The sequence below is a fragment of the Saccharothrix algeriensis genome (genome assembly GCF_016907655.1).
GTDB classification, from domain to species: domain Bacteria; phylum Actinomycetota; class Actinomycetes; order Mycobacteriales; family Pseudonocardiaceae; genus Actinosynnema; species Actinosynnema algeriense.
Window position 1 is genome coordinate 3804952 of the sequence record NZ_JAFBCL010000001.1, and the last position, 53676, is coordinate 3858627.

At 70.9% G+C, this 53676-nt stretch carries 67 protein-coding genes and 4 tRNA genes (2 of these 71 cut by a window edge); 59 read left to right on the forward strand and 12 right to left on the reverse strand.

Going from position 1 to position 53676, the window contains the following annotated elements; translation table 11 throughout:
• The 3 genes in view from JOE68_RS17445 to htpX are tightly spaced (at most 19 nt apart) and all read left to right on the forward strand, a layout consistent with a single transcriptional unit that may run on beyond the window.
• Window positions 1-163, forward strand: partial view of an NADH-quinone oxidoreductase subunit C gene (locus JOE68_RS17445; RefSeq protein ID WP_204843395.1) — the 3' portion only. It extends 404 nt beyond the left edge of the window; 163 of the gene's 567 nt are visible here — the last part of the coding sequence; its start codon lies off the left edge, out of view; the stop codon is at window positions 161-163.
• The gene (locus JOE68_RS17450; RefSeq protein WP_204843396.1) at window positions 156-632 is read left to right on the forward strand and encodes a 4Fe-4S binding protein; all 477 of its coding nucleotides are present in this window, start codon (window positions 156-158) and stop codon (window positions 630-632) included. The genes JOE68_RS17445 and JOE68_RS17450 overlap by 8 nt, the downstream gene beginning before the upstream one ends.
• Before the next feature lie 19 nt (window positions 633-651).
• Window positions 652-1512: a zinc metalloprotease HtpX gene (gene htpX, locus JOE68_RS17455; RefSeq protein ID WP_204843397.1), complete on the forward strand. Its 861-nt coding sequence runs from the start codon at window positions 652-654 to the stop codon at window positions 1510-1512.
• On the opposite strand, the gene rfbA is transcribed toward htpX, so the two are convergent.
• Window positions 1509-2381 carry a glucose-1-phosphate thymidylyltransferase RfbA gene (rfbA, locus tag JOE68_RS17460; RefSeq protein ID WP_204843398.1) on the reverse strand — a complete coding sequence of 291 codons (873 nt, stop codon included), beginning with the start codon at window positions 2379-2381 and terminating at the stop codon, window positions 1509-1511. The genes htpX and rfbA overlap by 4 nt on opposite strands.
• Entirely contained in the window at window positions 2378-2869 is a 492-nt protein-coding gene (locus JOE68_RS17465) for a YajQ family cyclic di-GMP-binding protein (protein ID WP_204843399.1), read from the reverse strand. Before JOE68_RS17465 ends, rfbA begins: the two co-directional genes overlap by 4 nt.
• 122 nt (window positions 2870-2991) lie before the next feature.
• On the opposite strand from JOE68_RS17465, the gene JOE68_RS17470 reads away from it, so the two are divergent.
• A tRNA-Tyr gene (locus tag JOE68_RS17470) sits at window positions 2992-3072 on the forward strand.
• A gap of 378 nt (window positions 3073-3450) precedes the next feature.
• On the opposite strand, the gene JOE68_RS17475 is transcribed toward JOE68_RS17470, so the two are convergent.
• On the reverse strand, window positions 3451-3693 hold the full coding sequence (locus tag JOE68_RS17475; RefSeq protein WP_204843400.1) for a hypothetical protein: 243 nt from the start codon (window positions 3691-3693) through the stop codon (window positions 3451-3453).
• 262 nt (window positions 3694-3955) lie between these two features.
• Here JOE68_RS17475 and JOE68_RS17480 point away from each other — a divergent pair, with 262 nt between their 5' ends.
• The 7 genes from JOE68_RS17480 to JOE68_RS17510 all read left to right on the forward strand — a co-directional run bounded on the left by JOE68_RS17480 (window position 3956) and on the right by JOE68_RS17510 (window position 9142).
• Entirely contained in the window at window positions 3956-4723 is a 768-nt protein-coding gene (locus JOE68_RS17480) for a PhzF family phenazine biosynthesis protein (protein WP_204843401.1), read from the forward strand.
• Between the two features lie 179 nt (window positions 4724-4902).
• A complete protein-coding gene (locus tag JOE68_RS17485; RefSeq protein WP_204843402.1) occupies window positions 4903-7503 on the forward strand; it encodes a putative bifunctional diguanylate cyclase/phosphodiesterase in 2601 nt (866 codons plus the stop codon).
• Between the two features lie 76 nt (window positions 7504-7579).
• A tRNA-Thr gene (locus tag JOE68_RS17490) sits at window positions 7580-7652 on the forward strand.
• A gap of 47 nt (window positions 7653-7699) precedes the next feature.
• Window positions 7700-7772, forward strand: a tRNA-Met gene (locus JOE68_RS17495).
• 268 nt (window positions 7773-8040) lie between these two features.
• Entirely contained in the window at window positions 8041-8205 is a 165-nt protein-coding gene (gene rpmG, locus JOE68_RS17500) for a 50S ribosomal protein L33 (RefSeq protein ID WP_121224826.1), read from the forward strand.
• A 71-nt stretch (window positions 8206-8276) separates the two neighbouring features.
• Window positions 8277-8726, forward strand: coding sequence for a MaoC family dehydratase N-terminal domain-containing protein (locus JOE68_RS17505; protein WP_204843403.1), 450 nt, complete (start codon window positions 8277-8279; stop codon window positions 8724-8726).
• Window positions 8723-9142, forward strand: coding sequence for a MaoC family dehydratase (locus JOE68_RS17510; protein ID WP_204843404.1), 420 nt, complete (start codon window positions 8723-8725; stop codon window positions 9140-9142). The genes JOE68_RS17505 and JOE68_RS17510 overlap by 4 nt, the downstream gene beginning before the upstream one ends.
• A gap of 6 nt (window positions 9143-9148) precedes the next feature.
• Here JOE68_RS17510 and JOE68_RS17515 read toward each other — a convergent pair whose 3' ends face one another.
• The 3 genes from JOE68_RS17515 to JOE68_RS17525 form a co-directional block, all read right to left on the reverse strand.
• Window positions 9149-9553: an MmpS family transport accessory protein gene (locus JOE68_RS17515; protein WP_204843405.1), complete on the reverse strand. Its 405-nt coding sequence runs from the start codon at window positions 9551-9553 to the stop codon at window positions 9149-9151.
• A 148-nt stretch (window positions 9554-9701) separates the two neighbouring features.
• Window positions 9702-10313 (reverse strand): MmpS family transport accessory protein, encoded by a 612-nt coding sequence (locus tag JOE68_RS17520; RefSeq protein WP_307819722.1) that lies wholly within the window; start codon window positions 10311-10313, stop codon window positions 9702-9704.
• Between the two features lie 209 nt (window positions 10314-10522).
• Window positions 10523-11767: a pyridoxal phosphate-dependent aminotransferase gene (locus tag JOE68_RS17525; protein ID WP_204843407.1), complete on the reverse strand. Its 1245-nt coding sequence runs from the start codon at window positions 11765-11767 to the stop codon at window positions 10523-10525.
• A 188-nt stretch (window positions 11768-11955) separates the two neighbouring features.
• Between JOE68_RS17525 and JOE68_RS17530 the strand changes: the two genes are divergently transcribed.
• From JOE68_RS17530 to rplA, 5 genes are all read left to right on the forward strand, one after another.
• A tRNA-Trp gene (locus JOE68_RS17530) sits at window positions 11956-12028 on the forward strand.
• Between the two features lie 31 nt (window positions 12029-12059).
• Window positions 12060-12476: a preprotein translocase subunit SecE gene (secE, locus tag JOE68_RS17535; protein WP_204843408.1), complete on the forward strand. Its 417-nt coding sequence runs from the start codon at window positions 12060-12062 to the stop codon at window positions 12474-12476.
• Between the two features lie 70 nt (window positions 12477-12546).
• Window positions 12547-13365 (forward strand): transcription termination/antitermination protein NusG, encoded by an 819-nt coding sequence (gene nusG, locus JOE68_RS17540; protein WP_204843409.1) that lies wholly within the window; start codon window positions 12547-12549, stop codon window positions 13363-13365.
• A gap of 82 nt (window positions 13366-13447) precedes the next feature.
• A complete protein-coding gene (gene rplK / locus JOE68_RS17545; RefSeq protein WP_204843410.1) occupies window positions 13448-13882 on the forward strand; it encodes a 50S ribosomal protein L11 in 435 nt (144 codons plus the stop codon).
• Window positions 13883-13947: 65 nt separating this feature from the next.
• Window positions 13948-14664: a 50S ribosomal protein L1 gene (gene rplA, locus JOE68_RS17550; RefSeq protein ID WP_204843411.1), complete on the forward strand. Its 717-nt coding sequence runs from the start codon at window positions 13948-13950 to the stop codon at window positions 14662-14664.
• Between the two features lie 74 nt (window positions 14665-14738).
• On the opposite strand, the gene JOE68_RS17555 is transcribed toward rplA, so the two are convergent.
• The gene (locus tag JOE68_RS17555; protein ID WP_204843412.1) at window positions 14739-15512 is read right to left on the reverse strand and encodes a hypothetical protein; all 774 of its coding nucleotides are present in this window, start codon (window positions 15510-15512) and stop codon (window positions 14739-14741) included.
• A 259-nt stretch (window positions 15513-15771) separates the two neighbouring features.
• Here JOE68_RS17555 and rplJ point away from each other — a divergent pair, with 259 nt between their 5' ends.
• From rplJ to JOE68_RS17575, 4 genes are all read left to right on the forward strand, one after another.
• Window positions 15772-16344 (forward strand): 50S ribosomal protein L10, encoded by a 573-nt coding sequence (rplJ, locus tag JOE68_RS17560; protein WP_204843413.1) that lies wholly within the window; start codon window positions 15772-15774, stop codon window positions 16342-16344.
• Between the two features lie 62 nt (window positions 16345-16406).
• Window positions 16407-16796 carry a 50S ribosomal protein L7/L12 gene (rplL, locus tag JOE68_RS17565; protein WP_204843414.1) on the forward strand — a complete coding sequence of 130 codons (390 nt, stop codon included), beginning with the start codon at window positions 16407-16409 and terminating at the stop codon, window positions 16794-16796.
• A gap of 796 nt (window positions 16797-17592) precedes the next feature.
• Window positions 17593-21075, forward strand: coding sequence for a DNA-directed RNA polymerase subunit beta (rpoB, locus tag JOE68_RS17570; protein ID WP_204843415.1), 3483 nt, complete (start codon window positions 17593-17595; stop codon window positions 21073-21075).
• 111 nt (window positions 21076-21186) lie between these two features.
• Window positions 21187-25083, forward strand: coding sequence for a DNA-directed RNA polymerase subunit beta' (locus tag JOE68_RS17575; protein WP_204843416.1), 3897 nt, complete (start codon window positions 21187-21189; stop codon window positions 25081-25083).
• A gap of 215 nt (window positions 25084-25298) precedes the next feature.
• Here JOE68_RS17575 and JOE68_RS17580 read toward each other — a convergent pair whose 3' ends face one another.
• The 3 genes from JOE68_RS17580 to JOE68_RS17590 all read right to left on the reverse strand — a co-directional run bounded on the left by JOE68_RS17580 (window position 25299) and on the right by JOE68_RS17590 (window position 27284).
• On the reverse strand, window positions 25299-25922 hold the full coding sequence (locus JOE68_RS17580) for a hypothetical protein (RefSeq protein WP_204843417.1): 624 nt from the start codon (window positions 25920-25922) through the stop codon (window positions 25299-25301).
• 163 nt (window positions 25923-26085) lie between these two features.
• Window positions 26086-26373, reverse strand: coding sequence for a TFIIB-type zinc ribbon-containing protein (locus JOE68_RS17585; protein ID WP_204843418.1), 288 nt, complete (start codon window positions 26371-26373; stop codon window positions 26086-26088).
• Between the two features lie 38 nt (window positions 26374-26411).
• Window positions 26412-27284 carry a phosphotransferase family protein gene (locus JOE68_RS17590; protein ID WP_204843419.1) on the reverse strand — a complete coding sequence of 291 codons (873 nt, stop codon included), beginning with the start codon at window positions 27282-27284 and terminating at the stop codon, window positions 26412-26414.
• Window positions 27285-27834: 550 nt separating this feature from the next.
• Here JOE68_RS17590 and rpsL point away from each other — a divergent pair.
• The 38 genes from rpsL (at window position 27835) to truA (ending at window position 51297) form a co-directional block, all read left to right on the forward strand.
• Window positions 27835-28209, forward strand: a complete 375-nt coding sequence (gene rpsL / locus JOE68_RS17595; RefSeq protein WP_030473471.1) for a 30S ribosomal protein S12 — start codon at window positions 27835-27837, stop codon at window positions 28207-28209.
• A complete protein-coding gene (gene rpsG, locus JOE68_RS17600; protein WP_121009879.1) occupies window positions 28209-28679 on the forward strand; it encodes a 30S ribosomal protein S7 in 471 nt (156 codons plus the stop codon). The genes rpsL and rpsG overlap by 1 nt, the downstream gene beginning before the upstream one ends.
• An 87-nt stretch (window positions 28680-28766) precedes the next feature.
• A complete protein-coding gene (gene fusA, locus JOE68_RS17605) occupies window positions 28767-30869 on the forward strand; it encodes an elongation factor G (protein WP_204843420.1) in 2103 nt (700 codons plus the stop codon).
• A 137-nt stretch (window positions 30870-31006) separates the two neighbouring features.
• Window positions 31007-32200 (forward strand): elongation factor Tu, encoded by a 1194-nt coding sequence (tuf, locus tag JOE68_RS17610; RefSeq protein ID WP_204843421.1) that lies wholly within the window; start codon window positions 31007-31009, stop codon window positions 32198-32200.
• Window positions 32201-32525: 325 nt separating this feature from the next.
• Window positions 32526-32831, forward strand: coding sequence for a 30S ribosomal protein S10 (rpsJ, locus tag JOE68_RS17615; RefSeq protein ID WP_003938093.1), 306 nt, complete (start codon window positions 32526-32528; stop codon window positions 32829-32831).
• A gap of 28 nt (window positions 32832-32859) precedes the next feature.
• On the forward strand, window positions 32860-33510 hold the full coding sequence (rplC, locus tag JOE68_RS17620) for a 50S ribosomal protein L3 (RefSeq protein ID WP_204843422.1): 651 nt from the start codon (window positions 32860-32862) through the stop codon (window positions 33508-33510).
• Between the two features lie 2 nt (window positions 33511-33512).
• A complete protein-coding gene (gene rplD, locus JOE68_RS17625; protein ID WP_204843423.1) occupies window positions 33513-34199 on the forward strand; it encodes a 50S ribosomal protein L4 in 687 nt (228 codons plus the stop codon).
• The gene (gene rplW, locus JOE68_RS17630; RefSeq protein ID WP_015105262.1) at window positions 34196-34495 is read left to right on the forward strand and encodes a 50S ribosomal protein L23; all 300 of its coding nucleotides are present in this window, start codon (window positions 34196-34198) and stop codon (window positions 34493-34495) included. The genes rplD and rplW overlap by 4 nt, the downstream gene beginning before the upstream one ends.
• Window positions 34496-34517: 22 nt before the next feature.
• Complete coding sequence (rplB, locus tag JOE68_RS17635) at window positions 34518-35351, forward strand: 50S ribosomal protein L2 (protein ID WP_204843424.1); 834 nt, start codon at window positions 34518-34520, stop codon at window positions 35349-35351.
• An 18-nt stretch (window positions 35352-35369) separates the two neighbouring features.
• The gene (gene rpsS / locus JOE68_RS17640) at window positions 35370-35651 is read left to right on the forward strand and encodes a 30S ribosomal protein S19 (protein ID WP_015105260.1); all 282 of its coding nucleotides are present in this window, start codon (window positions 35370-35372) and stop codon (window positions 35649-35651) included.
• Window positions 35652-35686: 35 nt separating this feature from the next.
• On the forward strand, window positions 35687-36085 hold the full coding sequence (gene rplV, locus JOE68_RS17645) for a 50S ribosomal protein L22 (protein ID WP_204843425.1): 399 nt from the start codon (window positions 35687-35689) through the stop codon (window positions 36083-36085).
• Complete coding sequence (gene rpsC / locus JOE68_RS17650; RefSeq protein WP_204843426.1) at window positions 36085-36930, forward strand: 30S ribosomal protein S3; 846 nt, start codon at window positions 36085-36087, stop codon at window positions 36928-36930. The genes rplV and rpsC overlap by 1 nt, the downstream gene beginning before the upstream one ends.
• Window positions 36931-36933: 3 nt before the next feature.
• Window positions 36934-37353 (forward strand): 50S ribosomal protein L16, encoded by a 420-nt coding sequence (rplP, locus tag JOE68_RS17655; protein ID WP_073885915.1) that lies wholly within the window; start codon window positions 36934-36936, stop codon window positions 37351-37353.
• A 3-nt stretch (window positions 37354-37356) separates the two neighbouring features.
• On the forward strand, window positions 37357-37614 hold the full coding sequence (gene rpmC / locus JOE68_RS17660) for a 50S ribosomal protein L29 (RefSeq protein WP_204843427.1): 258 nt from the start codon (window positions 37357-37359) through the stop codon (window positions 37612-37614).
• Window positions 37611-37901, forward strand: coding sequence for a 30S ribosomal protein S17 (rpsQ, locus tag JOE68_RS17665; protein WP_204843428.1), 291 nt, complete (start codon window positions 37611-37613; stop codon window positions 37899-37901). Before rpmC ends, rpsQ begins: the two co-directional genes overlap by 4 nt.
• Window positions 37902-37963: 62 nt before the next feature.
• Window positions 37964-38332 (forward strand): 50S ribosomal protein L14, encoded by a 369-nt coding sequence (gene rplN / locus JOE68_RS17670; RefSeq protein WP_015805282.1) that lies wholly within the window; start codon window positions 37964-37966, stop codon window positions 38330-38332.
• Window positions 38332-38646 carry a 50S ribosomal protein L24 gene (gene rplX, locus JOE68_RS17675; RefSeq protein ID WP_204843429.1) on the forward strand — a complete coding sequence of 105 codons (315 nt, stop codon included), beginning with the start codon at window positions 38332-38334 and terminating at the stop codon, window positions 38644-38646. The genes rplN and rplX overlap by 1 nt, the downstream gene beginning before the upstream one ends.
• The gene (gene rplE, locus JOE68_RS17680; protein WP_204843430.1) at window positions 38646-39209 is read left to right on the forward strand and encodes a 50S ribosomal protein L5; all 564 of its coding nucleotides are present in this window, start codon (window positions 38646-38648) and stop codon (window positions 39207-39209) included. Before rplX ends, rplE begins: the two co-directional genes overlap by 1 nt.
• 2 nt (window positions 39210-39211) lie before the next feature.
• Window positions 39212-39397: a type Z 30S ribosomal protein S14 gene (locus tag JOE68_RS17685; protein ID WP_141980309.1), complete on the forward strand. Its 186-nt coding sequence runs from the start codon at window positions 39212-39214 to the stop codon at window positions 39395-39397.
• A 128-nt stretch (window positions 39398-39525) separates the two neighbouring features.
• Entirely contained in the window at window positions 39526-39924 is a 399-nt protein-coding gene (gene rpsH / locus JOE68_RS17690) for a 30S ribosomal protein S8 (RefSeq protein ID WP_204843431.1), read from the forward strand.
• A 16-nt stretch (window positions 39925-39940) separates the two neighbouring features.
• Window positions 39941-40480 (forward strand): 50S ribosomal protein L6, encoded by a 540-nt coding sequence (gene rplF, locus JOE68_RS17695; RefSeq protein ID WP_204843432.1) that lies wholly within the window; start codon window positions 39941-39943, stop codon window positions 40478-40480.
• Between the two features lies 1 nt (window position 40481).
• Window positions 40482-40880, forward strand: a complete 399-nt coding sequence (rplR, locus tag JOE68_RS17700; protein ID WP_239562275.1) for a 50S ribosomal protein L18 — start codon at window positions 40482-40484, stop codon at window positions 40878-40880.
• 34 nt (window positions 40881-40914) lie between these two features.
• On the forward strand, window positions 40915-41520 hold the full coding sequence (gene rpsE, locus JOE68_RS17705) for a 30S ribosomal protein S5 (protein ID WP_121224926.1): 606 nt from the start codon (window positions 40915-40917) through the stop codon (window positions 41518-41520).
• A gap of 2 nt (window positions 41521-41522) precedes the next feature.
• Window positions 41523-41708: a 50S ribosomal protein L30 gene (gene rpmD / locus JOE68_RS17710; protein WP_204843433.1), complete on the forward strand. Its 186-nt coding sequence runs from the start codon at window positions 41523-41525 to the stop codon at window positions 41706-41708.
• Window positions 41705-42148: a 50S ribosomal protein L15 gene (rplO, locus tag JOE68_RS17715; protein WP_307819723.1), complete on the forward strand. Its 444-nt coding sequence runs from the start codon at window positions 41705-41707 to the stop codon at window positions 42146-42148. Before rpmD ends, rplO begins: the two co-directional genes overlap by 4 nt.
• Window positions 42149-42910: 762 nt before the next feature.
• Window positions 42911-44221 carry a preprotein translocase subunit SecY gene (secY, locus tag JOE68_RS17720; protein WP_204843434.1) on the forward strand — a complete coding sequence of 437 codons (1311 nt, stop codon included), beginning with the start codon at window positions 42911-42913 and terminating at the stop codon, window positions 44219-44221.
• Window positions 44221-44781, forward strand: a complete 561-nt coding sequence (locus JOE68_RS17725) for an adenylate kinase (protein ID WP_204843435.1) — start codon at window positions 44221-44223, stop codon at window positions 44779-44781. Before secY ends, JOE68_RS17725 begins: the two co-directional genes overlap by 1 nt.
• 53 nt (window positions 44782-44834) lie before the next feature.
• Entirely contained in the window at window positions 44835-45608 is a 774-nt protein-coding gene (gene map / locus JOE68_RS17730; protein WP_204846153.1) for a type I methionyl aminopeptidase, read from the forward strand.
• 134 nt (window positions 45609-45742) lie between these two features.
• Window positions 45743-46012, forward strand: a complete 270-nt coding sequence (locus tag JOE68_RS17735) for a hypothetical protein (RefSeq protein WP_204843436.1) — start codon at window positions 45743-45745, stop codon at window positions 46010-46012.
• Window positions 46009-46353 carry a DUF1707 SHOCT-like domain-containing protein gene (locus tag JOE68_RS17740; RefSeq protein WP_204843437.1) on the forward strand — a complete coding sequence of 115 codons (345 nt, stop codon included), beginning with the start codon at window positions 46009-46011 and terminating at the stop codon, window positions 46351-46353. Before JOE68_RS17735 ends, JOE68_RS17740 begins: the two co-directional genes overlap by 4 nt.
• Window positions 46354-46567: 214 nt before the next feature.
• Window positions 46568-46789 carry a translation initiation factor IF-1 gene (gene infA, locus JOE68_RS17745; RefSeq protein ID WP_005166804.1) on the forward strand — a complete coding sequence of 74 codons (222 nt, stop codon included), beginning with the start codon at window positions 46568-46570 and terminating at the stop codon, window positions 46787-46789.
• Window positions 46790-46847: 58 nt separating this feature from the next.
• On the forward strand, window positions 46848-46961 hold the full coding sequence (gene rpmJ / locus JOE68_RS17750; RefSeq protein ID WP_010148647.1) for a 50S ribosomal protein L36: 114 nt from the start codon (window positions 46848-46850) through the stop codon (window positions 46959-46961).
• 219 nt (window positions 46962-47180) lie between these two features.
• Window positions 47181-47561 (forward strand): 30S ribosomal protein S13, encoded by a 381-nt coding sequence (gene rpsM / locus JOE68_RS17755; protein WP_204843438.1) that lies wholly within the window; start codon window positions 47181-47183, stop codon window positions 47559-47561.
• Window positions 47562-47597: 36 nt separating this feature from the next.
• A complete protein-coding gene (rpsK, locus tag JOE68_RS17760; RefSeq protein ID WP_033436732.1) occupies window positions 47598-48005 on the forward strand; it encodes a 30S ribosomal protein S11 in 408 nt (135 codons plus the stop codon).
• A 23-nt stretch (window positions 48006-48028) separates the two neighbouring features.
• Window positions 48029-48634, forward strand: coding sequence for a 30S ribosomal protein S4 (rpsD, locus tag JOE68_RS17765; protein ID WP_204843439.1), 606 nt, complete (start codon window positions 48029-48031; stop codon window positions 48632-48634).
• A gap of 143 nt (window positions 48635-48777) precedes the next feature.
• Window positions 48778-49830, forward strand: coding sequence for a DNA-directed RNA polymerase subunit alpha (locus JOE68_RS17770; RefSeq protein ID WP_204843440.1), 1053 nt, complete (start codon window positions 48778-48780; stop codon window positions 49828-49830).
• 58 nt (window positions 49831-49888) lie between these two features.
• Window positions 49889-50449, forward strand: a complete 561-nt coding sequence (gene rplQ, locus JOE68_RS17775) for a 50S ribosomal protein L17 (RefSeq protein ID WP_204843441.1) — start codon at window positions 49889-49891, stop codon at window positions 50447-50449.
• A gap of 56 nt (window positions 50450-50505) precedes the next feature.
• The gene (gene truA / locus JOE68_RS17780; RefSeq protein ID WP_204843442.1) at window positions 50506-51297 is read left to right on the forward strand and encodes a tRNA pseudouridine(38-40) synthase TruA; all 792 of its coding nucleotides are present in this window, start codon (window positions 50506-50508) and stop codon (window positions 51295-51297) included.
• Here truA and JOE68_RS32260 read toward each other — a convergent pair.
• Both JOE68_RS32260 and JOE68_RS17790 read right to left on the reverse strand, forming a co-directional pair.
• On the reverse strand, window positions 51263-52681 hold the full coding sequence (locus tag JOE68_RS32260; RefSeq protein WP_204843443.1) for a lysylphosphatidylglycerol synthase transmembrane domain-containing protein: 1419 nt from the start codon (window positions 52679-52681) through the stop codon (window positions 51263-51265). The genes truA and JOE68_RS32260 overlap by 35 nt on opposite strands.
• 23 nt (window positions 52682-52704) lie before the next feature.
• Complete coding sequence (locus JOE68_RS17790; RefSeq protein ID WP_204843444.1) at window positions 52705-53493, reverse strand: PIG-L deacetylase family protein; 789 nt, start codon at window positions 53491-53493, stop codon at window positions 52705-52707.
• Window positions 53494-53542: 49 nt separating this feature from the next.
• Between JOE68_RS17790 and JOE68_RS17795 the strand changes: the two genes are divergently transcribed.
• Window positions 53543-53676 carry the 5' end (the start) of a glycosyltransferase family 4 protein gene (locus JOE68_RS17795; protein WP_204843445.1) on the forward strand. Its footprint extends 967 nt past the window's final position, so 134 of the gene's 1101 nt are visible here — the first part of the coding sequence; the start codon lies at window positions 53543-53545; the stop codon falls past the right edge of the window.

Sequence of the window (53676 nt, forward strand, 5' to 3'; positions counted from 1 at the left end):
GCGCAAGGACTTCGTGCTGGTCTCGCGGGTGGTCCGGGCCTGGCCGGGGCGGCTGGAACCCGGCGAGGACGGCTCCTCCGCCCCCAGCCGCCGCCGCGCCGCGCCGCCCGGCGTGCCCGACCCGTCCTGGGGACCGCGACCCGAAGGGGACCACCGTGCCTGACCTGCCACCGCGCACCCGCGGCGTGATCGCCCTGCTGGAGGCCAACTGCACGGTCTGCATGATCTGCGCCCGCGAGTGCCCCGACTGGTGCATCCACATCGACTCGCACACCGAGGTCGAGCAGCAGCCCGGCTCGGCCCGGCCCCGCGCGCGCAACGTGCTCGACCGGTTCGCCATCGACTACGGGCAGTGCCTGTACTGCGGCATCTGCGTGGAGGCGTGCCCGTTCGACGCGCTGCACTGGGCGCCGGACTTCTCCTACCCCGGCACGGGCACGCCGGACGGGGACGGGGCGGTCGCCGAACTCGTGCACGAGCGCGACGTCCTGGGCGCGTGGGCGGCGCACGTGCCGCCGCCGCCGCGGCTCGACCCGGCCGCCGAGCCCGCGCCGGAGAGCACCGCCGCCGGCCCCGGACGGGGCGGTCCCGGAACCCCCGGCCGCCCCGGGGCGTTGAGGGGGAGGAAGTAGAACCCGGAGGCGAAGCAACGTGCACAAGCACTACAACGGGGTGAAGACCGCGTTGCTGCTCGGCGCCATGGGCGCGCTGATCGTCGCGATCAGCTCGCTGTTCGGGCGGACCGCCCTGGTGATCGGCCTGCTGCTGGCGCTGGGCGTGAACGCCTACGCGTACTTCAACTCCGACAGGCTCGCGCTGCGCGCGATGCGGGCCCGGCCCGTGTCCGAGGTCGAGCAGCCCGCGATGTACCGCATCGTGCGGGAGCTGGCGAGGTCCGCCCGGCAGCCCATGCCCAGGCTCTACCTCAGCCCGACGGCGGCCCCCAACGCCTTCGCGACGGGCCGCAACCCGCGCACCGCGGCCGTCTGCTGCACGACCGGCATCCTGGAGCTGCTCGACGAGCGCGAGCTGCGGGCCGTGCTGGGGCACGAGCTGTCGCACGTCCACAACCGCGACGTCCTGATCTCGTGCGTGGCGGGCGCGCTGGCGAGCGCGGTCAGCGCGCTGGCGAACCTGGCGGTGTTCGCGAGCGCCTTCGGCGGTGACGACGAGGACCGCCCCAACCCGTTCGCGGTGGTGCTCATCGCGCTGCTGGGCCCGGTGGCCGCCGCGATCGTGCGGCTGGCCGTCAGCCGGTCGCGCGAGTACCAGGCCGACGCGTCCGGCGCGGAGCTGACCGGCGACCCGCTGGCGCTGGCCTCGGCGCTGCGCAAGCTGGAGCACGGCACCCGCGCCGCGCCGCTGGCGCCGGAGCCCGCCGTGGTGGCGCAGTCCCACCTGATGATCGCGTCGCCGTTCCGGCCGGGGGAGAACCTGGCCAGGCTGTTCGCCACCCACCCGCCGATCGCCGACCGCGTGCGGCGGCTGGAGGAGCTGGCCCGCCGGGCCTAGCCCAGCTCGCGGGCCACGGCCATCAGGTACTGGCCGTAGCCGGACTTGGCCAGCTTCTCGCCCAGCGCGTGGCACTCGGCCGCGGTGATGAAGCCCATCCGCAGCGCGATCTCCTCCGGGCACGCGATGCGCACGCCCTGCCGGTGCTCCAGCACTTGCACGAACTGCCCGGCCTCCAGCAGCGAGTCGTGCGTGCCGGTGTCCAGCCAGGCGAAGCCGCGGCCGAGGTCGACCAGGTGCGCCCGGCCCTGGCGCAGGTAGGCCAGGTTGACGTCGGTGATCTCCAGCTCGCCCCGCGCGGAGGGCGCCAGGCCCCGCGCGATCTCGACGACCTGGTTGTCGTAGAAGTACAGGCCGGTGATCGCCTTGTTCGACCTCGGCCGCGCCGGCTTCTCCTCGATGGACACCAGCCGGCCCTCCGCGTCGACCTCGCCCACGCCGTAGCGCTCGGGGTCGCGCACCGGGTAGCCGAACAGCACGCAGCCGTCCAGCGCGGCCGCGTGGTGCTGGAGGAGCCGGGAGAAGCCCTGGCCGTAGAAGATGTTGTCGCCCAGGACGAGCGACACGTCGTCGTCGCCGATGAAGTCCGCGCCGATGACGAACGCCTCGGCCAGCCCGTTGGGCCGGGGCTGCTCGGCGTACTCCACGCGCAGGCCGAACTGCGAGCCGTCGCCGAGCAGGCGGCGGAACAGCGGCAGGTCGGCCGGCGTCGAGATGAGCAGCACGTCCCGGATGCCCGCGAGCATCAGCACGGACAGCGGGTAGTACACCATCGGCTTGTCGTAGACCGGCAGCAGCTGCTTCGACACGGCCTGCGTGATCGGGTGCAGCCGCGTGCCGCTCCCGCCCGCCAGGATGATGCCCTTCACCGGTAGTTGGTGAACTGGAGCGCGATGCCGAAGTCGGTGTTCTTCAGCAGGGTGATCACGTCCTGCAGGTGGTCCTTCTTCTTGCCGGAGACGCGCAGCTGATCGCCCTGGATCTGCGCCTGCACGCCCTTGGGGCCCTCGTCGCGGACCTTCTTGGCGATCTCCTTGGCCTTCTCCGAGGAGATGCCCTGCACCAGGTTCCCGGTGACCTTGAACACCTTGCCCGAGACGGCGGGGTCGCCGACCTCGAAAGCCTTCATGGAGATGCCGCGCTTGACCAGCTTCTCCCGGAACACGTCGATGGCGGCGCGACAGCGCTCCTCGGTCTCGGACTGGAAGGTGATCGCCTCCTCGCCCGCCCAGGACACGGAGGTGCCCGTGCCCCGGAAGTCGAACCGCGTGCCCAGCTCCTTGGCCGCCTGGTTGAGCGCGTTGTCGACCTCCTGCCGGTCGACCTTGCTCACCACGTCGAACGAGGGGTCTGCCACGTGCCCGGTACCTCCGCGTAGGTCTGCTGGAACCGCCCGGGAGCCTACCGGGGGAACCCGGTTGCGGGGGCCCGTGCGGACCTATGTATTCTCTCCTCCGCACCCGGCAGTGCCGGGAGCGGGGCGGGTTGCCCGAGCGGCCAATGGGAGCGGACTGTAAATCCGTCGCGAAAGCTACAGAGGTTCGAATCCTCTACCCGCCACAGCAGGACGAAGACCCCGTGACCAGCAGGACCGGTCACGGGGTCTTCGGTTTTCCGGGCCGGGTCGCGCCGCTGGACCGTGATGCGCGTCACCCTCGGGCGAGTCGATCGGCGTCGGGGATCACGCGGCGTCGTGCCGCAGCGCGGCGGGATCGTCCCCGCGTGCGCGGGGAAGGCGTTCGGTGCGCTGGGGTCTTGCCCGTCGAGTCGGCCGTTCCGCCCCGGTTCGTTGCCTCGCGGGGAGCACTGCCCAGCCGCTCGACGGCCGCGCGGCGGGCGCCGGGTGCGACGAAGGGGGGCCGACGCGCAAGCGCTTCCTCTCGCTTGCGTGCCGGCCCCGGACGACAGCATAGCTCATCTCGAACGTATGTTCGAGGGTTACGCGATGGCGGCTCTCCCGGCTTCGGTCAGCACCGCGGCCGTCCGCTCGTCGAGCCGCACCACGCGGCGCGCCCGCAGCAGGCCGGCCTCGACGAGGGCGTGGGTCACCATCTGGTCGCAGCACGGCAGGCCGTCGACGTACAGGTCCGGTTCGCGGCCCCCGGACAGTTCGCCGCGCCCCGCGGCCACCGCTCGCAGCATGGCCTTCGCCCGCCCGGAGAGTTCCTTCGCAATGGTCATGGCGACCCCCTCGCCGTCCTTTCCGTTGTGCCCCTCGTCCTTTAAGGAGGTGCCGACCTGACGGTTGAGTACCCTCCGAACGAGTGGTAAACGAGGTGTCCTCGCAGTTCACCCGCTCCGGTGTCAGCCGCTCCTCGTGGGCGTCACGCTGATCGGTGACACCCCGGCCGCGCGGGGAGCGGCGTCGGCGACCGGCCGCGAGGGGTTCCCACCGCCTGAACGCGGGCAGCGACCGGACCGCGCCGGACCGTAACCTGCCGTGGTGCGCATCCACGTGGTCGACTCCTTCACCGATCGGGCGTTCGCGGGCAACCCCGCGGGCGTCGTGCTGCTCGACGAACCGGCCGACGAGCACTGGATGCAGGCGGTCGCGGCGGAGATGAAGCACGCCGAGACGGCGTTCGTGCGGCTCGCCGGGGAGGGCCCGCTGCCGCTGCGCTGGTTCACCCCGGTCACCGAGGTCGACCTGTGCGGGCACGCGACGCTGGCCGCGGCGCACGTGCTGGGCGGCGACCGCCGCTTCGCCACCCGCAGCGGCGTCCTCACCTGCACGGCCGCCGACGGCTGGGTGGAGATGGACTTCCCGGCCGACCCGCCGCGGCCGGTCGAGATCACGACGCCGCTGCGCGCCGGCCTGCCCGGCGTCACGGTCCGGGCCGTGGCGCGGGGCGTGTCCGACGTCCTGGTGGAGGCCGCGACCGCCGCCGAGGTCCGCGCGCTGCGCCCCGACCACGCCGCGCTGAGCGAGGTGCCCGGTCGCGGCGTGATCGTCACCGCCCCCGGCGACCGCCCCGGCCTGGACGTCGTAAGCCGCTGCTTCTACCCGTCCTACGGCGTCCCGGAGGACCCGGTGACCGGTTCCGCGCACTGCACCCTCGCCTCCTGGTGGGCCCCGCGCCTCGGCCGCGCCGAGCTGCTCGCCGAGCAGGCTTCGCCGCGCGGCGGGCACGTCCGGGTGGTCCTGGCGGGCGATCGGGTGCGGCTCGCGGGCCAGGCGGTGACGGTGCTGGAAGGGGAGCTGATCGTGTGAGCCGGTTCGTCACTTCTCGTGGTAATCGGCGCAGCGACCTGCCATTTCGTCGCCCAACCGGGGTACATTGACACCCCTGGAGGGGTCTCGGTCGGTGTTCGGGGCCCCTCAGTCACGCCAGGCGTTCGTTCCGGCCGCGCGAGCGGGCCGACCGCGACGACGGCCGACGAGGAGGCTGGATGTCCGACCACGCGTCGGCCACGGCGTCGAGCGCGCCGACCCGGTCCACGAACCGCGCGTTCAGCGTGTTCGCGGTCCTGCTCCTCGCCGCGGGCGCGCTGTCCGCGTTCGCCGTCGGCTCCTGGCTGCCGGACGAGGACGACGGCAACCTGCTGTGGACCGGGCCGCTGCTGGTCGTCGGGTTCCTGCTCGCCGAGCAGCTCGCCATCAACGTCGACGTGCGCAGCGGGGTGGCCTGGACGATCTCGTTCACCGAGATCCCGCTCGTGCTCGGCCTGCTGATCGCCCCGTTCGAGGTGGTGCTCGCCGCGCACGTGGTCGCGGGCGTCGGCACGCTGCTCGGCAGGCGGGTGCTGGACCGGGCCGTCTACAACGCGGGCCTGATGTTCATGGAGATCTCGGTCGCCTTCGCGGTCGCCCACGCCGTCGACCGGTTCGTCGGCGACAGCGGGCCGTTCTGGGCGGGCGCGTTCCTCGGCACCATCTCGGTGCCGCTGCTGGCCAGCGTGCTCGGCCTGACCGCGCTGCGGCTGATGGGCAAGGGCATGCGGGTCGCCCCGAGCCTGCGGCTGGTGCTCCAGACGCTGGTCGTGGCGCTGCTGAACACCTCCGCCGGCCTCGCGGGCTACGAGATCGCGACCAAGGCGCCGTGGGGCGGGCTGCTGATCGCGCTGGTGTTCGCCGGCATCACCGCCATCTACCTGGCGTACTCCGGCCTGCTGCGCGAGCAGCGCGACCTGGAGGCGCTCGGCGAGGTCTCGCTGCGCGTGGCCCGCTCCGGCCGGCACGCCACCGGCCCGCGCGGCCCGTCCCCGGAGGACGGCGACGGGCAGGCCGAGGACGACGAGTGGCAGCTCATCGCCGAGCGCATCCGCGAGCAGCTCAACGCCAACCGCGTGGTGCTGCGGCTGCGCACCGACCCGCAGTCCCCGATGCGCACGCTCGTCGCCGGCGAGCCGCTGCCGCACGGGATGCGCCGCGACGACCCGCGCCAGCTGCGCGAGGACGCGCTGCTGCAGCTGCCCGGCACGCAGGTGCGCTACTTCCGCGTCGTCGACGCCGGTGAAGAGGTCTCCGACGCCCTGGCCCGCCGCGGCGCGCAGGAGGCGCTGGTGGTGCCGCTGCGCGGCGCGACCCAGCTGCTCGGCGCGGTCGAGGTGCACGACCGGCTCAGCCGGTGGCGCGGCTTCGGCAAGGCCGACCTGCAGCTGCTGCGCACCCTGGCCAGCCACCTGTCGACCGCCGTGGACAACCGCCGGCTGCTGGCCCGGCTGCGCCACGACGCCTACCACGACCCGCTGACCGGCCTGCTCAACCGGCCGGGCTTCCGGGAGGTCGCGAGCGAGCCCATGCGGCAGGCCGGCACGGCGGTCGTCGTGCGGATCGACCTCGACGTGCTGTCCACCGTGTCCGACGCGCTCGGCCAGGCTTGGGGCAACCGGATGGTCGTCGCCGCGGGCCGCCGGCTGCGCGACGAGCTGGGCCCCGAGGTGCCGCTGGCCCGGCTGGAGGGCGGCGCGTTCGCCGCGCTGCTGCTGGACCGGCAGGCCGAGCGCATCCAGGAGATCGCCGAGCGCCTGCGCGCCGCGCTGTCCGTGCCCTACCCGGTGGACCGGCTGACCGTCGAGGCGGGCGCGGTGGCGGGCTGGGCGTCCACCGCGGACTGCGAGATCGAGGAGCCCGACCCGGACGCGCTGCTCCAGCGGGCCGACGTGGCGGTGCGGGCGACCAGCGAGGGCGAGCCGCTGCGGGCCTACGCGCCCAGCATGGGCCAGATCTTCCTGCGCCGGTTCCAGCTGGTCACCCAGTTCCGCTCGGCGCTGGAGACCGGCCAGGTGTCGGTGCACTACCAGCCGAAGGTCGCGCTGCCCAGCCGGCAGGTGGTCGGCGCCGAGGCCCTGGTGCGGTGGAAGCACCCTGAGTTCGGCCGCGTCGACCCGGACGAGTTCGTGCCCGCCGTCGAGGCCACCGGCCTGGTCGACGTGCTGACCGACTTCGTGATGGACAAGGCGCTGGAGCGCGTGCGGCGCTGGATCGACCGCGGGCTGCGGATGTCCATCGCGGTGAACCTGTCGGTGCGGACGCTGGCCGACGAGGAGTTCCCCGACCGGGTGGCGGCGGCCCTGGCGCGGCACCGGGTGCCGCCGGAGCTGCTGACGTTCGAGCTGACCGAGTCCGGCGTGATGGCCGACCCGGAGCGGGCGCTGCCCGTGCTGCGGCGGCTGCACACCATGGGCGTCGTGCTCGCCGTGGACGACTTCGGCACCGGCTACTCGTCGCTGGCCTACCTGCGGCAGCTGCCGGTGGACGAGGTGAAGATCGACAAGAGCTTCGTGCTCGGCATGGGCACCGACCTCGGCGACATGGCCGTGGTCCGCTCCATCGTCGAGCTGGGCCACTCGCTGAGCCTCACCGTGGTGGCCGAGGGCGTCGAGGACGACGCCGCGCGGGACCAGCTGGTGTCCATGGGCTGCGACGTCGCGCAGGGCTACCTGATCTCCCGGCCGCTGTCCGAGGAGCGCTTCGAGGCGTGGCTGCGGGCGCGAACGGTGCAGGTCAGGGGCGCCCGGGATGAGACGGTGCTCACCTTGGTCCACTGAGGGACCCCCCCGATTTCACAACCGGGGCACCGGTTGTGTAGAGTTCTCCTCGCTCCGCAAGAACGCAAGAGAGCAAGCCCCTTTAGCTCAGTCGGCAGAGCGTCTCCATGGTAAGGAGAAGGTCTACGGTTCGATTCCGTAAAGGGGCTCTACGACTTGGCCGCGGTGCACGAGCATCGCGGCCGTAGTCGTGTAAAGCGGTGTAGCTCAGTTGGTAGAGCAAGCGGCTCATAATCGCTGTGTCGCCGGTTCAAGTCCGGCCACCGCTACGCGAAGGGGAGAGCTGTGCCCGCGGGGAGCGCGGGCCTGGTTCGCTCCGCATCACACCGGGGGCGCAGCCCCCGGGCCCCGCCCAAGGGGGGCCTTGCCCCCCTTGGAACCCCCCTCCGGGGGCACGTCTTCCTGCCGGGAAGGTTTTGCCGGTGGGGGGTGTTGGGGTGGTTGGACCTCCGGGCGCGGCCCGCGTCGGGGGTGGCCCGCCAGGCGGTAAGCCCGCACTGGGGCACCGGGTTCCATGCGCTCTAGAAAGGCAAGGCCGTGGCTGCAACCGACGTACGCCCGAAGATCACCCTCGCGTGCGAGGAGTGCAAGCACCGGAACTACATCACCAGGAAGAACCGGCGCAACGACCCGGACCGCCTGGAGATCAAGAAGTTCTGCCCGAACTGCAAGACGCACCGGCCGCACAAGGAGACCCGCTGAGGTCCCGCCGAGCCGTTCGCACGAGGCCCGTCCCCGGTCCGGGGGCGGGCCTCGTCGCGTAACCTGCTCCGGTGCCCCTCGACCAGTCCTTCGCCGGCCGCGCGTACCCGCCCTCACCGCCCTACGAGGTCGGCCGCGAGAAGATCCGCGAGTTCGCCGACGCGATCGGCGAGGCGAACCCCGTGCACCGCGACCCCGAAGCGGCCCGCGCCGCCGGCTACCGGGACGTCATCGCCCCGCCGACGTTCGCGATCATCGTGTCGCTCAGGGCGAACGACGTCCTGGTGCAGGACCCGGAGCTGGGCCTGGACTACAGCCGCGTGGTGCACGGCGACCAGTCCTTCGTCCACCACCGCCCCATCACGGCGGGCGACCGGCTGGTGGTCGAGCTGCACGTGGACGGCATCACCTCGCGGATGGGCAACGACATGCTCGCCCTGCGGGCCGAGGTCGGCACCGACGAGGGCGAGCGCGTGACCACCGGGCGCTGCACGCTCGTGGTCCGGGGGGAGGACGCGTGATCCGCGCCGCAGACGTGTCCGTGGGCGACGAGCTGCCGCCGCTGACGGTCCGCATCACCCGCGCCGACCTGGTCCGCTACGCCGGCGCCTCCGGCGACTTCAACCCCATCCACTGGAGCGAGCGCTTCGCCACCGGCGTCGGCCTGCCGGGCGTCATCGCGCACGGGATGCTCACCATGGGCCTGGCGGGCCGGATCGTCACGCGGTGGGCGGGCGACCCGGGCGCGGTCGTGGAGTACGGCGTGCGCTTCGGCCGCCCCGTGCTGGTGCCCGACGACGACGAGGGCGCGCTCGTGGAGGTCACCGGGAAGGTGACCAAGGTCCTGGACGACGGGACGTTCAAGGTCAGCGTGACGGCCTCCTTCGAGGGCAAGTCCGTGCTGGGCGGCGCGTCGGCGCGCGTGCGCCTGCCGTAGCGGGCGTCAGAACCCGTTGCACAGCGCGCTGGCCGACGGGCCGGCCGCGGTGGCGGACTTGCGCTCGACGCCGTCCACCCGGATCCGGCAGGCCACCGACCCGCCGCCCGCCCCGATGGTCACCATCAGGACGCCGCCGCTGACCTCGCCGTCGACCAGCAGCTCGTGGCGCCACGGGAACGAGGTCAGCTCCACCCGGCTCGTGCGGCGCTCGTCGAACGTCGAGTACGTGACCGTCGCGCTGCGCGCCTCGCCGGAGACGTCGTACACCACGACGGCCGGCGGGTCGGCCGGTCTGGCCAGCCACACGGCCACCACGAGCGCGCCCAGCACCAGCGCGGCGGAACCGGCGATCACCGGCCACCGCCGCGCGGGCCGGCCCTGGTGCTGCGGCAGCTCCGCCTCCGTCATCGACTGCGCTCCTCGGGTGAATGTCCACTGGTCCGAACAGTTCATCGGAGTATTCCCACCGACGGTTACAGAACTCACCCGTCCGAGCGACGCAGCGCGACAGCGGGCCGCCCGGGCGGCGCGGAGTGCCGCCCGGGTCGCGCCGGGCTCAGTACATGGAGCAGGTCGCCAGGGCGGACGGCCCGGTGGCGGTCGCGGTCTTCTTCTCGACGCCGTCGACGGTGATCCGGCACGTCACGGTGCCGCCCTCGGCGCCGGCCAGCGCGGTCACGGTGCCACCGCTGAGGAAGCCCTTCACGGTCAGCTCCCTGGTCCAGGGCAGCTCCGCCGCCTCCTCCTGGTCGGTCGCGCTGCCGCCGTCGCTGTAGGTCGTGTGGGTGATGGTCGTCCGGGGGGAGTCACCGGTGACCTCGTAGACGACCCGGGACTCCTTGTGCGCCGCGCGCTCCAGGTCGTCCAGGGTCTCCGCGGCCTCGCTCGCGGCCCTGCCGAAGAACACCAGCCACAGCACGCAGACGACCAGCCCGGCGGCCGACAGGACCACGCCGGCGACGGCCAGGCCCTTGTTCGCGGCCCGGCCGCGACGGGCGCGCGCGACGCCCAGGGCGCCGAGGACGAGGCCGAGGACGACCAGCGGCCACGCCACCAGGCCGATCACCGGGAGGAAGCTGAACAGCAGGCCCAGGAGGCCGAGCACGAAGCCGGCGACGCCGAGCCCGTTGCGCGGTGGCGGCGGCGCGGCGTGCTGGGGACGGGTCACGGGCGGCTGGGGTAAGGCCATGTGGTCTCCTCGGGGGGTGCGGCTCGGCGAGCCGGGTGACCGGACCATCGAGCGGCGCCGCCCACCGGTTACCGGTCGTCACCGGACTGTGTCCGAACCACGGCCCCGGAACGCCGGAAGGCGCCCACGAGGGGCGCCTTCCGCGGTTCCGCCTCCCGGCCCTCACCCCGCCGGGGAGGGCCCGGACCTCACAGCTCGACCTCGCCCAGCAGCTCCGCCATGCGCGTGACGCCGGTCTTCAGGTCGTCGTCGCCCAGTGCGTAGGACAGCCGCAGGTAGCCCGGCGTGCCGAAGGCTTCGCCCGGCACGACCGCGACCTCGGCGTGCTCCAGGATCAGCGCGGCCAGCTGCACGGTGTCGGTGATCGTCGTGCCGCGCAGCGACTTGCCGATCAGCGCCTTCACCGACGGGTACACGTAGAACGCGCCCTTGGGCGTCGGGCACTGCACGCCGGGGATGCCCGAGAGCAGGTCCACGATCGCGCGCCGGCGGCGGTCGAACGCCTCCCGCATCGCGTGCGCGGCGTCCAGCGGGCCGGACACGGCCTCCAGCGCCGCGCGCTGGGACACGTTGGCCACGTTCGAGGTCAGGTGCGACTGCAGGTTGGCGGCGGCCTTCACGACGTCGGTCGGGCCGATCAGCCAGCCCACCCGCCAGCCGGTCATCGCGTAGGTCTTGGCCACGCCGTTGAGCACGACCGTGCGGTCGGCCATCGCCGGCACCACGACCGGCAGCGAGGCCGACTCGGCGCCGTCGTAGACCAGGTGCTCGTAGATCTCGTCGGTGACGACCCACAGGCCGTGCTCCAGGGCCCACTCGCCGATCGCGGCGACCTGCTCGCGGGAGTACACCGCGCCGGTCGGGTTGGACGGCGAGCACAGCAGCAGGACCTTGGTCCGCGGGGTCCGGGCCGCCTCCAGCTGCGCCACGGTGACCAGGTAGTCGGCCGACTCGTCCGCCGTGACCTGCACCGGGACGCCGCCGGCGAGGGTGATGGCCTCGGGGTAGGTGGTCCAGTACGGCGCGGGCAGCAGCACCTCGTCGCCGGGGTCGAGCAGCGTCGCGAACGCCTGGTAGACCGCCTGCTTGCCGCCGTTGGTGATCAGCACCTGCGCGGCGGTCACGGCGTACCCGGAGTCGCGCAGCGTCTTCGCGGCTACGGCTTCCCGCAGCTCGGGCAGGCCGGCGGCGGGGGTGTAGCGGTGGTTGCGCGGCTCGGCGCACGCGGCCTGAGCAGCGGCGACGATGGCGTCCGGGGTGGGGAAGTCGGGTTCGCCCGCACCGAAGCCGATCACCGGCCGCCCGGCCGCCTTCAGCGCCTTCGCCTTCGCGTCCACCGCGAGGGTGGCGGACTCGGCGATGTCGCCGATCCGCTTCGAGACGCGGGGACGGTCGGAGGTGGCGGTGGCGGGGGTCGTCTCAGGTGAGGCCATGGCCCCAATCGTGGCAGATCGCACAACCGGGATCGGTGTCGGCACCCCCTCTGACCGGGCCAGTTGGAAGGACGGGCACTCCGTGCCGTATGCTTCGTTTCCGGGAACGTCCCGCCGCTGCCTCACGGGCCACGTGAGGAGGGTGCCAGACGTCCTCAGCCAGGGGTCCCCCACCGCGGGGGTCCCAAAGGGGTGTAGCTCAACTGGCAGAGCAGCGGTCTCCAAAACCGCAGGTTGCAGGTTCAAGTCCTGTCGCCCCTGCGTCGAAGCGCGATGGTGAGCGGAGGACGGCATGAGCGAGGGCCGCGAGCAGGACCAGCCGGACGAGCGCGAGAGCGCGACCCGGCCGGTCACCGCCGCTGCACGCCGCGAGCGCCGCGGTTCCGCGCGCCCGGCGGGTCGCAAGGACTCCGCCGCACGTCCCGCCGAGGTGAAGAAGTCGGCCGAGGCCGACTCCGACGCCGCGGAGGGCAAGAAGGGTCGTCCCACGCGCGCCAGGGGCGACCAGGAGAAGCGGCCGGGCATCTTCGCCCGGATCGCCCGCTACATCCGTGAGGTGGTCAGCGAGCTGCGGAAGGTCATCTGGCCGACCCGCAAGCAGATGATCACCTACACCTCGGTCGTGTTGGTCTTCGTGGCCTTCATGGTGGCCTTGGTGTTCGGCCTGGATTCGGCCTTCGCCTGGGGCGTGTTCAAGGTGTTCGCCTAGAGTCGAACACCCGCCGCCGCCCCCGGGCGCGGCCGGAGCACGTGATGCATGAGAGGAAGCGAGACCCACAGTGACCTCCGACAACGGCGTTGACGCCCAGGAGCTGACCGACCTGACCGACGGGCAGGACCTCGACGGTGGCGCCGAGGACGTCGAGCAGGACGAGGCGACGGAGGACACCGCGGAGCCCGCCACCGCCGTCGAGCCCGGCGAGGGCGCCGAGGGCGACGACACCGCCGAGGCCGAGGTCGCGGTCGACGAGACCCCGATCGACGCCGAGCCCGCCGACCCGGCCGCCGAGATGCGCGAGGCCCTCCGGCACGCGCCCGGCGACTGGTACGTCGTGCACTCGTACGCGGGCTACGAGAACAAGGTCAAGACCAACCTCGAGACGCGCATCCAGACGCTCGACATGGAGGACTACATCTTCCAGGTCGAGGTGCCGACCGAGGAAGTCACCGAGATCAAGAACGGCCAGCGCAAGCAGGTGCAGCGCAAGGTGCTGCCCGGCTACATCCTGGTCCGCATGGAGCTGAACGACGCCTCGTGGAGCGCGGTGCGCAACACGCCGGGCGTGACCGGTTTCGTCGGCGCGACGTCGAAGCCGTCGCCGCTGACCCTCGACGAGGTGCTGAAGTTCCTGCTGCCCCAGGTCGAGCGGGAGAAGCCCGCCGCGGGCAAGAAGGCCGCCGCGGCGCCGGCGAAGACGACGGTCGAGGTCGACTTCGAGGTCGGCGAGTCGGTCACCGTCATGGACGGCCCGTTCGCCACGCTGCCCGCGACGATCAGCGAGGTCAACGCGGACGGCCAGAAGCTGAAGGTCCTGGTGTCGATCTTCGGCCGCGAGACTCCGGTCGAGCTGTCGTTCAGCCAGGTCTCCAAGATCTGATCGGTCTCCCCCGGGGAGGCCGGCAGCCACGCTGCGGCTGGCAGGGCCGCGCGCGGACACCGCAATAACAGGAAGCACTGAGATGCCACCCAAGAAGAAGAAGCTCGCAGCGATCATCAAGCTGCAGATCAAGGCCGGGGCCGCGAACCCCGCGCCGCCCGTCGGCCCCGCGCTGGGTCAGCACGGCGTCAACATCATGGAGTTCTGCAAGGCGTACAACGCCGCGACCGAGTCGCAGCGCGGCACCGTGGTGCCCGTCGAGATCTCCGTGTACGAGGACCGCTCGTTCGACTTCAAGCTCAAGACGCCGCCGGCGGCGAAGCTGCTGCTCAAGGCCGCGGGCGTGGAGAAGGGCTCCGGCGAGCCGCACCGCACCAAGGTCGCCAAGGTGACCATGGACCAGGTGCGCGAGATCGCGCAGACCAAGATGGTCGACCTCAACGCCAACGACGTGGACCAGGCCGCGAGGATCATCGCCGGCACCGCCCGCTCCATGGGCATCACGGTCGAAGGCTGATTTCCCGAACTCGTGGGAGAGCCGAGCGCTGGCTCGTCACCACAACTGTTGGTTAAGGACAGAAGATGAAGCGCAGCAAGGCATACCAGAACGCTGCCGAGCTGGTGGACCGGGAGCGGCTGTACTCGCCGCTGGAGGCCGCCAAGCTCGCCAAGGAGACGTCCAAGGTCAAGCTGGACGCGACCGTCGAGGTCGCCATCCGGCTCGGCGTCGACCCCCGCAAGGCCGACCAGATGGTCCGCGGCACCGTGAACCTGCCGCACGGTACGGGCAAGACCGCCCGCGTGATCGTCTTCGCGACCGGTGACAAGGCCGCCGAGGCCGAGGCCGCCGGCGCGGACGCGGTCGGCTCCGAGGACCTGATCGAGCGCATCCAGGGTGGCTGGCTCGACTTCGACGCCGCGATCGCCACGCCCGACCAGATGGCGAAGGTCGGCCGCATCGCCCGCATCCTCGGTCCGCGCGGCCTGATGCCGAACCCGAAGACCGGCACCGTGACGCCCGACGTCACCAAGGCCGTCTCGGACATCAAGGGCGGTAAGATCAACTTCCGCGTCGACAAGCAGGCCAACCTGCACCTCGTCATCGGCAAGGTGTCGTTCGACCCGGAGAAGCTGGTCGAGAACTACGCCGCCGCGCTGGACGAGATCCTGCGGGCCAAGCCGTCGGCCGCGAAGGGCCGGTACCTGAAGAAGGTCACCGTCTCCACGACGATGGGCCCCGGCATCCCGGTCGACCCGAACCGGACCCGCAACCTGCTCAGCGACGAAGCCGCGGTCTGACCGCGGGCGCGAGCCGATCGACTGCTGACAGGGCCCCCGGCGTTCGCGCCGGGGGCCCTTCGCCGTCGGCGCGCTCAGCCGGCCGGGCAGTCCGAGGGCTCCGCCCGGTAGCCGGTGATCACCCAGGTCCGGTTGTCCTGCATGGTCAGCACGAAGCGGCCGAGGCGGGGGCCGCCGGTGACCTGGAGCGCGCAGGAGCTGACCTCCACGGAGCCGCCGTTCGGCACGGCCCGCATGTCGGGCGGGAAGCCGGGTTGGCGGTACTCCGCGCTGTTGGTGACCTGGCCCGAGAGCTGGTGGACGGCCGACTCGCAGTCCTTCGCCCCGAAGGCCCGCGCGAAGGCTTCCTCGGCCTCGTCCTCGCTGAACAGCAGGCACGCGCGGCCGGCGTCGTCGTTGATGACGTGCTTGTAGAACAGCGCGACCGTGCCCTGGAGCCCGTACGGGGTCTGCGGCGCGATCACGTTGCCCTTGTCGCCGCCGCTGTCCACGGCCACGTCGCCCGGGTCGTCGCCGCCGAAGTACTTCTCGTAGAAGTGCGACACGACGAGCAGGACGACGACGAGGTAGACCAGGCGGCGGAAGAGCTTGCTGCCCAGCAGGACCTTCCACAGCGGCTTGCGGGCGGGCGCGGCCGGCGGCGGCGGAGCGGCGGGCGGCGGCGCGGCGGAGGGGGCGGAGGGACCCGGCGGCAGCGCCGCGGTGGGCGGACCCGGCGGCAGCGCCCCGCCACCGGCCTGCCGGAAGCGCTGGAACTCCTGGAACCGCTGGAACTCCTGGAACTGCCGGAGCTGTTCCGGGTCGATGTCCGGGGGCGGCGGCGGGTTCCTCGGTGGCTCTTCGGTCACGGGACACATCATGCCGATTTGGAGCCGCCGGGACACGTCCCGTACTCTGGTCGGCGGTTCCACCGAAGACCGCTGGTCTTCCCGCGCCCCCAAGGCGCGGGGACGAAGGGTTCGCACCGCGAACGGCCCGCGCAGGAGGACGAGGTCTGTGGGCGCGCGAGCGCCCGTCCGCCCCGTGCTGCTGCTGCGCCGGGGCGTTTTTCGTGCCCTCCCTCCGCGCCGGCCGGTGGTCATCCCACAGCCCAGAGAGGAGGCGATCATGGCGAAGCCCAGCAAGGTTTCGGCCGTCGCCGAGCTGACGGACAAGTTCCGCGGTAGCTCGGCCGCTGTCGTGACCGAGTACCGCGGCCTCTCCATGGCGCAGCTCACCACGCTGCGTCGCGCTCTCGGCGCGGGCACCACGTACACCGTCGCGAAGAACACGCTCGTCAAGCTGGCCGCCCAGGACGCCGGGGTCGAGGGTCTGGAAGACCTGCTCGTCGGCCCGACCGCCATCGCCTTCGTCGAAGGCGAGCCGGTCGACGCGGCCAAGGCGCTGCGCGACTTCGCGAAGGACAACAAGGCCCTGGTCATCAAGGGCGGCTTCATGGACGGCCGCCCCCTCTCGGTCGACGAGGTCACCCGCATCGCGGACCTCGAGAGCCGCGAGGTGCTGCTCGCCAAGCTGGCGGGCGCGATGAAGGGCAACCTGGCCAAGGCCGCGGGTCTGTTCAACGCCCCGGCTTCCCAGGTCGCCCGCCTGGCCGCTGCCCTGCAGGAGAAGAAGGCGGCGGACGCTCCCGCCGCCGAGGCCGAGGCCCCCGCCGAGGCCGACGCTCCCGCCGAGAGCTGACCACCCGACACACTCCCGCGTCCCGACCGCAGTTCGGGCGTTGACAGAAAGGACCGCCGATCATGGCGAAGCTCAGCACCGACGAGCTGCTCGACGCGTTCAAGGAGATGACCCTCCTCGAGCTGGCGGGTTTCGTGAAGCAGTTCGAGGAGACCTTCGAGGTCACCGCCGCGGCGCCGGTCGCCGTGGCCGCCGCTCCCGCCGGTGGTGGCGCGGCCGCCCCCGCCGAGGAGGAGAAGGACGAGTTCACCGTCGTCCTCGAGGGCGCCGGCGACAAGAAGATCCAGGTCATCAAGGTCGTCCGCGAGGTCGTCTCGGGCCTGGGCCTGAAGGAGGCCAAGGAGCTGGTCGAGTCCGCTCCGAAGCCGCTGCTGGAGAACGTCGCGAAGGACGTCGCCGACGCCGCCAAGGAGAAGCTGGAAGCGGCCGGCGCCAAGATCTCGCTCAAGTGAGCTAGCTCTTCACGCACGCGAGAGGGCGGGCACCCCACGGGGGTGCCCGCCCTCTTGCGCGTGACGCCCCTGGGGTGCCCTTCCGGCGCGGAACCGGTCGTGCCCGGCCCCGCGCGCACGCTGTGCCGCACGACGTGCAGGGGGCGTTCAACGGCCTCGCGACCGCGGTCGGTCGGATCGGCGCCGGGCAGCCTCCGGGAGCTGCCGGAGACCTTCCGGGGCTCGGCCGGGTTCGCGAGGTGCGACCGGCCCCGTTCCGGGGTACCCGGGTGCCGGCGATCGGCGAGCGGGGGAGGGCGCCCGGGCGCGCGCCTGCCCGGGTGCGGGCGGGACCCGCCCGTCCGGGGGCGGACCGCCCGGTCCCGGACAGGTCCGGCGGCCTGCGGACAACCGGGCTGGCAGTGATTTAGGTCACATTTTTGGCGCTGTGACGGAGGGGAACCGGTGGGCCGACCCTTCGGGAGCGAACACCCGCGATCAGTTCACGTCGGCCCCACAACTGTGTAATTTCGCAGGTCAACGCGGTAACGGCGAGTGAACTCGGCTTGCGCCACAGGGGTGATCGCCGCGTGGCATCTTGACTGTGGGCGTCGGCGGGGTCACTCTGTCGGTGACGACGAGAAAGGTCCTCTTAGGTGCCTCTCGACAGTTGGCATGCGCGTGGCTAGACTGCCCCTTTGCGCTGCCCTCTTTCCGTTTGCCCTTCGCCGAGAGCTGGATTGCCGGGCATCGCCGCACCCTTGACAGCCGTGCTAGTGCGCTGCTAGCCAGCTACCTGTCCCTGGAAGGACGCATCTTGGCGATCTCTCGCGCGACCAAGGCCACTGCTGCGACCAACTCCACGTCGGGGATTCCCGGAGCGCCGAAGCGAGTCTCTTTCGCGAAGATCCACGAGCCGCTTCAGACGCCCAACCTGCTCGATCTGCAAATCCAGTCCTTCGAGTGGCTCACCGGTGACGAGGCGTGGTTCCAGCGCCGCGTCGACGAGGGCGACGAGGCGCCGACGGGCGGCCTCGAAGAGGTCTTGAACGAGATCTCGCCGATCGAGGACTTCTCCGGCTCGATGTCGCTGTCCTTCTCCGACCCGCGCTTCGACGAGGTCAAAGCCTCGACCGAGGAGTGCAAGGACAAGGACATGACGTACGCGGCCCCGCTGTTCGTCACGGCGGAGTTCACCAACCACACCACCGGCGAGATCAAGAGCCAGACGGTGTTCATGGGTGACTTCCCGATGATGACCGACAAGGGCACGTTCATCATCAACGGCACCGAGCGGGTCGTGGTCTCCCAGCTCGTCCGCTCGCCGGGTGTCTACTACGACACGGCGATCGACAAGACGACCGACAAGGACGTCTTCAGCGTCAAGATCATCCCGTCCCGGGGTGCCTGGCTGGAGTTCGACGTCGACAAGCGCGACACCGTCGGCGTCCGCATCGACCGCAAGCGCCGCCAGCCGGTGACGGTGCTGCTGAAGGCGCTGGGCTGGACCACCGAGCAGATCCGCGAGCGGTTCTCGTTCTCCGAGACGCTGCTGACGACGCTGGAGAAGGACCACACCGCGGGTACCGACGAGGCGCTGCTCGACATCTACCGCAAGCTGCGTCCGGGCGAGCCGCCGACGAAGGAGTCGGCGCAGGCGCTGCTGGAGAACCTGTTCTTCAAGGACAAGCGCTACGACCTGGCCAAGGTCGGCCGCTACAAGGTCAACAAGAAGCTGGGCCTGGACATCCCGATCACCACGGGCGTGCTGACCGAGGACGACATCGTCACGACGATCGAGTACCTGGTCCGCCTGCACGCCGGTGAGACGACGATGCAGCCGGGCGAGACCGAGGTGCCGGTCGAGGTCGACGACATCGACCACTTCGGCAACCGCCGCCTGCGCACCGTCGGCGAGCTGATCCAGAACCAGATCCGGGTCGGCCTGTCGCGCATGGAGCGCGTCGTGCGCGAGCGCATGACCACCCAGGACGTCGAGGCGATCACGCCGCAGACCCTGATCAACATCCGCCCGGTCGTGGCGGCGATCAAGGAGTTCTTCGGCACGTCCCAGCTCTCCCAGTTCATGGACCAGACCAACCCCCTCGCGGGCCTGACCCACAAGCGCCGCCTGTCGGCGCTGGGCCCCGGCGGCCTGTCCCGCGAGCGGGCCGGCATGGAGGTCCGCGACGTCCACCCGTCGCACTACGGCCGCATGTGCCCGATCGAGACGCCGGAAGGCCCGAACATCGGCCTGATCGGCTCGCTGTCGAGCTACGGGCGGGTCAACCCGTTCGGCTTCATCGAGACGCCGTACCGCAAGGTCGTCGACGGCCGGGTCACCGACCAGATCGACTACCTGACCGCGGACGAGGAGGACCGCTACGTCAAGGCCCAGGCGAACGCCCGGATCGACGACGAGGGCAACTTCCTGGAGGACCGCGTCCTGGTCCGCAAGAAGGGCGGCGAGGTCGAGCAGATCGACCCGCGCGACGTCGACTACATGGACGTCTCGCCGCGGCAGATGGTGTCCGCCGCGACCGCGATGATCCCGTTCCTGGAGCACGACGACGCCAACCGCGCGCTGATGGGCGCGAACATGCAGCGCCAGGCGGTGCCGCTGCTGCGCAGCGAGTCCCCGCTGGTCGGCACGGGCATGGAGCTGCGCGCCGCGGTCGACGCGGGCGACGTCGTGGTGGCCAAGAAGACCGGCGTGGTGGAGGAGATCTCCGCCGACTACGTCACGGTCATGGCCGACGACGGCTCGCGGCAGACCTACGGCCTGCACAAGTTCCGCCGGTCCAACCAGGGCACCTGCATCAACCAGAAGCCCATCGTGAACGAGGGCGACCGGGTGCAGCACGGCCAGGTGCTGGCCGACGGCCCGTGCACCGAGAACGGCGAGATGGCGCTGGGCAAGAACCTGCTCGTCGCGATCATGCCGTGGGAGGGCCACAACTACGAGGACGCGATCATCCTGTCGCAGCGCCTCGTGCAGGACGACGTCCTGACCTCGATCCACATCGAGGAGCACGAGATCGACGCGCGGGACACCAAGCTGGGCGCCGAGGAGATCACCCGGGACATCCCGAACGTCTCCGAGGAGGTCCTGGCCGACCTCGACGAGCGGGGCATCATCCGCATCGGCGCCGAGGTCCAGCCGGGCGACATCCTGGTCGGCAAGGTCACGCCCAAGGGCGAGACGGAGCTGACCCCGGAGGAGCGCCTGCTGCGCGCGATCTTCGGCGAGAAGGCCCGCGAGGTGCGCGACACGTCGCTGAAGGTGCCGCACGGCGAGTACGGCAAGGTCATCGGCATCCGCGTGTTCAGCCGCGAGGACGACGACGAGCTGCCCCCCGGCGTGAACGAGCTGGTCCGCGTCTACGTGGCCCAGAAGCGCAAGATCCAGGACGGCGACAAGCTCGCCGGCCGCCACGGCAACAAGGGCGTCATCGGCAAGATCCTCCCCGTCGAGGACATGCCGTTCCTGGAGGACGGCACCCCGGTGGACATCGTGCTGAACACGCACGGCGTGCCGCGCCGGATGAACATCGGCCAGGTGCTGGAGACCCACCTCGGGTGGATCGCCAAGCAGGGCTGGAGCATCAACGGCGACCCGGACTGGGCCAAGAACCTGCCCGCCGACCTGTACGAGGTGGAGCCCGGCACGAAGACCGCCACCCCGGTCTTCGACGGCGCGCGCGAGGACGAGATCACGGGCCTGCTCGGCTCGACGGTCCCGAACCGCGACGGCGAGCGGATGGTCAAGGAGAACGGCAAGGCGCGCCTGTTCGACGGGCGCAGCGGCGAGCCGTACCCGTTCCCCGTGTCGGTCGGCTACATGTACATCCTGAAGCTGCTGCACCTGGTGGACGACAAGATCCACGCCCGGTCCACCGGCCCGTACTCGATGATCACGCAGCAGCCGCTGGGTGGCAAGGCGCAGTTCGGTGGTCAGCGCTTCGGTGAGATGGAGTGCTGGGCGATGCAGGCTTACGGCGCGGCGTACACGCTGCAGGAGCTGCTGACCATCAAGTCCGACGACGTGCTCGGCCGGGTGAAGGTCTACGAGGCCATCGTCAAGGGCGAGAACATCCCGGAGCCCGGCATCCCGGAGTCCTTCAAGGTGCTGCTCAAGGAGCTCCAGTCGCTGTGCCTCAACGTCGAGGTGCTGTCCTCGGACGGCGCCGCGATCGAGATGCGCGACGGCGACGACGAAGACCTGGAGCGCGCGGCCGCGAACCTCGGCATCAACCTGTCGAGGACCGAGTCGCCGTCCGTGGACGACGTCGTCAACTAGTCCCCGCCGGTCACGGGGAGGCGCCCGCGGGCGCCTCCCCCGCCGGCGCCACCAGCTCCTTCAGCTCCGCCCCGCGCAGGGCAACCGATCCAAAAGGGGAAGAGAGTAGACGTGCTCGACGTCAACTTCTTCGATGAGCTCCGCATCGGTCTCGCGACCGCGGACGACATCCGCCAGTGGTCCTTCGGCGAGGTCAAGAAGCCCGAGACCATCAACTACCGCACGCTCAAGCCGGAGAAGGACGGCTTGTTCTGCGAGAAGATCTTCGGTCCCACCCGGGACTGGGAGTGCTACTGCGGCAAGTACAAGCGCGTCCGCTTCAAGGGCATCATCTGCGAGCGCTGCGGCGTCGAGGTGACCCGCGCCAAGGTGCGCCGCGAGCGGATGGGCCACATCGAACTGGCCGCGCCCGTCACGCACATCTGGTACTTCAAGGGCGTCCCCAGCCGCCTGGGCTACCTGCTCGACCTGGCGCCCAAGGATCTCGAGAAGATCATCTACTTCGCGGCCTACGTGATCGTGGGCGTGAACGCCGAGCTGCGCCACAACGACCTGCCGACGCTCGAGAACGAGATGCAGGTCGAGCGCAAGCGCGTGGAGAACAAGCGCGACGCCGACGTGGAGGCGCGCGCCCAGAAGCTGGAAGCCGACCTGGCCGAGCTGGAGGCGGAGGGCGCCAAGTCCGACGTCCGCCGCAAGGTCAAGGAGGGCGGCGAGCGCGAGATGCGCCAGCTCCGCGACCGCGCCCAGCGCGAGCTGGACCGGCTCGACGAGATCTGGTCGACCTTCACCAAGCTGGAGCGCGCCCAGCTGATCGCGGACGAGCTGCTCTACCGCGAGCTGTACGACCGCTACGGCGACTACTTCACCGGCGCCATGGGCGCCGAGGCCATCCAGAAGCTGCTGGGCGACTACGACGTGGACGCCGAGGCCGAGGTGCTGCGGGAGACCATCCGCAGCGGCAAGGGCCAGAAGAAGCTGCGCGCCCTCAAGCGGCTCAAGGTCGTGGCCGCCTTCCAGGCGACCCGCAACAACCCGCAGGGCATGGTCCTGGACTGCGTCCCGGTCATCCCGCCGGACCTGCGCCCGATGGTGCAGCTCGACGGTGGCCGCTTCGCGACCTCGGACCTCAACGACCTGTACCGCCGGGTCATCAACCGGAACAACCGCCTCAAGCGGCTGATCGACCTCGGCGCGCCCGAGATCATCGTCAACAACGAGAAGCGGATGCTCCAGGAGGCCGTCGACGCGCTGTTCGACAACGGCCGCCGCGGTCGCCCGGTGACCGGGCCGGGCAACCGGCCGCTCAAGTCGCTGTCCGACCTGCTCAAGGGCAAGCAGGGCCGGTTCCGGCAGAACCTGCTCGGCAAGCGCGTCGACTACTCGGGCCGCTCGGTCATCGTGGTCGGCCCGCAGCTCAAGCTGCACCAGTGCGGCCTGCCCAAGCAGATGGCGCTGGAGCTGTTCAAGCCGTTCGTCATGAAGCGGCTGGTCGACCTCAACCACGCGCAGAACATCAAGTCGGCCAAGCGCATGGTCGAGCGCGCCCGCCCGGCCGTGTGGGACGTGCTGGAAGAGGTCATCACCGAGCACCCGGTGCTGCTCAACCGCGCGCCCACGCTGCACCGCCTCGGCATCCAGGCTTTCGAGCCGCAGCTGGTGGAGGGCAAGGCCATCCAGCTGCACCCGCTGGTCTGCGAGGCGTTCAACGCGGACTTCGACGGTGACCAGATGGCGGTGCACCTGCCGCTGTCGGCCGAGGCGCAGGCCGAGGCGCGCGTGCTGATGCTGTCGTCGAACAACATCCTCTCGCCCGCGTCGGGCAAGCCGCTGGCCATGCCCCGCCTGGACATGGTGACCGGCCTGTACCACCTGACCCGGCACAAGGAGGGCGACATCGGTGAGGGCCTGGCGTACTCGTCGCCCGCCGAGGCGCTGATGGCGTTCGACCGCAAGGTCGTGGGCCTGCAGGCGATGGTGAAGATCCGGATCACGGACAAGAACCCGCCGAAGGGCCAGGAGCCGGAGGGCTGGGAGCCCGGTCAGCCGTGGCTGGCCGAGACCACCCTGGGCCGCGTGCTGTTCAACGAGGTCCTGCCGCAGGACTACCCGTTCCTCAACGAGGTCATGCCCAAGAAGCGGCAGGCCACGGTCATCAACGACCTCGCCGAGCGGTACCCGATGGTCACCGTCGCCCGGACGCTGGACAAGCTGAAGGACGCCGGCTTCTACTGGGCCACCCGGTCGGGCGTCACGGTCGCGATCTCCGACGTGCTCGTGCCGGAGGCCAAGCAGGGCATCCTGGACGAGCACGAGAAGCTCGCCGACGCGGTGGAGAAGCGCTACCAGCGCGGTCAGCTCTCCTACACCGAGCGCAACAACGAGCTGGTCAAGGTGTGGACCAAGGCGACCGAAGAGGTGGCCGAGGTCATGGAGGCCAACTTCCCCGAGGACAACTCGATCCGCATGATCGTGAAGTCCGGGGCGGCGGGCAACATGACCCAGGTCCGCTCGCTGGCCGGCATGCGCGGCCTGGTGACGAACCCGAAGGGCGAGTACATCCCGCGGCCGATCAAGAACTCGTTCCGCGAGGGCCTGTCGGTGCTGGAGTACTTCATCGCCACGCACGGCGCCCGCAAGGGCCTGGCCGACACCGCGCTGCGCACCGCCGACTCGGGCTACCTGACCCGTCGCCTGGTGGACGTCTCGCAGGACGTCATCATCCGCGAGATCGACTGCGGCACCACGCGCGGCGTGAACATGACGGTCGGCGAGAAGCTGGGCGACAAGGTGGGCCTGCACGAGTTCGCGCAGACCTCCGTGTACGCGCGGACCATCGCCGAGGACATCACCGACGCGGCCGGCAACGTGGTGCTCAACCGCGGCGACGACCTGGGCGACCCGGCGCTGGCGACGCTCGTCGAGGCGGGCGTCACGCGCGTCAAGGTCCGCTCGGTGCTGACCTGCGAGTCCGCGGTCGGCGTGTGCGCGTCCTGCTACGGCCGCTCGATGGCGACCGGCAAGCTGGTCGACGTCGGCGAGGCGGTCGGCATCGTGGCCGCCCAGTCGATCGGTGAGCCCGGCACGCAGCTGACCATGCGCACCTTCCACCAGGGTGGTGTCGCCGGTGACGACATCACGACGGGTCTGCCCCGCGTGCAGGAGCTGTTCGAGGCCCGCGTGCCCAAGGGCAAGGCGCCCATCGCGGACGTCGACGGCCGGGTGCGCATCGAGGACGGCGACCGCTTCTGGAAGATCACCCTCATCCCGGACGACGGGTCCGAGGAGATCGTCTTCGAGAAGCTGTCGAAGCGCCAGCGGCTGGCCAACACCGCCACCGGCCCGCTCCAGGACGGCGACCACGTGCACGTCGGCCAGCAGCTGCTGGAGGGCACGCCCGACCCGCACGAGGTGCTGCGCGTCATGGGTCCGCGCGAGGCCCAGCTGCACCTGGTCCAGGAGGTCCAGAAGGTCTACCGGGCCCAGGGCGTGGCGATCCACGACAAGCACATCGAGGTCATCGTCCGGCAGATGCTGCGCCGGGTGACGATCATCGACTCGGGCGCCACCGAGTTCCTGCCGGGCTCGCTGGTCGAGCGCGCGGAGTTCGAGTCGGGCAACCGCGCCGTGGTCGCCGAGGGCGGCGAGCCGGCGGCGGGCCGCCCGGTGCTGATGGGCATCACGAAGGCGTCGCTGGCCACCGACTCGTGGCTGTCGGCGGCGTCGTTCCAGGAGACGACGAGGGTCCTGACCGACGCGGCCATCAACGGCCGCTCGGACAAGCTCATCGGCCTCAAGGAGAACGTGATCATCGGTAAGCTGATCCCGGCCGGCACCGGCATCAACCGGTACCGGAACATCCAGGTCCAGCCGACCGAGGAGGCGCGGGCCGCGGCCTACGCCATCCCGTCCTACGACGACGGCTACTACACGCCGGACGTCTTCGGCACGGGCACCGGCGCCGCGGTGCCGCTGGACGACTACGACTTCGGCCGCGACTACCGCTGACCGGACCGCAGTCCCCGCACGACCCGAACGGCCCCCGGAGCCTCCCGCTCCGGGGGCCGTTCGGCGTTCCCGTGCCCGTGCGGGGTGCGAAAAGGCCCCCGGAGAGCGCTCCAGGGGCCTTTGAAGACGGTGATGTCCGCGCTCAGCCCGCGTCTCCGGCGCGAGGTGACCCGATCGCCCGGGGCGGCGACAGGGCCGTGCGCGCCGCCGCCGGCTCAGGACCGGTCGCCGCGCAGGTTCGCCGGGAAGTGCTCGGCGGCGAGCACCAGGAACTCCAGCTGGGCGAGCACGCCGGGCGCGGACTGCTCGCCCAGCGGCGCGCTGAGCCGCCCCGGCCGCACGTCGAGCACCGTCAGCCCGCGCTCCAGCAGCCACCGGTCGAAGCCGCTCTCCCGCAGGGCGCGCCCGACGTCCTCCGCGGCCTCGACGGCCACCTCGCCGTCGCGGCGCGACAGCCGGGCCGGGGGCAGGCGGGTCTCCAGCGGCACGCTGAGCACGCCGGTGGTCCGCAGGTCGAACTCGCCGGAGCCGCCCTCGTGCACCCGCTCGACGGTGCTCTCCAGCTCGAACGGCACGCCGCGGTGCTCACCGGTCAGCCGGTAGCCGTCCATCGACACCGAGTGCCGCCAGCCGTGGCGCCGGGCCAGGTCCCGCAGGGCGTGGACCCAGAACGCCTCCTCCCGCCCCATCGGCGTGGAGCGCCGCAGCCGGTCGTTCAACCACCCGCTGAGCACCGGCAGGCCCCCGGCCAGGGCCACCCAGTGCCACGGCAGTTCCAGCAGGACGCCGACCGCCACCACGACGACGACCCAGAGCGCGACCCTCGTGATCTTCCGCACGCCTCCAGCCTGCCGGCGATCGGTCAGGGGTCGGCGGGATTCGGCGGGGGCGCGGCCTCGGTCGCGGCGGACATGGCGGCCCCCCGGGGCCACCACCGGTCACCGGTGGTGGCAATCCGGGTCCCGGCGGACCCGCCGCGTGGCGGGTCCGCCGGGACGCGGGTCACGACGAGAAGAACAGGCCACCCAGGCCGCGGTGCTTGCGGTGCCCGTAGTGGCCGCCGCCGTAGCCCCAGCCCGGCTGCGGAGCGGGCTGGACGTAGTGCACCTGGGCCGGCGCCGGCGCGACGGGCGGCGGCGGGGGCGGCGGAGCCATCTGCTGCTCCAGCCGGGTGATGGCCTCCAGCTCGCCGTAGTCGAGGAAGACCCCGCGGCAGCCATCGCACTGCTCGATGTGCACGCCCATGCGGTCGAAGGTGCGCATGTTCGCATGACACTTGGGACACTGCATCGTGTGAGCCTCCTGCTCTTGACGCGATGTGCCCGATATTAGCCGCGCCGAATGCGCCCGTGGGCCGACACGATCCGCGCGCACGCGTCGAGCAGCGCCTCCCGGGCGTCGTCGAGGGCGGTCCCGTCACGCTCCGCGGCGCAGAGGGCACGCGCCGCCATCTGCACCACCAGCGCCCGCGCCGGCACCTCCAGCACCGACCACGGGTCGGCCGCCGGCACCCCGGGCCCGCCCGCGCCGAGGTACCCGTCGAGCAGGCGCCCCCAGGCCACCGGGTCCAGCACGCCGGCCAGGTGCAGCGCCGCGGGCCGCGCCAGGTCCCACGCCGGGTCGCCCGCGCCGAGGTCGTCCACGTCGATCATCCGGTAGCCGCCGCCGTGCCGCACGAGCTGACCCAGGTGCCAGTCGCCGTGGATGACCGCCGCGCCGCCGACCGGCAGGTCCGGCAGCGTCGCGAACGCCCGGCGCACGAGGTGGGCGGCGGGCGTGTCGAGGGTCAGCGCCCGCACCGCGCGCACCATCCGCGGGACGGCGCCCGCCGGCGGCACGGGCGGGGCGAAGTCGGCCGCGGTGAACCGGTGCAGCGCCGCCAGCGCCCGCCCGGCGGCCTCCATCGGCAGGTCCTCGGGCTCGGCCTGCGGCACCGGCACGCCGACCGGCCACGCCGTGACGACCCGCCCGCGCACGACGGCGGGCCCGAACCGGGGCGGCAGCAGCAGTTCACCCAGACGTGGGTCGCCGGCCAACCGCAGCCGGGCCGCGAGCGCCACCGGGTCCGTGCCGCCCTCGTGCGCCTTGAGCACCACGTCGCCCACGCGCACCACCAGCACGTCCCCGCGCACGGCGAGCACCTCGGGCTCCGCGTCCGCCGCCACCAGCGCGGCCATGCCCGCCGCGAGATCGGAATCCACCCCGCCAGTGTGGTTCACCCGGGCGGGGCCGCGGTCCGCGCCCGGGTGAACCGGCGGGTCCGGTCGGCGTCCTTATACTGGGCGGACCGCATACTGGACGGACCGCGGACAACGCCGGCCGGCGGCGCCGGGCCCCGCGGGCGCGCTGTCGCGGCGGCTCCCCGCCGGGCGCGTCGGTGCTGGTGGAGCAGGCCCTCCGGGCCGGTCGCGGGCGCCCGGACGGGCGCGGGCGCACCCCGTCGCCGACCGCGGCGGACCCGTTTTGACCAGTGGGAACCGGCCGGGGTATCTTTGGTACTCGTGCCCGACCCATGTCGGGCCGCTCCGCGTGCCTACGCGCCAGTGGTGCTGGATAGCCGGCCGCGGTGACCTCCACGCGCAGGGGCGTCCTGGGATGTCGCCTGCGGACCTGGGGCAACCGTGCCAGACCCTGTTCGGCCAGGCCGAAGGGGCGCGACACGCCCGACCTCGGGTGCAGAGAGGGACCAGGTAAACAGTGCTCGACGCCCGCGTGGCGGCGGGCACTCGAACGGAAGAAGCAGCCGGCGTTATGCCAACGATCCAGCAGCTGGTCCGCAAGGGCCGGCAGGACAAGGTCGCCAAGCAGAAGACCGCGGCGCTCAAGGGCAGCCCGCAGCGGCGCGGTGTGTGCACCCGCGTCTACACGACCACGCCCAAGAAGCCGAACTCGGCGCTGCGCAAGGTCGCCCGCGTGAAGCTGACGAGCGGCATCGAGGTCACGGCCTACATCCCCGGTGAGGGCCACAACCTCCAGGAGCACTCGATGGTGCTCGTGCGCGGCGGTCGTGTGAAGGACCTCCCCGGTGTCCGCTACAAGATCATCCGCGGTTCGCTCGACACGCAGGGCGTGAAGAACCGCAAGCAGGCTCGCAGCCGCTACGGCGCGAAGAAGGAGAAGAGCTGATGCCCCGCAAGGGACCGGCCCCGAAGCGGCCGCTGATCTCCGACCCGGTCTACAGCTCTCCGCTGGTGACCCAGCTCATCAACAAGGTGCTGGTCGACGGCAAGCGCTCCGTGGCCGAGCGGATCGTGTACGGCGCCCTGGAGGGCGCCCGCGACAAGACCGGCACCGACCCGGTCGTCACGCTCAAGCGCGCGCTGGACAACGTCAAGCCCGCCCTGGAGGTCAAGAGCCGCCGCGTCGGTGGCGCCACCTACCAGGTGCCGATCGAGGTCAAGCCCGGTCGCGCGACCACGCTGGCGCTGCGCTGGCTGATCACCTTCTCCCGGCAGCGCCGCGAGAAGACGATGGTCGAGCGCCTGATGAACGAGCTGCTCGACGCGAGCAACGGCCTGGGCGCGAGCGTGAAGCGCCGCGAGGACACCCACAAGATGGCCGAGTCGAACAAGGCCTTCGCCCACTACCGCTGGTGATGCGCGGCCCGGCCGGTCCGCGCCGCGGACCGGCCGGGCCCTCCCGGCCCTAGTGAGCCAGCGAGCTCAAGACAGGGGAAGACACCCGTGGCACAGGACGTGCTCACCGACCTGGCCAAGGTCCGCAACATCGGGATCATGGCCCACATCGACGCGGGCAAGACCACGACGACCGAGCGGATCCTGTTCTACACCGGGATCAGCTACAAGATCGGCGAGGTCCACGACGGCGCGGCCGTGATGGACTGGATGGAGCAGGAGCAGGAGCGCGGCATCACGATCACGTCCGCCGCGACGACGTGCTTCTGGAAGAACCACCAGATCAACATCATCGACACGCCGGGCCACGTCGACTTCACCGTCGAGGTGGAGCGCAACCTCCGCGTCCTCGACGGCGCCGTCGCCGTGTTCGACGGCAAGGAGGGCGTCGAGCCCCAGTCCGAGCAGGTCTGGCGGCAGGCCACCAAGTACGACGTCCCGCGCATCTGCTTCGTCAACAAGATGGACAAGCTGGGCGCCGACTTCTACTTCACCGTGCGCACCATCTCCGAGCGCCTGGGCGCGAAGCCGCTGCCGATCCAGATCCCGATCGGGTCGGAGAGCGACTTCATCGGCGTGGTCGACCTGGTCGAGATGCGCGCGCTGACCTGGCGCGGCGAGGTCCAGAAGGGCGAGGACTACGCGGTCGAGGAGATCCCGGCCGACCTCGTGGACAAGGCGAACGAGTACCGCGAGGCGCTGGTCGAGGCCGTCGCGGAGACCGACGACGCCCTGATGGAGTCCTACCTGGGCGGCGAGGAGCTGACCGTCGCCCAGATCAAGGCCGGCATCCGCAAGATCGTCGCCGAGGGCTCCGCCTACCCGGTGCTGTGCGGTTCCGCGTTCAAGAACAAGGGCGTGCAGCCCATGCTCGACGCGGTGATCGACTACCTGCCGGCCCCGCTGGACCTCCCGCCGGTCGAGGGCACGCTGCAGGACGGCGAGACGCCGGCCTTCCGCAAGCCGTCCACCGACGAGCCGTTCGCCGCGCTGGCGTTCAAGATCGCGGTGCACCCGTTCTTCGGCAAGCTGACCTACATCCGGGTCTACTCGGGCCGGGTCGCGACCTCCACGCAGGTCATCAACTCGACCAAGGACCGCAAGGAGCGCATCGGGAAGATCTTCCAGATGCACGCCAACAAGGAGAACCCGGTCGACGAGGCCATCGCGGGCCACATCTACGCCGTGATCGGCCTGAAGGACACGACCACCGGCGAGACGCTCTGCGACCCGCAGCACCCCATCGTGCTGGAGTCGATGACGTTCCCGGAGCCGGTCATCCAGGTGGCGATCGAGCCGAAGACCAAGGCCGACCAGGAGAAGCTGGGCACCGCGATCCAGAAGCTCGCCGAGGAGGACCCGACGTTCCGGGTCAACCTCGACCAGGAGACCGGCCAGACGATCATCGCCGGCATGGGCGAGCTCCACCTGGACATCCTGGTGGACCGGATGCGCCGCGAGTTCAAGGTCGAGGCGAACATCGGCAAGCCGCAGGTGGCGTACCGCGAGACGATCCGCCGCAAGGTGGAGAAGTACTCCTACACGCACAAGAAGCAGACCGGTGGCTCGGGCCAGTTCGCCAAGGTCCTGATCGACATCGAGCCGCTGGAGAAGAACGAGGCGGGCGCGCTCTACGAGTTCGTGAACGCGGTGACCGGTGGCCGCATCCCGCGGGAGTACATCCCGTCGGTGGACGCCGGCGCCCAGGACGCGATGCAGTACGGCGTGCTGGCGGGCTACCCGCTGGTCGGCATCAAGGTCACGCTGACCGACGGCGCCTACCACGAGGTCGACTCCTCCGAGATGGCGTTCAAGATCGCCGGCTCCATGGCGCTCAAGGAAGCCGCCCGGAAGGCCGACCCGGCCCTGCTCGAGCCGATGATGGCGGTCGAAGTGACCACGCCCGAGGAGTACATGGGCGACGTCATCGGCGACCTGAACTCCCGCCGTGGCCAGATCCAGGCCATGGAGGAGCGCAGCGGCACCCGCGTCGTCAAGGCGCTGGTCCCGCTGTCGGAGATGTTCGGGTACGTCGGCGACCTGCGGTCCAAGACCCAGGGTCGCGCGAACTACTCGATGACCTTTGACTCCTACGCCGAGGTTCCCACGAACGTCGCGAAGGAGATCATCGCGAAGGCGACGGGCGAGTAACCCCAACCGGAGCACCGCAGCACCACGCGGGCTCTCCGGGGTCTCTCGTCCCTGGGGTCCGCAGAACCCTGACGTGACGCCCGGCGGGTGGCAGACACCCGTCGGGCACAGCAATAGAAGTCCAGGAGGACAATCCAGTGGCGAAGGCGAAGTTCGAGCGGACGAAGCCGCACGTCAACATCGGCACCATCGGTCACATCGACCACGGCAAGACGACGCTGACCGCGGCGATCTCCAAGGTCCTGCACGACAAGTACCCGGAACTGAACCCCTTCACGCCGTTCGACCAGATCGACAAGGCGCCGGAGGAGAAGCAGCGCGGCATCACCATCTCGATCGCGCACATCGAGTACCAGACCGACAAGCGCCACTACGCGCACGTCGACTGCCCCGGTCACGCCGACTACATCAAGAACATGATCACCGGTGCGGCGCAGATGGACGGCGCCATCCTGGTGGTCGCGGCGACCGACGGCCCGATGCCGCAGACGAAGGAGCACGTCCTCCTGGCCCGCCAGGTCGGTGTGCCCTACATCGTGGTGGCCCTCAACAAGGCCGACATGGTGGACGACGAGGAGATCCTGGAGCTCGTCGAGCTCGAGGTCCGCGAGCTGCTCTCCGAGTACGAGTTCCCGGGCGACGACCTGCCGGTCGTGCGCGTCTCCGCGCTGAAGGCGCTGGAGGGCGACGCCGAGTGGGGCGAGAAGCTCATCGGCCTGATGGACGCCGTGGACGAGAACATCCCGGAGCCCGAGCGCGAGGTCGACCGGCCGTTCCTGATGCCGGTGGAGGACGTCTTCACGATCACCGGTCGCGGCACCGTGGTGACCGGTCGCATCGAGCGCGGCGTGATCAACGTCAACGAGGAAGTCGAGATCGTCGGCATCAAGGAGACGTCGAAGAAGACGACGGTCACCTCGATCGAGATGTTCAAGAAGTTCCTCGACCAGGGCCAGGCCGGCGACAACGCCGCCCTGCTCCTGCGCGGCATCAAGCGCGAGGAGGTGGAGCGCGGCATGGTGATCGTGAAGCCGGGCACCACCACCCCGCACACCGAGTTCGAGGCGCAGGTCTACATCCTGTCCAAGGACGAGGGCGGCCGCCACACGCCGTTCTTCAACAACTACCGCCCGCAGTTCTACTTCCGCACCACCGACGTGACCGGCGTCGTGACCCTCCCCGAGGGCACCGAGATGGTCATGCCGGGCGACACCACCTCCATGGCCGTGAAGCTGATCCAGCCGATCGCGATGGACGAGGGCCTGCGGTTCGCCATCCGCGAGGGTGGCCGGACGGTCGGCGCGGGCTCGGTCACCAAGATCATCAAGTGACCTGCGTCCGATAACGGACCCCCGATTTGGTCTGCGCACCCCGGTGTGCGACCATTGACGGGTTGCTCGTCGGGGCGGCCGGTTCCCTCGGGAACCCGGCCGCCCCGTCACGAGGGGATTCACCAGCACGACAATCCCACGGGTTTGATCAGTGGGACCGGTCTGTGGCCGAGGGCGCGACACGCCCGACCGCGTGGACCGGGCACCGTGACACCGCTGAGGTGTCAGTCCTGAATAGGGGGCGGTACGCGCCGGAGGTCTCGCTGACCTCATTCGGCTGCCCGCACCGCAGCGGTATCGAGAAGCAGAGGAACGGCAAGCCATCATGGCGGGACAGAAGATCCGCATCCGGCTCAAGGCCTACGACCACGAGGCGATCGACGCGTCCGCGCGCAAGATCGTCGAGACCGTGACGCGCACCGGCGCTCGGGTCGTCGGGCCTGTGCCGCTGCCCACTGAGAAGAACGTCTACTGCGTCATCCGCTCGCCGCACAAGTACAAGGACTCGCGCGAGCACTTCGAGATGCGCACGCACAAGCGTCTGATCGACATCCTCGACCCGACGCCGAAGACGGTGGACGCGCTCATGCGCATCGACCTGCCGGCGAGCGTCGACGTCAACATCCAGTAAGCGTTGGACGCGGAGAGTAACGAGACCAATGTCTGACAGGCAGGTTAAGGGCCTCCTGGGCACCAAGCTCGGCATGACTCAGGTCTTCGACGAGAACAACCGGATCGTCCCGGTCACCGTCGTCAAGGCAGAGCCGAACGTGGTCACCCAGGTCCGGACCCAGGAGAACGACGGCTACTCGGCCGTGCAGCTCGCCTTCGGCGCGATCGACCCGCGCAAGGTGAAGAAGCCCGTCGCGGGCCACTTCGCCAAGGCCGGTGTCACCCCGCGCCGCCACCTGGCGGAGCTGCGCACCACCGACGCGTCCGACTACGAGGTCGGCCAGGAGGTCACCGCCGAGGTCTTCGAGGCCGGCGCGGTGGTCGACGTGGTCGGCACCAGCAAGGGCAAGGGCACCGCGGGTGTCATGAAGCGCCACGGCTTCCACGGCCTCGGTGCCAGCCACGGCACGCAGCGCAAGCACCGCTCGCCCGGCTCCATCGGCGGCTGCGCCACGCCCGGCCGCGTGTTCAAGGGCCTGCGCATGGCCGGTCGCATGGGCCACGTGCGCGTGACCACCCAGAACCTCAAGGTGCACCGGGTCGACGTCGAGTCCGGCCTGCTGCTCATCAAGGGCGCGGTGCCCGGCCCCAAGGGCGGCACCGTGTTCGTCAAGACCGCTGCGAAGGGTGGTGCCTGATCATGACGTCCGTTGAGATCCGCACCCCGGACGGCAAGACCGGCGGCAGCGTCGAGCTGCCCGCCGCGATCTTCGGCGCGCAGGCGAACGTGGCGCTGCTGCACCAGGTCGTCGTGGCCCAGCAGGCCGCGGCCCGCCAGGGCACGCACTCCACGAAGACCCGCGGCGAGGTCTCCGGCGGCGGCAAGAAGCCCTACCGGCAGAAGGGCACCGGCCGCGCCCGCCAGGGCTCGACCCGCGCGCCGCAGTTCGCCGGCGGTGGCACCGTGCACGGCCCCCAGCCGCGCGACTACAGCCAGCGCACCCCCAAGAAGATGAAGGCCGCCGCGCTGCGCGGCGCCCTGTCCGACCGGGCGCGCGCCGGCCAGGTCCACGTGGTGAGCGGTTTCGTCGAGGGCGACGCCCCGTCGACCAAGACCGCCCGCAAGGTCCTGGAGTCGGTCACCGAGGCCCGCCGGGTGCTCGCGGTGCTGCTGCGCACCGAGGAGGTTTCGTGGGTCAGCCTGCGCAACCTGCCGCACGTGCACATCATCGCCCCGGACCAGCTGAACACCTACGACGTGCTGGTCAACGACGACGTGGTGTTCACCAAGGACGCTCTGGACGTGTTCCTGGCGAGCAAGGCCCAGCAGGGCGCTGGCTCGGCCGAGGCGGTCGCCGGTTCGTCCGAAGTGGAGGACGAGAAGTGATCCCCGACCACAGGGACATCCTGCTCGCGCCGGTCATCTCCGAGAAGTCCTACGGGCTCCTGGAGGAGAACAAGTACACCTTCGTGGTGGCTCCCGGCTCGAACAAGACCCAGATCAAGATTGCCGTGGAGAAGGTCTTCGGCGTCAAGGTCGTCAGCGTCAACACGATCAACCGCCAGGGCAAGCGCAAGCGCACCCGGACGGGCTTCGGCAAGCGCAAGGACACCAAGCGCGCCATCGTGACGCTGTCCGCCGAGAGCAAGCCGATCGAGATCTTCGGCGGCCCGGCCGCCTGATGACGACGAGGACTGCGTAGAGATGGGCATTCGCAAGTACAAGCCGACGACCCCGGGTCGTCGCGGTGCGAGCGTCTCCGACTTCGCCGAGATCACTCGGTCGACGCCGGAGAAGTCGCTGATCCGCCCGCTGCACGGCCGCGGTGGCCGCAACGCGTCGGGCAAGATCACGACGCGGCACAAGGGCGGCGGCCACAAGCGGGCCTACCGCCTGATCGACTTCCGCCGCACCGACAAGGACGGCGTGCCGGCCAAGGTCGCTCACATCGAGTACGACCCCAACCGCACCGCCCGCATCGCGCTGCTGCACTACGTCGACGGCGAGAAGCGCTACATCATCGCCCCGGCCAAGCTGCGGCAGGGCGACCGGATCGAGAACGGCCCCAAGGCCGACATCAAGCCGGGCAACAACCTGCCGCTGCGCAACATCCCGGTCGGCACCGTGGTGCACGCGATCGAGCTGCGCCCCGGCGGCGGCGCGAAGATCGCCCGCTCGGCCGGCGCGAGCGTGCAGCTCGTGGCCAAGGACGGCCCGTACGCCCAGCTGCGGATGCCCTCGGGCGAGATCCGCAACGTGGACGTGCGCTGCCGCGCCACGGTCGGCGAGGTCGGCAACGCCGAGCACCAGAACATCAACTGGGGCAAGGCCGGCCGGATGCGCTGGAAGGGCCGCAAGCCCACCGTCCGCGGTGTCGCCATGAACCCGGTCGACCACCCGCACGGTGGTGGTGAGGGCAAGACCTCCGGTGGTCGCCACCCGGTGAACCCCGCCGGCAAGCCCGAAGGCCGTACCCGCCGCCGCAAGGCAAGCGACAAGCTCATCGTCCGGCGTCGTCGCACCGGTAAGAAGCGCTGAGCAGGGAGGGAGTGAAGGATGCCACGCAGCCTTAAGAAGGGCCCCTTCGTCGACGACCACCTGCTCAAGAAGGTGGACGTCCTCAACGAGTCGGGCAAGAAGACCGTCATCAAGACCTGGTCCCGCCGGTCGACGATCATCCCCGACATGCTGGGCCACACGATCGCGGTGCACGACGGCCGCAAGCACGTGCCGGTGTTCGTGACGGAGGCGATGGTCGGGCACAAGCTCGGCGAGTTCGCGCCGACCCGCACGTTCAAGGGCCACATCAAGGACGACCGGAAGTCGCGCCGCCGCTAGGCGACGAACTAGAGGAAGAGCAAGGGGAAGCAGCGATGAACGCCCGCAACGAAGCCCAGGCGCCGGAGTTTCCGCGCGCCGTGGCTCGGGCTCGCTACGTCCGCGACACGCCGATGAAGGTGCGCCGCGTCGTCGAGCTCATCAGGGGTCGTAGCGCCAGCGAGGCCCTGGCCGTGCTCCAGTTCGCGCCGCAGGCGGCAAGTGAGCCGGTCCGCAAGGTGCTCGCGAGCGCCGTGGCCAACGCCGAGAACAACCTGTCCCTGGACCCCGACACCCTCTGGGTGGCCAAGGTCTACGTGGACGAGGGTCCGACCCTCAAGCGGTTCCGCCCGCGGGCCCAGGGCCGTGCGTACCGGATCCGCAAGCGGACGAGCCACATCACCGTCGAGGTGGAGTCGCGTCCGAAGAAGACCAGCGCGAAGGGAACCCGGTAGTGGGCCAGAAGATCAACCCGCACGGCTTCCGGCTGGGGATCACCACCGACTGGAAGTCCCGCTGGTACGCCGACAAGCAGTACGCCGAGTACGTGGCCGAGGACGTCAAGATCCGCAAGCTGCTCTCGCGCGGCATGGAGCGTGCCGGCATCTCCAAGGTGGAGATCGAGCGCACCCGCGACCGGGTCCGCGTCGACATCCACACCGCCCGGCCGGGCATCGTCATCGGCCGGCGCGGCGCGGAGGCCGACCGCATCCGCGGTGAGCTGGAGAAGCTCACCAAGAAGCAGGTGCAGCTGAACATCCTCGAGGTCAAGAGCCCCGAGTCGGACGCGCAGCTCGTCGCGCAGGGCGTGGCCGAGCAGCTGTCCAACCGCGTCGCCTTCCGCCGCGCGATGCGCAAGGCCATCCAGTCGGCCATGCGCTCGCCGCAGGTCAAGGGCATCCGCGTGCAGTGCGGCGGCCGTCTCGGCGGCGCCGAGATGTCCCGTTCCGAGCACTACCGCGACGGCCGGGTGCCGCTGCACACGCTGCGCGCCGACATCGACTACGGCTTCTTCGAGGCCCGCACCACGTTCGGCCGGATCGGCGTGAAGGTGTGGATCTACAAGGGCGACATCGTCGGTGGCCTCAGCGCGAAGCGCGAGCGCGACGCGGCGCCGTCCTCGGCCGAGCGGGCGCCCCGGCGCGACCGCGGCGACCGCCCGAACCGGGCCCGGCGCTCCGGCGCCAGCGGCACCACGGCGACGAGCACCGAGGCCGGACGGGCCGCACAGGCTAACGAGCAGACGACCGGCGACGTTGCGACCGACAACGCCCCGGCCGTCGCGAAGACGGAGGGCTGAGTAGTGCTCATCCCGCGCAGGGTCAAGCACCGCAAGCAGCACCACCCGGGTCGGTCCGGTGCTGCCAAGGGCGGCACGAGGGTCACCTTCGGCGAGTACGGCATCCAGGCCCTGGAGCCCGCCTACGTGACCAACCGGCAGATCGAGTCGGCGCGTATCGCCATCACCCGGCACATCCGCCGCGGTGGCAAGGTCTGGATCAACATCTTCCCGGACCGCCCGCTGACCAAGAAGCCGGCCGAGACCCGCATGGGTTCCGGCAAGGGCTCGCCCGAGTGGTGGGTCGCCAACATCAAGCCGGGCCGGGTGCTCTTCGAGATGAGCTTCCCGAACGAGACCGTGGCCCGCGAGGCGCTCCGCCGCGCGATCCACAAGCTCCCGATGAAGTGCCGCATCGTTACGCGTGAGGGTGGTGAGTTCTAGCCAATGGCAAGCACTGAAGCGGGTTCCGCGGCTTCGTTGCTGCGTGAGCTCACCGAGGAAGAGCTCGTGCTGCGCCTGAGGGAGGCGAAGGAGGAGCTGTTCAACCTCCGCTTCCAGATGGCCACCGGGCAGCTGGACAACAACCGCCGTCTCCGCACGGTCCGGCACGAGATCGCCCGGATCTACACCGTGATGCGGGAGCGGGAGCTGGGCCTTTCGGTCTCTCCCGACGCGGTCTCCACTGGTGAAGGTGCGGCATGAGCGAGAACAACGAAGTGACTGAGACGACGACCGAGGTCCGCGGCGACCGCAAGGTCCGCGAGGGCTACGTCGTGTCCGACAAGATGGACAAGACGATCGTCGTGGCGCTGGAGGACCGGAAGAAGCACCGCCGGTACGCCAAGGTCCTGCGCTCCACCACCAAGGTGAAGGCGCACGACGAGCAGAACACCGCTGGCATCGGCGACCGCGTCCTGCTCATGGAGACCCGGCCGCTGTCGGCCACCAAGCGCTGGCGCCTCGTCGAGATCCTCGAAAAGGCCAAGTAGAGCCCGACCGAGCCCGTCAGGTCGGAAATCTGGCGGGCCAGGAATGGTCAAGGAGTGGGTAAGTGATCCAGCAGGAGTCGCGGCTGCGCGTCGCCGACAACACCGGTGCGAAGGAGATCCTCTGCATCCGTGTTCTCGGTGGCTCCGGCCGCCGCTACGCGGGCATCGGGGACATCATCGTCGCCACGGTGAAGCAGGCCATCCCCGGCGCCGGTGTGAAGAAGGGCGACGTCGTCAAGGCCGTCGTCGTGCGCACCGTCAAGGAGAAGCGCCGTCCCGACGGCTCTTACATCCGGTTCGACGAGAACGCCGCCGTGCTCATCAAGAACGACAACGAGCCGCGCGGCACCCGCATCTTCGGCCCGGTGGGCCGCGAGCTGCGCGACAAGAAGTTCATGAAGATCATCTCGCTGGCGCCGGAGGTGCTCTGATGAAGGTGAAGAAGGGCGACACGGTCGTCGTCATCGCCGGCAAGGACAAGGGCGCGCGCGGCAAGGTCATCATGGCCTACCCCGCCCAGGACCGCGTCCTGGTCGAGGGTGTCAACCGGATCAAGAAGCACACCCGGATCACGCAGACCCAGCGCGGCGCGCAGTCGGGCGGCATCGTGACCCAGGAGGCCCCCATCCACGTGTCCAACGTGATGGTGGTCGACTCGGACGGCAAGCCGACCCGCGTTGGCTACCGGACGAACGACGAGGGCAAGCGGGTCCGCATTTCCCGTCGTAACGGGAAGGACATCTGATGACCACCGCAGAGAAGACCACGCCGCGGCTGAAGACGCGCTACCGCGAGGAGATCGTCGCGGAGCTGCGCAAGCAGTTCGAGTACGGCAACGTGATGCAGATCCCCGGCATCGTGAAGGTCGTCGTCAACATGGGCGTCGGCGACGCCGCCCGCGACGGCAAGCTGATCGAGGGCGCCGTGAAGGACCTGTCGATCATCACCGGCCAGCGCCCCGAGGTCCGCAAGGCCCGCAAGTCCATCGCGCAGTTCAAGCTCCGCGAGGGCATGCCGATCGGCGCGCGCGTCACGCTGCGCGGCGACCGCATGTGGGAGTTCCTGGACCGGCTGCTGACCATCGCGCTGCCCCGCATCCGCGACTTCCGCGGCCTGTCGGGCAAGCAGTTCGACGGCAACGGCAACTACACGTTCGGTCTCAACGAGCAGTCGATGTTCCACGAGATCGACCCGGACGCGATCGACCGTCCCCGCGGCATGGACATCACCGTGGTGACGACCGCGACCAACGACGACGAGGGCCGGGCGCTGCTGAAGCTCCTGGGCTTCCCGTTCAAGGAGAACTGACCATGGCCAAGAAGGCGCTGATCAACAAGGCCGCGGCCAAGCCGAAGTTCAAGGTGCGGGCCTACACCCGCTGCCAGCGCTGCGGTCGCCCGCACTCGGTGTTCCGCAAGTTCGGCCTGTGCCGGATCTGCCTCCGCGAGATGGCCCACCGCGGCGAGCTGCCCGGTGTGAACAAGTCCAGCTGGTAGCACCGGCTCGGCGGCAGCTCTTTTTTCACGAATCCACTTCGCTGTAGGCCCGCTCACGACCAGCCGGTCGCCAGACCGGCTCGGACCCTGACTGGGGAACCGCAGCGAGAAAGGTTGACCAGGTCACCATGACGATGACCGACCCGATCGCAGACATGCTGACGCGTCTGCGGAACGCGAACTCGGCTTACCACGACAAGGTCGTGATGCCGCACTCGAAGTTGAAGGCGAACATCGCCGAGATCCTCAAGCGCGAGGGCTACATCGCCAGCTACCGCGACGAGCAGGGCGACGTGAGCAAGCACCTGGTGATCGAGCTGAAGTACGGCCCGAACCGGGAGCGCAGCATCGCCGGTCTGCGGCGCGTGTCCAAGCCCGGCCTGCGGGTGTACGCGAAGTCGACCAACCTGCCGAAGGTCCTCGGTGGCCTGGGCGTGGCGATCATCTCGACCTCTGGCGGTCTGCTGACCGACCGCCAGGCCAACAAGCAGGGCGTGGGCGGAGAAGTCCTCGCCTACGTCTGGTGAGGAAGGGGGACTAGGCATGTCGCGCATCGGAAAGCTGCCGATCACCGTCCCCTCCGGGGTCGACGTGGACATCGCGGGCCGGGACGTCAGCGTGAAGGGGCCCAAGGGCACCCTGTCGCTGACGATCGCCGAGCCGATCGTCATCGAGAAGGCCGAGGACGGCACCCTCGAGGTGAAGCGCCCCAACGACGAGCGCCGGAGCCGTTCGCTCCACGGCCTGTCCCGCACCCTGGTGCAGAACATGGTCATCGGCGTGACCCAGGGCTACGAGAAGAAGATGGAGATCCACGGGGTCGGCTACCGCGTCGCGCTGAAGGGCTCCGACCTGGAGTTCGCGCTCGGCTACAGCCACCCGGTGAAGGTCGAGGCCCCCGAGGGCATCACCTTCGCGGTGGAGACCCCGACCCGGTTCTCCGTGGCCGGCATCGACAAGCAGCTCGTGGGCGAGGTCGCCGCCAACATCCGCAAGCTGCGCAAGCCCGACCCGTACAAGGGCAAGGGCGTGCGCTACGCGGGCGAGAAGATCCGCCGCAAGGTCGGAAAGACGGGTAAGTGACATGAGCGAGACTGCAACCAAGCGGAAGCCGGTCGGCAAGGACATCTCGACCACGCGCCGCGTCGCGAAGACCCGCCGTCACTTCCGCCTCCGCAAGAAGGTCAGCGGCACGCCCGAGCGCCCGCGCCTGGTCGTGCACCGGTCGTCGAAGCACATCACCGTGCAGATCATCGACGACCTGGCCGGTCACACCATCGCGGCGGCCTCCTCCGTGGAGGCGGACGTCCGGGCGGTCGACGGCGACAAGAAGGCGCGCGCCGCGAAGGTCGGTCAGCTGGCCGCGGCGCGGGCCAAGGACGCCGGCATCACCAAGGTCGTGTTCGACCGCGGCGGCAACGCCTACCACGGTCGCATCGCCGCTCTGGCCGACGCCGCCCGCGAGGCGGGGCTGGAGTTCTGACAATGATCCTTACTGGAATTGAGAGGGACGCCTGATGCCAGGACGCACGCGTCGCGAAGGCGGCGGGGGCGAGCGCGGAGAGCGTCGCGACCGTCGTGACGGCGGCCGCGGCGGCGCGGCCCAGGAGAAGACCCCGCACCTGGAGCGCGTGGTTGCGATCAACCGCGTCTCCAAGGTCGTCAAGGGTGGTCGTCGCTTCAGCTTCACCGCCCTGGTCGTGGTCGGCGACGGCGACGGCATGGTCGGTGTCGGCTACGGCAAGGCCAAGGAAGTCCCGGCCGCGATCGCCAAGGGTGTCGAGGAGGCGAAGAAGAACTTCTTCCGCGTCCCCCGCATCGCGGGCACGATCCCTCACCCGGTGCAGGGCGAGAAGGCGGCCGGCGTCGTGCTGCTGCGCCCGGCCTCGGCCGGTACCGGTGTCATCGCCGGTGGCGCGGTCCGCGCGGTGCTGGAGTGCGCCGGTGTCCACGACGTGCTGAGCAAGTCGCTGGGCTCCGACAACGCCATCAACATCGTGCACGCCACCGTGGAGGCCCTGAAGGGCCTCCAGCGCCCGGAGGAGGTCGCGGCCCGTCGCGGCCTGCCCCTGGAGGACGTGGCTCCCGCCGGCATGCTCCGCGCTCGCGCAGGGGCGGTGTGACCATGGCACAGCTCAAGGTCACCCAGGTGAAGAGCAGCATCGGTACCAAGCACAACCACCGCGAGTCCCTCCGGACCCTGGGGTTGCGCAAGATCCGCCAGTCGGTGGTCCGCGAGGACTCGCCGCAGGTGCGCGGCCTGATCCACGCCGTGCGCCACCTGGTGGTCGTCGAGGAGGTCCAGTCGTGACCATCAAGATCCATGACCTGCGCCCGGCCCCCGGCGCCAAGACCGCGAAGACCCGGGTCGGTCGCGGTGAGGGCTCGAAGGGCAAGACCGCCGGTCGGGGCACGAAGGGCACCGGGGCGCGGAAGAACGTGTCGCCGCGCTTCGAGGGCGGCCAGATGCCGCTGCACATGCGCCTGCCCAAGCTCAAGGGCTTCCGCAACCCGTTCCGCACCGAGTACCAGGTCGTGAACGTCGGCGACCTGGCCCGGGTGTTCCCGGACGGCGGCCGGGTCGACGCGGACGCGCTGGTCCACGCCGGCCTGGTGCGGAAGAACGAACTGGTGAAGGTCCTCGGCAACGGCGACCTGAACGGCGTCAAGCTCGACGTCGTGGCCCACAAGTTCTCGGGCAGCGCGGTCGAGAAGATCGCTGCCGCCGGCGGCACCACCACGGTGCTCTGACCCGCGGCACCCCGTCGGAAGGCCCCCGGAGTCCACTCCGGGGGCCTTCCGCCTTGTGAGGGGCTTGCGCTCCCACCGCGCACCACCCCGGGCGTCGTGCCGCCCTCGGCGGCCCGCCTGCCCGGTGAGGCCCCTTCCGGCCCTTCCCCTCCGCACCGCACTTCCCGAGCCCTCTTCCGGGCCCTCTTCCGGGCTTTCTTCCGCACCACGGGCACCCCCTCGCCCCGGGCACCCTCGAAATCACCCAATCGAGACACCCGTTCACGCAGGGCGTAAATCCCACCGCCCAGGGGGCGCTGCCGGCCCGTGCGGCCCCGGCCCTCCGCCGAGCCGGACCCCACCCCGGCGAAGCGCCGCCCGGACCGCGGGACCGGCGCGCTCCGGCCGGGCGCGGCAGGCCCCTGACCACCGGCCGGCCCGACCCGGCCCACCCGCTCCCGGGGAGCCGCGGCGACCCGGTCGACCCACCCCCCGCACCGCCAACTTGATCCATTCGGCGGCTTGCGGACACGAGTAGTCGATCAAGTGCGAAGTGTGAACACCGTTCGCCAAAACTGTGAAGGACGACTGACTACGGCGATCGGCTCCGCGGCTGTTAAAGTCGCGGGCTGAACCCGGATGTCCTCCGGGTCGGTCGCGGCTACCCGCCGCTTCCGCACCGCCGGCGCGCCCGGTGGAAGAGACCGCAAGACTGTGCCGGCAACACAGCCGGTACCGCAGGATGCCGACCCAGGCGGGGCGGCAACGCTGATGGAGGTTCGCGTGCTCGGCGCATTCCGCTCGGCTCTCGCGACGCCGGACCTACGGAAGAAGATCCTCTTCACGCTGGGGATCATCGTGGTGTACCGGTTGGGCGCGACCATGCCCGCGCCGGGCGTCTCCTTCAAGAACGTCAAGATCTGCGTCGAGCAGGTCGACCAGCAGGGGATCTACTCCCTGATCAACCTGTTCAGCGGCGGTGCGCTGCTGAACTTGTCGATCTTCGCGCTGGGCATCATGCCCTACATCACCGCGAGCATCATCATCCAGCTGCTCACCGTGGTCATCCCGCGGTTCGAGCAGCTGAAGAAGGAAGGCCAGGCGGGTCAGGGCAAGCTGACCCAGTACACCCGCTACCTGACCATCGCGCTCGCGGTCCTCCAGTCGACCGGCATCGTGGCGCTGGCCGTGCGCGGCCAGCTGTTCGCCAACTGCGACGTCGACGTCATCCCCGAGCAGGGCGTCTGGACGCTCATCGTCCTGATCGTCACCATGACGGCCGGCACCAGCGTCATCATGTGGCTCGGTGAGATCATCACCGAGAAGGGGATCGGCAACGGCATGTCGCTGCTGATCTTCACCGGCATCGCGGCCCGCATCCCGGCCGAGGGCGGCCTCATCCTCAACCGCGGCGGCCTGACCTTCTTCCTGGTCTGCGTGGCGGCGCTGCTGATCATCGCGAGCGTCATCTACGTCGAGCAGGCCCAGCGCCGCATCCCGGTGCAGTACGCGAAGCGCATGATCGGCCGCCGGATGTACGGCGGCACCTCGACCTACCTGCCGCTGAAGGTGAACCAGGCCGGCGTCATCCCGGTCATCTTCGCCTCCTCGCTGCTCTACCTGCCCGACCTGATCTCGCGGCTGACCGCCTCGACCGACGGGTCGGCGCCCGGTTGGTTCGCGACCTTCGTCGCGACGCACCTGGTGACCCAGTCCAGCCCGGTGCACATCGCGCTGTACTTCCTGCTGATCGTCTTCTTCACCTACTTCTACGTCGGCATCACGTTCAACCCGGACGAGCGCGCCGACGAGATGAAGAAGTTCGGCGGGTTCATCCCGGGTATCCGACCGGGTCGACCCACCGCCGAGTACCTCCGCTTCGTCCTGGGGCGGATCACGCTGCCTGGCTCGATCTACCTGGGCATCGTCGCCATCCTGCCGAACTTCTTCCTGGACATCACCGACCAGGGCCAGAACCAGAACTTCCCGTTCGGCGGCACGGCGGTGCTGATCATGGTGGGTGTCGGCCTCGACACTGTTAAGCAGATCGAGAGCCAGCTCATGCAGCGCAATTACGAAGGGTTCCTCCGCTAGTGCGACTCGTTCTCGTCGGCCCGCCCGGAGCGGGCAAGGGCACTCAGGCCGAACTGCTCAAGACCAAGCTCGGCGTGCCGCACATCTCCACCGGGGACCTCTTCCGCGCCCACATCAGCCAGCAGACCGACCTCGGCAAGGAGGTCCAGGAGTACCTGGACTCCGGCGAGCTGGTGCCGGACGAGGTGACCAACGAGATGGTCCGGGACCGCCTGTCGCAGCCGGACGCCGCGAACGGCTTCCTGCTCGACGGCTTCCCCCGCAACGTCGCCCAGGCGGCCGTGCTCGCCGAGATCCTCGCCGCGGACGACGCCGCGCTGGACGCCGTGGTGGAGTTCCGCGTCCCCGAGGACGTCGTCGTGGAGCGGCTCCTGGCGCGCGGCCGGGCGGACGACAAGGAAGAGGTCATCCGCCACCGCCAGCAGGTGTACCGCTCGGAGACCGCTCCGCTGCTCGACCACTACTCCGGGATCGTCGTGTCCATCGACGCGGTCGGCGACGTGGAGGAGATCAGCGAGCGGGCGCTGCGGGCGCTGCGGTCGCAGCGCGACGAGAGGTGACCGGTGGTCTCCTCGACGTCCTGCGCAGGGCCGTACCGGGCGGTCGCGACCGCATGATCCAGATCAAGAGCCGCGGCCAGCTGGAGGCCATGCGGGCCGCCGGCCTGGTCGTGGCGCGGACCCTGGCGCTGCTGACCGAGCACACCGCGCCCGGCGTGAGCACGGCCGAGCTGGACGAGCTGGCCGAGCAGACCATCCGGGACGCGGGCGCGGTGCCGAGCTTCAAGGGCTACCACGGCTTCCCGGCGAGCATCTGCGCCTCGGTCAACGAGCAGGTCGTCCACGGCATCCCGGCCCGGACCCAGGTCCTGGCCGAGGGCGACCTGATCTCGATCGACTGCGGCGCGATCCTGGACGGCTGGCACGGCGACTCGGCGGTCACCCTCGCGGTGGGCGCCGTGACCGAGGCCGAGGCGAAGCTGTCCGAGGCGACCCGCGCGTCGATGCTCGCGGGCATCGAGGCGGCCGTGCCCGGCGGGCGGCTGGGCGACATCTCGTTCGCCATCGAGTCGGCCACGATCCTGGCGGGGGAGCGGGACGGCGTCGAGTACGGCATCGTCGAGGGCTACGGCGGCCACGGCATCGGCACCGAGATGCACATGGACCCGTTCCTGCCGAACTACGGCAAGCCCGGCAAGGGCGCCCGGCTCAAGGTGGGCATGGCGATCGCCATCGAGCCCATGCTGACGCTGGGCAGCGAGCGCACGAAGGAGCTGGACGACGGCTGGACCGTGATCACGGAGGACGGCTCGCGGGCCGCCCACTGGGAGCACAGCGTCGCCATCACCGACGACGGCCCGTGGGTCCTCACCGCCCCGGAGGAGTGAGCAGCGCGGCCCCGCCCCCGCGGCGGGGCACCGGGCCGGGTGCGGTCCCGAGCACCGGGACGGGTGCGGTCCGGACCGCCGGGCCGGGGGCCCGCCCCCTTCTGCGGCTGGCCGCCCCGCGCCACGATGGACCGGTGACGCAGCCCCACCGGACCCCGCCGCCCGCCACCGCCGGCCACCGACCGCCGCCGCCCGCCGACGAGCCGCCCGGCGGCGCGAGGGCCGCGTTCCGGGTCCTCGCGGTCCTCTGGCTCAGCGCGGGCGCGCTGGGCCTCACCCTCTGGTTCCTGGCCGGCCTGCTGGGCGGCGGGGGTCTCGCGCCCCCGTGGTTCCCGTGGGTGGCGCTGCCCGCCGGCTCGGTGCTCGGCGTCGCCTGGCTCGTGTCCGGCAGGCAGCGGAGGTGAACGACTTCCGGCGCGCCGACCGCGCGGCCGTCGCCGACGAGCTGACCCGGGCGCGGGCCGCGGGCCGGCTGACCGAGGCGGAGTACGGGGAGCGCGTCCGGCGCGTCGCCGCCGCCGACAGCTACGCCGAGCTGGTGGCGCTCACCGGCGACCTGCCGCCCGACGCCCCGCGCCCGCCCGCCCGGCGGTCGAGGGGCAAGCGGGTGGTCCTCCACCTCGCGGTGACGGCGGCGAACCTCGTGGCGTGGGGCGCGCTGTGCCTGGTGCTCGGCGAGCCGGTGCACCCCTGGTGGGTGTGGATCGCCCTGCTGGGGGGCCTGCTGGTGCTCCTCGCGCCGTGACGCCCGGGCGCCGCACCGGCCTTGACCGGCCCCGATTTGGGCATCCTCGCCCACGCGCGTACTATGGACGGGTGGCGCACTCGTAGCGCCGGTTCCGCCATGCCCGTGACGCTAGAAGACGGCTGGCAGGGTTCGCAAGGGCCTTGAAGGAGTCGGGGCTCCGCGTGGCCGCAACCCACCAGTGAAGCACCCACCGTCACGAAACGCGGAGGACATGGGCAAGAAGGACGGGGCCATTGAGGTCGAGGGCCGCGTAGTCGAGCCGCTCCCCAACGCGATGTTCCGCGTCGAGTTGGAGAACGGGCACAAGGTCCTGGCACACATCAGCGGCAAGATGCGTCAGCACTACATCCGCATCCTCCCAGAGGACCGGGTTGTCGTGGAGCTCTCGCCCTACGACCTGTCCCGCGGGCGCATCGTCTACCGCTACAAGTGACCTCCACGGTGTCCGCGCAACTCGCCGGGCACCTGGTTACGAGCAGGAGAGCTCAGGCGTGAAGGTCCAGCCGAGCGTCAAGAAGATCTGCGACAAGTGCAAGGTGATCCGCCGCCACGGCCGGGTCATGGTGATCTGCGAGAACCTGCGCCACAAGCAGCGCCAGGGCTGACCAGAGCCGCCTAGCACGACGTCGTGGTCCTCGCGGACGCGACACAAGCAAGCCTCTTCGCACCTGCGCCACCACCGTGCACCGCGGTGGCGCACACCCCCGGAACCCAGGCCGGGGCCGGGACACCGGCCGTGAGAGCGGTCGGTGCTGACACAGCGAGTCAGTCCCGGAATCGGGCGAGGAGCAGACCTGGGGCGAACCGACAGGAGCAAGCGCCGTATGGCACGACTCGCTGGCGTCGACCTCCCCCGCGAGAAGCGGATGGAGATCGCGCTCACCTACATCTTCGGCATTGGTCGCACCCGTTCCAAGGAACTGCTGATCGCCACCGGGGTGTCCCCCGACCTGCGCGTCAAGGACCTCGGCGACGACGACCTCGCCAAGCTGCGGGACTACATCGAGAACAACTTCAAGGTCGAGGGTGACCTCCGCCGCGAGGTTCAGGCCGACATCCGCCGCAAGATGGAAATCGGCTGCTACGAGGGCCTGCGCCACCGTCGCAACCTGCCCGTCCGCGGGCAGCGCACCAAGACGAACGCGCGCACTCGTAAGGGTCCGAAGAAGACCGTTGCGGGCAAGAAGAAGGCCGGCAAGAAGTAAGACCTCGCGAACCAGCAAGTAGGAGATCACCCAGAGATGCCACCCAAGTCCCGCACGGGCGCCGGGGTCAAGAAGGTCCGGCGCAAGGAGAAGAAGAACGTCTCGCACGGCCAGGCGCACATCAAGAGCACGTTCAACAACACCATCGTGTCCATCACGGACCCGATGGGCAACGTGATCAGCTGGGCCTCCGCCGGCCACGTCGGCTTCAAGGGCTCCCGCAAGTCGACGCCGTTCGCCGCCCAGATGGCCGCCGAGAACGCCGCCCGCAAGGCCGCCGAGCACGGCATGCGCAAGGTCGACGTGTTCGTGAAGGGTCCCGGCTCCGGCCGCGAGACCGCGATCCGCTCGCTCCAGGCCGCCGGCCTGGAGGTCGGCACCATCCAGGACGTGACCCCGCAGCCCCACAACGGCTGCCGCCCGCCCAAGCGGCGCCGGGTCTGAGGCACGGGGAGGAGTAAGCACACATGGCTCGCTACACGGGACCAGCCACCCGCATCTCCCGCCGGCTCAAGGTCGACCTCGTCGGCGGCGACCAGGCGTTCGAGCGGCGCCCCTACCCGCCCGGCCAGCACGGCCGCGGCCGGATCAAGGAGTCGGAGTACCTGCTCCAGCTCCAGGAGAAGCAGAAGGCCCGCTACACGTACGGCGTGCTGGAGAAGCAGTTCCGCCGCTACTACGAGGAAGCGGTCCGCCGCACCGGCAAGACCGGTGAGAACCTGCTGCAGATCCTGGAGTCCCGCCTGGACAACGTGGTGTACCGCGCGGGTCTCGCGCGCACCCGCCGCCAGGCCCGCCAGCTGGTCAGCCACGGGCACTTCCTGGTCAACGGCCACAAGGTGAACATCCCGAGCTACCGGGTGTCGAAGTTCGACATCATCGACGTGAAGCCGAAGTCGCTGCCCACGCTGCCCTTCGAGGCCGCGCGCGCGTCGTTCGGCGACCGTCCCATCCCGGCGTGGCTCCAGGTCGTGCAGTCCAACCTGCGCGTCCTGGTGCACCAGCTGCCGGAGCGGGCGCAGATCGACACGCCCGTCACCGAGCAGCTCATCGTCGAGCTCTACTCGAAGTGATCCTCCCGGGGGACGGCCCACGCCGTCCCCCGGTCGGGTCCCGCGACGGCACGGAATGGTGTGCCGCACGCGTTCGCCGGTCTCCGCGACCGGCACTCCCGGCGTCATATGGCGGTCGCCGGGTTTGAGAGAGGAAGAACCCGATGCTGATTTCCCAGCGCCCCTCGCTCAGCGAGGAAGCGGTCAACGAGACCCGCTCCCGGTTCGTCATCGAGCCGCTGGAGCCGGGCTTCGGCTACACCCTCGGCAACTCCATCCGCCGCACCCTGCTGTCCTCCATCCCCGGCGCGGCCGTGACCAGCATCCGCATCGACGGCGTGCTGCACGAGTTCACGACCGTCCCCGGCGTGAAGGAGGACGTCACCGACATCATCCTCAACCTCAAGGAGCTGGTCGTCAGCTCCGAGGAGGACGAGCCGGTGACCATGTACCTGCGCAAGCAGGGGCCGGGCGCGGTGACCGCCGGCGACATCGTGCCCCCGGCCGGTGTCACGGTGCACAACCCCGACCTGCACATCGCGACCCTGAACGGCAAGGGCAAGCTGGAGATCGAGCTCGTGGTCGAGCGCGGTCGCGGCTACGTCCCCGCCGTGCAGAACAAGCAGGCCGGAGCCGAGATCGGCCGCATCCCCGTCGACTCGATCTACTCGCCCGTCATGAAGGTGACCTACAAGGTCGAGGCCACCCGTGTCGAGCAGCGGACCGACTTCGACAAGCTGATCCTCGACGTGGAGACCAAGCCCTCCATCACGCCGCGCGACGCCGTCGCGTCGGCGGGCAAGACGCTGGTGGAGCTGTTCGGCCTCGCGCGCGAGCTGAACGTCGACGCCGAGGGCATCGAGATCGGACCGTCGCCCGCCGAGGCGGACACCATCGCGGCGTTCGCGATGCCGATCGAGGACCTGGACCTCACCGTCCGGTCCTACAACTGCCTCAAGCGCGAGGGCATCCACACGGTGGGCGAGCTGGTCTCGCGCAGCGAGGCGGACCTGCTGGACATCCGCAACTTCGGCGCCAAGTCGATCGACGAGGTCAAGATGAAGCTCGTCGGCCTCGGCCTCGCGCTGAAGGACAGCCCCCCCGGGTTCGACCCGTCGGCCGCCGCGTCCGAGTACCCCGCCGAGGGCTGGGGCGCGGACACGACCGTGGACACCCACGACGACGGCCAGGACTACGCGGAGACCGAGCAGCTCTGAGGCCGCTTGACGGCCGGGCCGGAGCAGAGGATCAGAAAGTAATCCGAGGAGCAATTCGATGCCTACCCCCACCAAGGGACCCCGTCTCGGGGGCTCGCCGGCCCATGAGCGGCTCATGCTGGCCAACCTGGCCACGTCGCTGTTCACCCACGGTCGGATCACGACCACGGAGGCGAAGGCCAAGCGGCTGCGCCCCTACGCCGAGAAGCTGATCAGCAAGGCGAAGGTCGGCGACCTGCACAACCGTCGCGAGATCCTCAAGGTCATCCGCGACAAGGACGTCGTGCACAAGCTGTTCGCCGAGATCGGCCCGCAGTTCGCGGACCGGCCGGGCGGTTACACCCGCATCACCAAGACGCTGCCGCGCAAGGGCGACAACGCCCCCATGGCCGTGATCGAGCTGGTGGCGGAGAAGACCGTCACGTCCGAGGCCGAGCGGGCCCGCAAGACCAAGTTCGCCAAGGACGAGGCCCCCGAGGCCGCCGCCCCCGCGGACACCGCCGAGGTCGCGGACCAGGACGCGGAAGCGCCCGAGTCGGCCACCAAGGACGCCGCCGAGGAGCCCGCCGAGGGCGCCGCGGACGACGACACCACCAAGGCCGAGAAGGACAAGTCCTGACCGACCTGCTCGCCGACGAGCCCGTCGCCCCCTCAGGGGGTGACGGGCTCGTTCGCGTGCGCCTGGACCTCGCCTACGACGGCACGGGGTTCTCCGGCTGGGCGCGGCAGCCGGAGCGCCGCACGGTGTGCGGGGTGCTGGAGGACACCATGTCCACGGTGCTGCGCGAGGACGTGAACCTGACCGTGGCGGGCCGGACGGACGCCGGCGTGCACGCGGCCGGCCAGGTGGCGCACGCCGACCTCCCGGCCGCGGTGGACGTCGCCGGGCTGCCCCGCCGGCTGGCGCGCGCCCTGCCCGCCGACGTCCGGGTCTTCTCCGCCCGCGTCGTGCCGCCGGCGTTCGACGCGCGGTTCTCGGCGCTGCGGCGGCACTACGAGTACCGGGTGACCGACGCCCCGCACGGCGCGCACCCGCTGCGGCGCGCGGACACCCTGGCGTGGCCGCGCCCGCTGGACGAGGGCGCGCTGAACGCGGCGTCGGCCCTGCTGCTGGGGGAGCGGGACTTCTGCGCGTTCTGCAAGCGGCGGGAGGGCGCGACCACCATCCGCGAGCTGCAGCGCCTGACCTGGGAGCGGTCCGGCGACGTGCTGACCGCCCGCGTGTCGGCGGACGCGTTCTGCCACTCGATGGTGCGCAGCCTGGTCGGCGCGCTGCTGGCGGTGGGCGAGGGGCGCAAGCCGGTGCCGTGGCCCGCTTCGCTGCTGGCCTCCACCACCCGGTCGAGCGCGGTGACGGTCGCGCCGCCGCACGGGTTGTCGCTGGTGCGGGTGGACTACCCGCAGGACGCGGACCTGGCCGCGCGGGCGCTGGTCACGCGGAACGTGCGCGGCGCACCGACCAGCTGAGCCACAGCGCCCCACCGAGCGGGATCTCCAGCACGTAGGTGAAGAACGCGAACAGCAGCACGCCCGCTGCGGCCGGCTCGGGCGGCGTGCCCAGGGCGAGCAGCAGCGCGATCGTGCCGTTCTCGCTGACCCCGAACCCGCCGGGCGTGATCACCGCCAGGGTGAGCAGGCGGCTGACGGCGAACGCGGCGACCAGCGCGGCGAGCGGGAGCCGGGCGCCGGTGGCGGCCAGGCAGCACCACAGCAGCAGCGCCTGGAGCACCAGGTAGGCGGTCATGCCCAGGGTCATGCCGACCCAGCCGGCGCGGACGACCTGGCCCGTCTCGCGGTGCAGGCGCAGCAGCCAGCGGCGGGCCCGGCCCCCGAGCAGCCCGGCGAGCCACCGCAGCCTGGTGAGGGCCACGACGGCGAGCGCCAGCGCGCCGGCGGTGGCGGTGGTGGCGGCCAGGACGCCGTGGCCGAGGACGGCCGCGCCCTGGACGGCCAGCGCCACCACCGGCAGGGCGACCCGGAAGACGGCGTTCCACAGGCCGGTGACGACGGCCGACGTGGCGATGGCGCGCGCGGTGTGGCCCCAGCTCGACGCCATCACGGCGGTCACCGCGACACCGGCCGCGCCGCCGAACGGGAGCAGGTTGCTGACCGCGCTGCCGGCGGCGTTGAGGCTGAACGCCCGGGCGCGGCGCAGGCCGGGCAGCGAGCCGGTGAGGACGTGGGTGTAGGCCCAGAGGCCGGCCAGCCACAGGGCGGTGAGGCCGAGCAGCGGGGCGGGGCCCACGTCGGCCAGCCGCTGCCCGAGGGCGGCCCAGCCGACGCCGCCGAGGGCGGGGACCAGGGCGGCGACCAGGTAGGCGGCCAGCGCCAGGGAGGCGGCGGAGGCGGCGGCGCGCAGCCAGGTGCGGGTGCGCGTGCGGGTGCGGGTGTGCGGGCGGGTCGGGCGGTCGGCGGGGTCGCCGGCGGTCCGGTCGGCGCCGGTCCGGTCGGCGCCGGGTGGTGGTGCCGGTGCTGGGCCGGGTGGTGCGGGGTCGGGTAGCGCCGGTGCGTGGTCGAGCGGTGTCGGGTCGGGTGGTGCGGGGTCGGGTGGTGCGGGGTCGGGTGGTGCGGGGTCGGGCGGTGCGGGGTCGGGCGGTGCGGGGTCGGGCGGTGCGGGGTCGGGCGGTGCGGGGTCGGGCGGTGGTGCAGATGCGGAGCCGGGTGGTGCCGGTGCGGGGTCGGGCGGTGGTGTGGGGTCGGGCGGTGCGTGCGGCGTGGTGCCGGGTGGCGGGGGCTCGGGCCTGGCCGCGCGCCTGGGTTCCTGCTCGGGTTTCCGCCCGGATCCCCGCTCGGGTCCCTGCCCGGATCGGGGATCGGGGTTGGCCTCCGGCCCCCGGTTCGATCGTCCCACGGCGCACCGACACTTTCCGCGGTTCACCGGCTCCAGGCCCGCAAGCGCTTGCGCTCGACGTACCACTCGGTGCCCAGGACCAGGCGGAACAGGGGGCCGGGCAGGCTCAGCAGGGCGGTGAGGGTCCGGGGCCCGTCGCCGCCCGTCGTCTGGGTCGCGTGGGCCGCCAGGGCGGCCCGCTTCTGCGGGGCGTACCGCCGCACGTCGACCCGGTGGGTGATCCGGTGGCGCGGGGTGTAGGCCGTCGTGAACGGGGTCAGGTCGAAGTCGCGGGCCAGCCTCGCCAGGCGCAGGCCGCGCAGCAGCAGGGTCCGGTCGACGGTGGCCTCCCAGACCCTCGGCGTGCCGGCGAGCTCCGCCGCCAGCGCGCCCACCCGGTGCACCTGCACGTGGTCGGGGTGGCCGTAGCCGCCGGTCGGGTCGTAGGTGGTCAGCAGGTCCGCGCGTTCCTCGTGCAGCAACTCCGCCAGCCGGTCCGCCGCCTCCGGCACCCCCGCCCGCGCAAAACCGCCCGGCCCGGACCCGCCCGAGCCGGACCCGTTCCGCCCGGACCCGCCCGAGCCGTCGAGCCCCGAGTCCTCGTAGCCGAGGAACTCGACGCGCGCGCAGCCCAGCGCCTTCGCCGACGCGTGCGCCTCCCTCGTCCGCACCGCGCCCAGGTCCCCGCGCGCCGCCGAGAGCCCGCGCTCGCCCGCCGTCGCCACGACGAGGACGACCCGGTGCCCCTCGGCCGCGAGGCGGGCCATCGTCCCGCCGGTCAGCAGGGCCTCGTCGTCCGGGTGGGCGTGGAAGAACACGCACGTTCGGCTCACAGGTGCAAGAGTGTCAGTTGCTCCGTCCGGCGGCTTGACGGGAGGGCCCGTGTCGACCGTCCACCTCACCGACTGCTTCCTCCCGCGCCTGGGCGGGATCGAGGTCCAGGTCGCCGGCCTGGCCGACGCGCAACGCCGGACCGGCGAGCAGGTGCACGTCGTCACCGCCACCCGGCACGCCGA

What these genes read in the sequence shown, in the direction of transcription:
- JOE68_RS17475 (WP_204843400.1), bottom strand. Translation starts at nt 3,693, where the DNA reads ATGACCATTGCGAAGGAACTCTCCGGGCGGGCGAAGGCCATGCTGCGA.
- JOE68_RS17485 (WP_204843402.1), top strand. Translation starts at nt 4,903, where the DNA reads ATGTCCGACCACGCGTCGGCCACGGCGTCGAGCGCGCCGACCCGGTCC.
- JOE68_RS17515 (WP_204843405.1), bottom strand. Translation starts at nt 9,553, where the DNA reads ATGACGGAGGCGGAGCTGCCGCAGCACCAGGGCCGGCCCGCGCGGCGG.
- JOE68_RS17525 (WP_204843407.1), bottom strand. Translation starts at nt 11,767, where the DNA reads ATGGCCTCACCTGAGACGACCCCCGCCACCGCCACCTCCGACCGTCCC.
- secE (WP_204843408.1), top strand. Translation starts at nt 12,060, where the DNA reads ATGAGCGAGGGCCGCGAGCAGGACCAGCCGGACGAGCGCGAGAGCGCG.
- rplK (WP_204843410.1), top strand. Translation starts at nt 13,448, where the DNA reads ATGCCACCCAAGAAGAAGAAGCTCGCAGCGATCATCAAGCTGCAGATC.
- rplA (WP_204843411.1), top strand. Translation starts at nt 13,948, where the DNA reads ATGAAGCGCAGCAAGGCATACCAGAACGCTGCCGAGCTGGTGGACCGG.
- rplJ (WP_204843413.1), top strand. Translation starts at nt 15,772, where the DNA reads ATGGCGAAGCCCAGCAAGGTTTCGGCCGTCGCCGAGCTGACGGACAAG.
- rplL (WP_204843414.1), top strand. Translation starts at nt 16,407, where the DNA reads ATGGCGAAGCTCAGCACCGACGAGCTGCTCGACGCGTTCAAGGAGATG.
- JOE68_RS17585 (WP_204843418.1), bottom strand. Translation starts at nt 26,373, where the DNA reads ATGCAGTGTCCCAAGTGTCATGCGAACATGCGCACCTTCGACCGCATG.
- rpsL (WP_030473471.1), top strand. Translation starts at nt 27,835, where the DNA reads ATGCCAACGATCCAGCAGCTGGTCCGCAAGGGCCGGCAGGACAAGGTC.
- rpsG (WP_121009879.1), top strand. Translation starts at nt 28,209, where the DNA reads ATGCCCCGCAAGGGACCGGCCCCGAAGCGGCCGCTGATCTCCGACCCG.
- rpsJ (WP_003938093.1), top strand. Translation starts at nt 32,526, where the DNA reads ATGGCGGGACAGAAGATCCGCATCCGGCTCAAGGCCTACGACCACGAG.
- rplC (WP_204843422.1), top strand. Translation starts at nt 32,860, where the DNA reads ATGTCTGACAGGCAGGTTAAGGGCCTCCTGGGCACCAAGCTCGGCATG.
- rplD (WP_204843423.1), top strand. Translation starts at nt 33,513, where the DNA reads ATGACGTCCGTTGAGATCCGCACCCCGGACGGCAAGACCGGCGGCAGC.
- rplB (WP_204843424.1), top strand. Translation starts at nt 34,518, where the DNA reads ATGGGCATTCGCAAGTACAAGCCGACGACCCCGGGTCGTCGCGGTGCG.
- rpsS (WP_015105260.1), top strand. Translation starts at nt 35,370, where the DNA reads ATGCCACGCAGCCTTAAGAAGGGCCCCTTCGTCGACGACCACCTGCTC.
- rplV (WP_204843425.1), top strand. Translation starts at nt 35,687, where the DNA reads ATGAACGCCCGCAACGAAGCCCAGGCGCCGGAGTTTCCGCGCGCCGTG.
- rpmC (WP_204843427.1), top strand. Translation starts at nt 37,357, where the DNA reads ATGGCAAGCACTGAAGCGGGTTCCGCGGCTTCGTTGCTGCGTGAGCTC.
- rpsQ (WP_204843428.1), top strand. Translation starts at nt 37,611, where the DNA reads ATGAGCGAGAACAACGAAGTGACTGAGACGACGACCGAGGTCCGCGGC.
- rplX (WP_204843429.1), top strand. Translation starts at nt 38,332, where the DNA reads ATGAAGGTGAAGAAGGGCGACACGGTCGTCGTCATCGCCGGCAAGGAC.
- rplE (WP_204843430.1), top strand. Translation starts at nt 38,646, where the DNA reads ATGACCACCGCAGAGAAGACCACGCCGCGGCTGAAGACGCGCTACCGC.
- JOE68_RS17685 (WP_141980309.1), top strand. Translation starts at nt 39,212, where the DNA reads ATGGCCAAGAAGGCGCTGATCAACAAGGCCGCGGCCAAGCCGAAGTTC.
- rpsH (WP_204843431.1), top strand. Translation starts at nt 39,526, where the DNA reads ATGACGATGACCGACCCGATCGCAGACATGCTGACGCGTCTGCGGAAC.
- rplF (WP_204843432.1), top strand. Translation starts at nt 39,941, where the DNA reads ATGTCGCGCATCGGAAAGCTGCCGATCACCGTCCCCTCCGGGGTCGAC.
- rplR (WP_239562275.1), top strand. Translation starts at nt 40,482, where the DNA reads ATGAGCGAGACTGCAACCAAGCGGAAGCCGGTCGGCAAGGACATCTCG.
- rpsE (WP_121224926.1), top strand. Translation starts at nt 40,915, where the DNA reads ATGCCAGGACGCACGCGTCGCGAAGGCGGCGGGGGCGAGCGCGGAGAG.
- rpmD (WP_204843433.1), top strand. Translation starts at nt 41,523, where the DNA reads ATGGCACAGCTCAAGGTCACCCAGGTGAAGAGCAGCATCGGTACCAAG.
- map (WP_204846153.1), top strand. Translation starts at nt 44,835, where the DNA reads ATGATCCAGATCAAGAGCCGCGGCCAGCTGGAGGCCATGCGGGCCGCC.
- infA (WP_005166804.1), top strand. Translation starts at nt 46,568, where the DNA reads ATGGGCAAGAAGGACGGGGCCATTGAGGTCGAGGGCCGCGTAGTCGAG.
- rpsM (WP_204843438.1), top strand. Translation starts at nt 47,181, where the DNA reads ATGGCACGACTCGCTGGCGTCGACCTCCCCCGCGAGAAGCGGATGGAG.
- rpsK (WP_033436732.1), top strand. Translation starts at nt 47,598, where the DNA reads ATGCCACCCAAGTCCCGCACGGGCGCCGGGGTCAAGAAGGTCCGGCGC.
- rpsD (WP_204843439.1), top strand. Translation starts at nt 48,029, where the DNA reads ATGGCTCGCTACACGGGACCAGCCACCCGCATCTCCCGCCGGCTCAAG.
- JOE68_RS17770 (WP_204843440.1), top strand. Translation starts at nt 48,778, where the DNA reads ATGCTGATTTCCCAGCGCCCCTCGCTCAGCGAGGAAGCGGTCAACGAG.
- rplQ (WP_204843441.1), top strand. Translation starts at nt 49,889, where the DNA reads ATGCCTACCCCCACCAAGGGACCCCGTCTCGGGGGCTCGCCGGCCCAT.